This window comes from Actinophytocola sediminis, assembly GCF_054779715.1.
Genome location: NZ_BAAGXS010000087.1, coordinates 1 through 56,661, shown reverse-complemented (window position 1 = coordinate 56,661; position 56,661 = coordinate 1). Strand labels below are relative to the sequence as shown.

At 71.0% G+C, this 56,661-nt stretch carries 53 protein-coding genes and 1 pseudogene (1 of these 54 only partly in view); 42 read left to right on the top strand and 12 right to left on the bottom strand.

Annotation, left to right across the window (positions count from 1 at the left end):
• From ACYVIP_RS39665 to ACYVIP_RS39530, 28 genes are all read left to right on the top strand, one after another.
• Positions 1–376, top strand: partial view of a type III PLP-dependent enzyme gene (locus ACYVIP_RS39665; RefSeq protein WP_460406131.1) — the 3' end only. 911 nt of this gene lie to the left of the window's left edge; only the last 376 of its 1,287 coding nucleotides appear in the window; its start codon lies off the left edge, out of view; the stop codon is at positions 374–376.
• Positions 377–381: 5 nt separating this feature from the next.
• Entirely contained in the window at positions 382–645 is a 264-nt protein-coding gene (locus tag ACYVIP_RS39660; protein ID WP_460406129.1) for an acyl carrier protein, read from the top strand.
• 3 nt (positions 646–648) lie between these two features.
• Positions 649–1,512, top strand: coding sequence for a hypothetical protein (locus tag ACYVIP_RS39655; RefSeq protein WP_460406127.1), 864 nt, complete (start codon positions 649–651; stop codon positions 1,510–1,512).
• A complete protein-coding gene (locus ACYVIP_RS39650; RefSeq protein ID WP_460406125.1) occupies positions 1,509–2,462 on the top strand; it encodes a 3-oxoacyl-[acyl-carrier-protein] synthase III C-terminal domain-containing protein in 954 nt (317 codons plus the stop codon). Before ACYVIP_RS39655 ends, ACYVIP_RS39650 begins: the two co-directional genes overlap by 4 nt.
• Positions 2,459–3,085: an acyl-CoA dehydrogenase family protein gene (locus ACYVIP_RS39645; RefSeq protein WP_460406123.1), complete on the top strand. Its 627-nt coding sequence runs from the start codon at positions 2,459–2,461 to the stop codon at positions 3,083–3,085. The genes ACYVIP_RS39650 and ACYVIP_RS39645 overlap by 4 nt, the downstream gene beginning before the upstream one ends.
• Entirely contained in the window at positions 3,082–4,221 is a 1,140-nt protein-coding gene (locus ACYVIP_RS39640; protein ID WP_460406121.1) for an acyl-CoA dehydrogenase family protein, read from the top strand. Before ACYVIP_RS39645 ends, ACYVIP_RS39640 begins: the two co-directional genes overlap by 4 nt.
• Positions 4,214–5,068: a hypothetical protein gene (locus ACYVIP_RS39635; RefSeq protein ID WP_460406119.1), complete on the top strand. Its 855-nt coding sequence runs from the start codon at positions 4,214–4,216 to the stop codon at positions 5,066–5,068. Before ACYVIP_RS39640 ends, ACYVIP_RS39635 begins: the two co-directional genes overlap by 8 nt.
• A complete protein-coding gene (locus ACYVIP_RS39630; protein WP_460406117.1) occupies positions 5,055–6,362 on the top strand; it encodes an MATE family efflux transporter in 1,308 nt (435 codons plus the stop codon). The genes ACYVIP_RS39635 and ACYVIP_RS39630 overlap by 14 nt, the downstream gene beginning before the upstream one ends.
• Complete coding sequence (locus ACYVIP_RS39625; RefSeq protein ID WP_460406115.1) at positions 6,359–6,811, top strand: hypothetical protein; 453 nt, start codon at positions 6,359–6,361, stop codon at positions 6,809–6,811. The genes ACYVIP_RS39630 and ACYVIP_RS39625 overlap by 4 nt, the downstream gene beginning before the upstream one ends.
• On the top strand, positions 6,808–7,248 hold the full coding sequence (locus ACYVIP_RS39620; protein WP_460406113.1) for a hypothetical protein: 441 nt from the start codon (positions 6,808–6,810) through the stop codon (positions 7,246–7,248). Before ACYVIP_RS39625 ends, ACYVIP_RS39620 begins: the two co-directional genes overlap by 4 nt.
• A complete protein-coding gene (locus ACYVIP_RS39615) occupies positions 7,245–7,667 on the top strand; it encodes a hypothetical protein (protein ID WP_460406111.1) in 423 nt (140 codons plus the stop codon). Before ACYVIP_RS39620 ends, ACYVIP_RS39615 begins: the two co-directional genes overlap by 4 nt.
• Positions 7,658–8,245, top strand: coding sequence for a GNAT family N-acetyltransferase (locus ACYVIP_RS39610; protein WP_460406109.1), 588 nt, complete (start codon positions 7,658–7,660; stop codon positions 8,243–8,245). Before ACYVIP_RS39615 ends, ACYVIP_RS39610 begins: the two co-directional genes overlap by 10 nt.
• Positions 8,245–8,628 carry a holo-ACP synthase gene (gene acpS, locus ACYVIP_RS39605; protein WP_460406107.1) on the top strand — a complete coding sequence of 128 codons (384 nt, stop codon included), beginning with the start codon at positions 8,245–8,247 and terminating at the stop codon, positions 8,626–8,628. The genes ACYVIP_RS39610 and acpS overlap by 1 nt, the downstream gene beginning before the upstream one ends.
• Positions 8,625–9,353 (top strand): 3-oxoacyl-ACP reductase FabG, encoded by a 729-nt coding sequence (fabG, locus tag ACYVIP_RS39600; protein ID WP_460406105.1) that lies wholly within the window; start codon positions 8,625–8,627, stop codon positions 9,351–9,353. The genes acpS and fabG overlap by 4 nt, the downstream gene beginning before the upstream one ends.
• Positions 9,354–9,378: 25 nt before the next feature.
• Positions 9,379–9,642 carry an acyl carrier protein gene (locus ACYVIP_RS39595; protein ID WP_460406103.1) on the top strand — a complete coding sequence of 88 codons (264 nt, stop codon included), beginning with the start codon at positions 9,379–9,381 and terminating at the stop codon, positions 9,640–9,642.
• A 5-nt stretch (positions 9,643–9,647) separates the two neighbouring features.
• Positions 9,648–10,856, top strand: coding sequence for a beta-ketoacyl-[acyl-carrier-protein] synthase family protein (locus ACYVIP_RS39590; RefSeq protein ID WP_460406101.1), 1,209 nt, complete (start codon positions 9,648–9,650; stop codon positions 10,854–10,856).
• Positions 10,849–11,895 carry a beta-ketoacyl synthase N-terminal-like domain-containing protein gene (locus ACYVIP_RS39585; RefSeq protein ID WP_460406099.1) on the top strand — a complete coding sequence of 349 codons (1,047 nt, stop codon included), beginning with the start codon at positions 10,849–10,851 and terminating at the stop codon, positions 11,893–11,895. The genes ACYVIP_RS39590 and ACYVIP_RS39585 overlap by 8 nt, the downstream gene beginning before the upstream one ends.
• Positions 11,892–13,403 (top strand): amino acid adenylation domain-containing protein, encoded by a 1,512-nt coding sequence (locus ACYVIP_RS39580; RefSeq protein ID WP_460406097.1) that lies wholly within the window; start codon positions 11,892–11,894, stop codon positions 13,401–13,403. The genes ACYVIP_RS39585 and ACYVIP_RS39580 overlap by 4 nt, the downstream gene beginning before the upstream one ends.
• Entirely contained in the window at positions 13,400–14,275 is an 876-nt protein-coding gene (locus ACYVIP_RS39575) for a 3-hydroxyacyl-ACP dehydratase FabZ family protein (RefSeq protein WP_460406095.1), read from the top strand. The genes ACYVIP_RS39580 and ACYVIP_RS39575 overlap by 4 nt, the downstream gene beginning before the upstream one ends.
• 3 nt (positions 14,276–14,278) lie before the next feature.
• Complete coding sequence (locus ACYVIP_RS39570) at positions 14,279–17,404, top strand: S41 family peptidase (RefSeq protein ID WP_460406093.1); 3,126 nt, start codon at positions 14,279–14,281, stop codon at positions 17,402–17,404.
• A gap of 2 nt (positions 17,405–17,406) precedes the next feature.
• A complete protein-coding gene (locus ACYVIP_RS39565) occupies positions 17,407–18,645 on the top strand; it encodes an NAD(P)/FAD-dependent oxidoreductase (RefSeq protein WP_460406091.1) in 1,239 nt (412 codons plus the stop codon).
• Positions 18,646–18,709: 64 nt separating this feature from the next.
• Positions 18,710–18,985, top strand: coding sequence for a YggT family protein (locus ACYVIP_RS39560; RefSeq protein ID WP_460406089.1), 276 nt, complete (start codon positions 18,710–18,712; stop codon positions 18,983–18,985).
• Between the two features lie 23 nt (positions 18,986–19,008).
• Positions 19,009–19,986 (top strand): glycosyltransferase, encoded by a 978-nt coding sequence (locus ACYVIP_RS39555; protein ID WP_460406087.1) that lies wholly within the window; start codon positions 19,009–19,011, stop codon positions 19,984–19,986.
• A 41-nt stretch (positions 19,987–20,027) separates the two neighbouring features.
• Positions 20,028–20,888 carry an alpha/beta fold hydrolase gene (locus tag ACYVIP_RS39550; protein WP_460406085.1) on the top strand — a complete coding sequence of 287 codons (861 nt, stop codon included), beginning with the start codon at positions 20,028–20,030 and terminating at the stop codon, positions 20,886–20,888.
• Between the two features lie 272 nt (positions 20,889–21,160).
• Complete coding sequence (locus ACYVIP_RS39545) at positions 21,161–22,756, top strand: TROVE domain-containing protein (protein ID WP_460406083.1); 1,596 nt, start codon at positions 21,161–21,163, stop codon at positions 22,754–22,756.
• A gap of 3 nt (positions 22,757–22,759) precedes the next feature.
• Entirely contained in the window at positions 22,760–22,978 is a 219-nt protein-coding gene (locus tag ACYVIP_RS39540) for a hypothetical protein (RefSeq protein ID WP_460406081.1), read from the top strand.
• Between the two features lie 53 nt (positions 22,979–23,031).
• A complete protein-coding gene (locus tag ACYVIP_RS39535; RefSeq protein ID WP_460406079.1) occupies positions 23,032–24,006 on the top strand; it encodes an aldo/keto reductase in 975 nt (324 codons plus the stop codon).
• 53 nt (positions 24,007–24,059) lie between these two features.
• A complete protein-coding gene (locus tag ACYVIP_RS39530) occupies positions 24,060–25,172 on the top strand; it encodes a DegT/DnrJ/EryC1/StrS family aminotransferase (RefSeq protein ID WP_460406077.1) in 1,113 nt (370 codons plus the stop codon).
• A gap of 99 nt (positions 25,173–25,271) precedes the next feature.
• Here the strand turns inward: ACYVIP_RS39530 and ACYVIP_RS39525 are convergent, their stop codons facing one another.
• The gene (locus ACYVIP_RS39525) at positions 25,272–25,616 is read right to left on the bottom strand and encodes a winged helix-turn-helix transcriptional regulator (RefSeq protein WP_460406075.1); all 345 of its coding nucleotides are present in this window, start codon (positions 25,614–25,616) and stop codon (positions 25,272–25,274) included.
• Positions 25,617–25,692: 76 nt separating this feature from the next.
• Between ACYVIP_RS39525 and ACYVIP_RS39520 the strand changes: the two genes are divergently transcribed.
• Both ACYVIP_RS39520 and ACYVIP_RS39515 read left to right on the top strand, forming a co-directional pair.
• Complete coding sequence (locus ACYVIP_RS39520; protein WP_460406073.1) at positions 25,693–26,313, top strand: NADPH-dependent F420 reductase; 621 nt, start codon at positions 25,693–25,695, stop codon at positions 26,311–26,313.
• A complete protein-coding gene (locus tag ACYVIP_RS39515; RefSeq protein ID WP_460406071.1) occupies positions 26,310–26,471 on the top strand; it encodes a hypothetical protein in 162 nt (53 codons plus the stop codon). Before ACYVIP_RS39520 ends, ACYVIP_RS39515 begins: the two co-directional genes overlap by 4 nt.
• A 61-nt stretch (positions 26,472–26,532) precedes the next feature.
• On the opposite strand, the gene ACYVIP_RS39510 is transcribed toward ACYVIP_RS39515, so the two are convergent.
• The gene (locus tag ACYVIP_RS39510) at positions 26,533–27,429 is read right to left on the bottom strand and encodes a LysR family transcriptional regulator (RefSeq protein WP_460406069.1); all 897 of its coding nucleotides are present in this window, start codon (positions 27,427–27,429) and stop codon (positions 26,533–26,535) included.
• Between the two features lie 74 nt (positions 27,430–27,503).
• Between ACYVIP_RS39510 and ACYVIP_RS39505 the strand changes: the two genes are divergently transcribed.
• Together ACYVIP_RS39505 and ACYVIP_RS39500 are read left to right on the top strand one after the other, a co-directional pair.
• The gene (locus ACYVIP_RS39505; RefSeq protein WP_460406067.1) at positions 27,504–28,115 is read left to right on the top strand and encodes a dihydrofolate reductase family protein; all 612 of its coding nucleotides are present in this window, start codon (positions 27,504–27,506) and stop codon (positions 28,113–28,115) included.
• 2 nt (positions 28,116–28,117) lie between these two features.
• Positions 28,118–28,660: a cysteine dioxygenase family protein gene (locus ACYVIP_RS39500; protein WP_460406065.1), complete on the top strand. Its 543-nt coding sequence runs from the start codon at positions 28,118–28,120 to the stop codon at positions 28,658–28,660.
• Positions 28,661–28,665: 5 nt separating this feature from the next.
• Here ACYVIP_RS39500 and ACYVIP_RS39495 read toward each other — a convergent pair whose 3' ends face one another.
• Positions 28,666–28,956, bottom strand: coding sequence for a hypothetical protein (locus tag ACYVIP_RS39495; protein ID WP_460406063.1), 291 nt, complete (start codon positions 28,954–28,956; stop codon positions 28,666–28,668).
• Between the two features lie 61 nt (positions 28,957–29,017).
• Positions 29,018–29,461, bottom strand: coding sequence for a hypothetical protein (locus ACYVIP_RS39490; protein WP_460406061.1), 444 nt, complete (start codon positions 29,459–29,461; stop codon positions 29,018–29,020).
• 194 nt (positions 29,462–29,655) lie between these two features.
• Here ACYVIP_RS39490 and ACYVIP_RS39485 point away from each other — a divergent pair, with 194 nt between their 5' ends.
• The 4 genes from ACYVIP_RS39485 (at position 29,656) to ACYVIP_RS39470 (ending at position 32,360) form a co-directional block, all read left to right on the top strand.
• Entirely contained in the window at positions 29,656–30,561 is a 906-nt protein-coding gene (locus tag ACYVIP_RS39485) for a helix-turn-helix domain-containing protein (protein WP_460406059.1), read from the top strand.
• Positions 30,506–30,748 (top strand): DUF397 domain-containing protein, encoded by a 243-nt coding sequence (locus ACYVIP_RS39480; protein WP_460406057.1) that lies wholly within the window; start codon positions 30,506–30,508, stop codon positions 30,746–30,748. The genes ACYVIP_RS39485 and ACYVIP_RS39480 overlap by 56 nt, the downstream gene beginning before the upstream one ends.
• A 123-nt stretch (positions 30,749–30,871) precedes the next feature.
• Positions 30,872–31,300, top strand: coding sequence for a DUF5980 family protein (locus ACYVIP_RS39475; RefSeq protein ID WP_460406055.1), 429 nt, complete (start codon positions 30,872–30,874; stop codon positions 31,298–31,300).
• A gap of 256 nt (positions 31,301–31,556) precedes the next feature.
• Positions 31,557–32,360 carry a sulfotransferase domain-containing protein gene (locus tag ACYVIP_RS39470; protein WP_460406053.1) on the top strand — a complete coding sequence of 268 codons (804 nt, stop codon included), beginning with the start codon at positions 31,557–31,559 and terminating at the stop codon, positions 32,358–32,360.
• A gap of 4 nt (positions 32,361–32,364) precedes the next feature.
• Here the strand turns inward: ACYVIP_RS39470 and ACYVIP_RS39465 are convergent, their stop codons facing one another.
• Positions 32,365–34,503 carry a DUF6351 family protein gene (locus ACYVIP_RS39465; RefSeq protein WP_460406051.1) on the bottom strand — a complete coding sequence of 713 codons (2,139 nt, stop codon included), beginning with the start codon at positions 34,501–34,503 and terminating at the stop codon, positions 32,365–32,367.
• Positions 34,504–34,644: 141 nt separating this feature from the next.
• Between ACYVIP_RS39465 and ACYVIP_RS39460 the strand changes: the two genes are divergently transcribed.
• The gene (locus tag ACYVIP_RS39460) at positions 34,645–35,415 is read left to right on the top strand and encodes a metal-dependent hydrolase (protein ID WP_460406049.1); all 771 of its coding nucleotides are present in this window, start codon (positions 34,645–34,647) and stop codon (positions 35,413–35,415) included.
• Here ACYVIP_RS39460 and ACYVIP_RS39455 read toward each other — a convergent pair.
• Both ACYVIP_RS39455 and ACYVIP_RS39450 read right to left on the bottom strand, forming a co-directional pair.
• Positions 35,412–37,409 (bottom strand): FG-GAP-like repeat-containing protein, encoded by a 1,998-nt coding sequence (locus ACYVIP_RS39455; RefSeq protein WP_460406047.1) that lies wholly within the window; start codon positions 37,407–37,409, stop codon positions 35,412–35,414. The two genes, ACYVIP_RS39460 and ACYVIP_RS39455, sit on opposite strands and share 4 nt — an antisense overlap.
• Positions 37,410–37,574: 165 nt before the next feature.
• On the bottom strand, positions 37,575–39,992 hold the full coding sequence (locus ACYVIP_RS39450; protein WP_460406045.1) for an MFS transporter: 2,418 nt from the start codon (positions 39,990–39,992) through the stop codon (positions 37,575–37,577).
• Between the two features lie 862 nt (positions 39,993–40,854).
• Here ACYVIP_RS39450 and ACYVIP_RS39445 point away from each other — a divergent pair.
• A complete protein-coding gene (locus ACYVIP_RS39445) occupies positions 40,855–41,559 on the top strand; it encodes a hypothetical protein (protein WP_460406043.1) in 705 nt (234 codons plus the stop codon).
• Between the two features lie 82 nt (positions 41,560–41,641).
• On the opposite strand, the gene ACYVIP_RS39440 is transcribed toward ACYVIP_RS39445, so the two are convergent.
• Positions 41,642–45,640 (bottom strand): discoidin domain-containing protein, encoded by a 3,999-nt coding sequence (locus ACYVIP_RS39440; RefSeq protein WP_460406041.1) that lies wholly within the window; start codon positions 45,638–45,640, stop codon positions 41,642–41,644.
• A 337-nt stretch (positions 45,641–45,977) separates the two neighbouring features.
• Here ACYVIP_RS39440 and ACYVIP_RS39435 point away from each other — a divergent pair, with 337 nt between their 5' ends.
• Complete coding sequence (locus ACYVIP_RS39435) at positions 45,978–49,220, top strand: S8 family peptidase (protein ID WP_460406039.1); 3,243 nt, start codon at positions 45,978–45,980, stop codon at positions 49,218–49,220.
• Positions 49,221–49,257: 37 nt separating this feature from the next.
• Here the strand turns inward: ACYVIP_RS39435 and hemQ are convergent, their stop codons facing one another.
• The 3 genes from hemQ to hemE are packed head-to-tail and all read right to left on the bottom strand — an operon-like array spanning position 49,258 to position 52,619.
• Positions 49,258–49,947: a hydrogen peroxide-dependent heme synthase gene (gene hemQ, locus ACYVIP_RS39430; RefSeq protein ID WP_460406037.1), complete on the bottom strand. Its 690-nt coding sequence runs from the start codon at positions 49,945–49,947 to the stop codon at positions 49,258–49,260.
• A 15-nt stretch (positions 49,948–49,962) separates the two neighbouring features.
• The gene (gene hemG / locus ACYVIP_RS39425) at positions 49,963–51,564 is read right to left on the bottom strand and encodes a protoporphyrinogen oxidase (protein WP_460406035.1); all 1,602 of its coding nucleotides are present in this window, start codon (positions 51,562–51,564) and stop codon (positions 49,963–49,965) included.
• On the bottom strand, positions 51,561–52,619 hold the full coding sequence (gene hemE, locus ACYVIP_RS39420; RefSeq protein WP_460406033.1) for a uroporphyrinogen decarboxylase: 1,059 nt from the start codon (positions 52,617–52,619) through the stop codon (positions 51,561–51,563). Before hemE ends, hemG begins: the two co-directional genes overlap by 4 nt.
• A 165-nt stretch (positions 52,620–52,784) precedes the next feature.
• Here hemE and ACYVIP_RS39415 point away from each other — a divergent pair, with 165 nt between their 5' ends.
• On the top strand, positions 52,785–53,348 hold the full coding sequence (locus ACYVIP_RS39415; RefSeq protein ID WP_460406031.1) for a DUF3000 domain-containing protein: 564 nt from the start codon (positions 52,785–52,787) through the stop codon (positions 53,346–53,348).
• A gap of 86 nt (positions 53,349–53,434) precedes the next feature.
• Here ACYVIP_RS39415 and ACYVIP_RS39410 read toward each other — a convergent pair whose 3' ends face one another.
• Positions 53,435–54,577: a dipeptidase gene (locus tag ACYVIP_RS39410; protein WP_460406145.1), complete on the bottom strand. Its 1,143-nt coding sequence runs from the start codon at positions 54,575–54,577 to the stop codon at positions 53,435–53,437.
• Between the two features lie 254 nt (positions 54,578–54,831).
• Here ACYVIP_RS39410 and ACYVIP_RS39405 point away from each other — a divergent pair.
• Together ACYVIP_RS39405 and ACYVIP_RS39400 are read left to right on the top strand one after the other, a co-directional pair.
• Positions 54,832–55,549 (top strand): annotated as a pseudogene (locus ACYVIP_RS39405) (response regulator).
• A 144-nt stretch (positions 55,550–55,693) separates the two neighbouring features.
• A partial coding sequence (locus ACYVIP_RS39400; protein WP_460406029.1) for an HRDC domain-containing protein occupies positions 55,694–56,661 on the top strand: 968 nt, incomplete at its 3' end.

Sequence of the window (56,661 nt, the reverse complement as noted above, 5' to 3'; positions counted from 1 at the left end):
CACGCACCACCACATGGCCGCGGTCGGCATCGGCTCGTTCGTCAAACGCAACTTCCCGGTGTCGTTGTGCGGGCGCGCGGCCGACGGCCCGGCCAGGCCGTGGAACGTCACCGGTCCACTGTGTACGCCCAACGACACGGTGGTGAAGAACGCGGCCCTGCCGGACCTGCTGGTGGGTGACCTGCTCGGGGTCGAGCGGTCCGGCGCGTACGGCCCGACGGCCTCGCCAGGGCTGTTCCTCAGTCACGGCTTCCCGGCGGAAGTGTTGGTGCACAACGGAAAAGCGCACCTGGTCAGGACCAGGGACCAGCCGGAGGACCTGCTCGGCCCGCAGCGCCTCATCGACCTCACGGAAACAACAGTAGGAAAGGACTGATCATCATGGACCGCGCACAGATCATCGAACACGTGCGGATCTCGCTCAGCGACGTGCTCAACCGCGAGCTGCCCGCGCTCACCGGCGAGACCCGGCTGTTCGAGGACCTCGCGCTCGACTCGACCAGCGTCATCGAACTGCTGATGGGCCTTGAGGACACCATCGGCATGGAGATCGACCCTGACGACCTGGAGCCGGAGGTCTTCCAGACCGTCGACCGCCTCACCGACTACATCGAGCGCGGCTTCAACAAGGTCTCGGTGGGCTGACCGATGGCCGCGCCGACGACGCTGCCCGCGCTGCCCGGCGAGTGGGTGTCCGCACCGGCACTTGGCGGGGTACGGCTGTCCGGTCTCACCGCCGGGGTGTACCCCGGCCGCCGGGAGTACCGCTACAGCGCCCACCAACAGCGGATCGCCACGGATTTGCTCGTCGCGTTCGGCCGGGACGGTGCGGACCAGGCGGCGGAGTCCTGGCGTGGCCACAGTTTCGTGTCGATGACCGAGGACCTGCTCACCGCCAGGCCGGCGCCACTGTCCGAGTTGGACCACGTGCTGTTGGCCTACCAGACACCGGATCTGCACGTCGGTGAGGCGGTCGGCTGCTATCTCACCGAACGGTGTCCCGGCCACCCGCAGTCGCTCGGCGTGTCCGAGCAGGGTGCCGGCGCGTCGTTCACCGCGCTGCGGGTGGCCGGCGCGATGGCGCGGGCGGGTGCGTTGCGGCAGGGATTGTTGTTCGTGTTGGACCAGACCAGCCCGCTCACCGAACCCGGTGAGGTGCCCGACACCCGCCGGGACGCCGGGGTGGTGGTCGACCTCGGTGCCGGCGGCGACCTGGAGTTGGTCGAGTCCGGGCACGTGCGGACCGACCGGCCGGCACCGGAGCTGGCCACGGTGCGCGAGCGGCACCGCGGCCTGCCGGTGATCGTCGGCACCGCGCTCGCCGCGTGCCTGCCGCTGCCGGACCGGTTGGCCGACGGGGTGACCGTCGCGCCCGCCGACCACGCGATCACCAGCGTGTGGTTCGCGCTCGCCGCACTGTGGCCGCTGCGCGGGCCGGTGCTGCTCGCGGACTACGACCGGTACGCGGGCGGGCTGTACACCGCGCGCCTGGATCCGGTGGTGGACCGGTGAACGTCGCGCTGTCGCGGATGACGATCGGCATGCCGAGCCGCACCGAGCCGGTCGCCGACATCCTGGCCCGCAACGACCACTCGGTGGCCCAGCGGCGGATGTTCGAACGGGTGTACCAGCTGCGGCAGAGCCCGACCCTCGGCGAGGGTGAGCAGATGGCGGACCTGTTGGTGCGCACCGGGAAACGCGCGCTGCGGGACCGGAGGGCCGATTTAGTCCTGTATGGACACACGTTGCAGATCCAGCCGTTCGCGCGTGACGGCGGGTTCGCCGGTCGCGTGCGTGCCGGGCTCGGTCTTGGCGAGGTGCCGTTCTTCGGGGTGTCGCACGTGGCGTGCACGTCGGTGCTGCGGTCGGTTGAGCTGGCCGGTCGCTTCCTGTCCCGCGACGAGCGGGCGGGCGACGAGTGCGTGCTGGTGCTCGGCGGCGACCAGGGCAGTGTCTCGGACCGGACGCGCATCGTGCCCGGCATGACCGTCGGCGGCGACGCCGCGGTCGGTTTCCTGATCGAGCGGGCCGAGCGCGGCGGGCGGTACCGCGTGCGGTCGACGGCGAGCGGGCGGGACACCCGGTTCCGGCGCAGCCTGCGGATGAGTGCCGACGAGCTGCGGCTGTTCGGCGCGGTGTGCGCCGACCAGCTGCTGGCGACCGTCGACCGGGCGCTCGCCGGCGCCGGACTGTCCCGTGTGGACGTCGACTGGGTGATGCCCCACCTGTCCAACGCGATGTTCTGGAAGACGGTGTCCGCGAAGTCCGGGATCGCCATGTCGAAGTTCCGCACCGAGCTGCTTCCGGTGCAGGGACACAACTTCGGCACCGACGCGCTGATGGCGCTCGACCACGCCGACCGGGCGGGCGACCTGCGCGCCGGCCAGCGCTGCGTCCTGATCTCCCTCGGCCAGGGCGCCTACTACCAAGTTGTCGTGATCGAGATCGCGGAGGAGCGATGAGCACCGCCCTGTGTGGCCCCAACTTCACCGAGTTCGAACAGCTTGGGCAGACCGCGGGTCTGGCCGCCGGGCTCGCGCGGGCGCTGGCCGATCTGTCCGAGGCCGACCTCGCCCCGGCCGCGCCGGGACGGTTCGCCGCCGTCCCGGTCGAGCGGGTCGGCGAGGCCGCCACCGTCGCGCACAACCTGGCCGCGGCCGAACGCGTCGCGATCCTCGACCTGCGCGCGACCGACACGGCCAAGACCCCCGACCACGCGATCACCGTCGGCCTGCGGCTCGCCGCCGTCCGCATCGGACTGACCCGCTGGCTGCTCGACGAGGCGGTCGCCCACCTGAGCACGCGCACCGGCGGCGGCGAGCCGCTGATCCGCAAGCAGCTCAACCAGGGCACGGTCGCCGACGTCCTCGCCGGCCTGGAGCTGCTGCGCCGCTACCTGGAGACGACCGCGCTCAGCCCCACCATCGAGTCCGTTGTGGACATCCACCAGCAGCTCGCCGAGCTCGGCTGGGAGGTCACCCGGCTCTTCGGCGCCAGCGGCTACCTCGCCGACCACCCCGTGCGCGCGCTCTATGTCGCCGGCCTGGTCGCGAACACCTGGGTCAGCAAGGGAGAACTGCCATGATCGACGTCGACGACCGGCTGCGCGCCAGCCGCGCGGCCACCTCGGCCGCCGCCGAGGACCTGCGCGCCAGGGCGCTGGCGGTGGACACCGACCCGACCAACCTGGCGCCCCACCTCGACTCGCCAGCGCTGCGGATGATGCGGCTGTTCACCACCCCCGCCGAGTACCGCGACGAACAGCTCGCCGAACTGCCAGACCACCTCGGGATCGGCACCTGCCTGGAGAAGGTGGTCGGCACCGTCGAGCTGGCCCGAGGCGACGCCGGCGTGGTGCTCGCCATGCCCGGCCCGGCACTGGCCGGCGTGGTCGTGGACGTGCTCGGCGGCCCGGCACAGCAGGAACGCTTCTACCGCAGGCTCGCCGGCGGTCGCACGTGGACGTTCTTCGCGATGAGCGAGCCGGAGCGGGGCAACGACGCCACCGCGATCACCACCAGGCTCGACCGGGTCGCGCCCGGCGAGTACCGGCTGTACGGCCACAAGCGCTACATCGGCAACGGCGCCCGCGGCGGCATCGGCGTGGTGTTCGCCAGAACCGGCCCATCGCCACTGTCCATCCGCGCGGTGCTCGTCGAGGCACCAGCCGACCGGTTCACCGCCACCCCGCTGCCGATGGTCGGCCTGCGCGGCGCCTACCTGTCCGAGCTGTGGTTCGACGGCCTGCGGGTGACCGAGGACATGCTGCTCGGCCAGCACCTGCCGCCGACCAGGCGCGGGATCTGGGGCGCCATGCGGACGTTCAACAACATGCGCATCCAGGTCGCCGCGCTCGCCGTGGGCACCGCGTACGCGATCCACGACCTGGTCACCGAACTGCGGCCGCACGCACCGGGCATCGACCGGTACGCCGCGCGGATCGAGGCCGCCCGTCACCTGGTCTACGACATGGCCGCGCAGGTCGACCACGACTCCGAGCAGGCCTATTTCCCGTCCTCGGCAAAGCTCTCCGCCGTCCCGTTGGGACTGTCGGTCGCCGGCTGGGCGACCGAGGCACTCGGCCCGGCCGCGTTGTTCGAGCACCCGTTGCTGGAGAAGTGGTGCCGCGACGTCCGCGCCTTCGAGTTCATGGAGGGCACCACGAACATCCAACGCCTGCACGTGGCGCAGGGCTACCTCAAGGGGCGCAGCGATGGTTGACCGGCGCAGGCCAACCGACCTGTGGCATCCGCTGACCTACGCGGAGGGCCCGCTGCCCGCGCTGTCGCCCCGACGCGGCGAACCCCGCCCACCGGCACTGTCGGTGTCGGCGATCGCGGTGTCGGTGAACGACACGCCGCCCTATGTCCCGGTACCCGGGATCACCGGCCAGTGGCGGCAGGAGACCGAGCAGGTGCTGGCCGGACTCGGGATGCGCCAACGGGTCGGCGGCTACGCGGTGCTGACCGAGGCGCCCCCGGGCGCGGACGTGGCCGAACGGGCGCTGGCCGCACTCGGGCGACTCGACCACCCGGAGCCGTTCTACCTGGTGCGGTCCGGGCCAGGGCCGGACCCGTTCGTGGCGATGCTGCCCAGCCTGGTGCACCAGTTCCCCTGGCTCGGCGACGATCTGGGCATCACCCACCTCGACGAGCTGGGCGGTCTGGCGCTGTTCGGGTTGCTGAGCTGGTCGGTGCCGGCGGGTGGCGGCGCGATCGCGCTGGTGGTCGACCAGCCGGTGTACGTGCCCGACGACCACACCCCGGCGACGGTGTCCGCGGTCGCGCTGCGAGTGCACCGGGGCGCCGGCCCGGTCCGGGTGACCGCATGGGCCGAGGGCCCGCCGCCGGTCGCCGCGCTGGCCAGCGTGTCGGCGGTGTTCTCCGGGCCCGGCCCGTGCGACGCCTGGCTCGCGCTGCACGAGGCGCTGCGCTCGGGGACGGTCCGCGACGGCGACCGGGTGCTGCTGCGCGCGGGCCGTGGCGACGCGGAGGCATGGGGTCAGCTGGAGATCATCGACCGCGGCGGGTTGCGGCTGGGCACGGGGAGCTGCCATGACGACCGTTGACCGGGTGGCAACGCCCGGCCCCGAGATCGGCTACTGGCGCATCGCCGGCCTGGCCGCCCCGCTCGTACTGTCCAATGTGGTCCTACTGGGCTCCCAGCTCGCGGTGACCGGGCTGATCGGCCGGATGGGCGACGCCGCGCTGTACCTCCGCTCGGTCTACGCGCCGGTCGCGTTGCTGTTCCTCGCGGTCACCACCGGCCTGTCGGTCACCGTGCAGGTCGTGGTCGCGCGCAGCATCGGACGCGGCGACCACCGGGAGGTCGGCACCCACCTCGGCAGCGCGGCCAGGATCGGCGCGCTGCTCGCGGTGGCCGTCGGCGGCGCGCTGGTCGGGCTGTCCGGGGTGTTGGCCGCGCTGGTGGAGGTGCCGCCGGAGCACACCGCGACCTTCCGCGCCTTCCTCGCCGCGATGGCCGCCGCCAACCTGCTCGGCGTGCTCGGCGAACTGACCGCCGCGGTGTTGCGCGGCACCGGCCAGGGCCTGCCGTCGGCGGCACTCACCGGCTGCTATGTGACCCTGCAGCTGGCGCTCATCATCGTGTTCAGCGACGCCGGGTTGATGATCGTGCCGCTGGCCGCCGCCATCGCGGGGGCGATCGAGTTGGCGCTGGGCATCGCCGTACTGCGCCGGCAGGGAATCCGGCCGCGCGGGTGGCGACCGGAGGTGCTCGGCCTGCTCGGCCCGGTCGGCATCCCGGTCGGCGCGTCCTACTTCGTGCTGTTCGCGGTGAACCTGTTGCTGCTGCGGATCGTCGCGCCGGCGGGTGAGGCGGCGGTCGCCGGGTTCTCGGTCGCCTACACCGTGCAGACGTTCGTGATCGTGCCGGCGGTCGGCTTCGGGTCGGCGATCGCGGTACTGACCAACCAACGGCTCGCGGCCGGGCTGCCGGCGATCTCCGTGCTGCACCGGGGAGTGCTCGTGGTCGCCGGCAGCTACGCGGTGGTCACGCTGGCCGTGGTCACCGCTGGCCGGCCGCTGATGGGCCTGCTGGCGCCTAGCGAGCGGATCCTGGCGCACGCCGAGGCGTTCATCGCGGTCGTCGGCCCGACCTTCGGCGCGACCGCGCTGATGATCGCGCTGGTGACCGTGCTGGAGCAGATCGGCCACGGCGCGGCCGCGCTGGCACTGAATCTCAGCTACTTCGCCGCGGTGGTCGCGATCGGCGAGTGGGTGGTGACCGGCACCGACCTCGGTCCGCTCTACACCACGATGGCCGTCGCCGCGATCGCCAGCCTCGGCACCGGGTTGCCGTTCGCCTGGCGGCTGGCGAGCCGGAAAGCGAGACAGCCATGAACAGCGCGGTACTCGACCTGTTCACCGAACCGGGGTTCTTCTTCCGCACCGCCGAGCCGGACACGCTGGCCGAGCACGAGATCCGCGGCCTGCTCGACGAGGAGACCCGCGAGATCCGCGAGATCCGCGACGGCGATCGGGTGATCGGGCTCTGGGCGGTCGAGCAGATCGGCGGCGACCAGGGCGGGCACTACCAACTGCACCTGCGGCTGTCCTCCTCGGTGTCGGACGAGCGCTGGCTACGCGCCTACCACGACGTGCTGCGCGCACTGCGCCACGAGCGCGAGTTCGTCCGGCTCCAGCAGGTGGTCGGCGAGTTCGACGAGCGCGGGCTGCGGATCTGCCGGGCGCTCGGCATCCCGGAGGACGGCACGCTGCGCAACGTCGTGGTGCACGGCGGCCACCGCTACGGAAACGTCTACTTCGGACACATCGAGGAGCCGGCATGATGCTCACCGGTTACCGTGAGACCGACCAGCCGCTCCTGAGTGGACACTGGGTGCGCGGCGAGCTGCTCGGCCTGCCCGATCCCGCCCGGCCGCCGCTCACCGCGCCGAGCACGATCGAGCCGCGCGACGTGTACGTGCTGCGGGACCAGGCGATCGTGCGCTTCGCCGAGCTGGACTGGGTGCACCGCAGGGCACGGCTGGAGATCGGGGTGCGCGAGGGACGCACCGATCTGGCCGGCATCGTGCGGCTCGCCGTCCGGCACGGGTTCACCGTGCTGAACCTGCACCGCCTCCACGGCTGGGTCACCCCGGCCGCCGGCACCCCGACCGGACCTCTCGAAGCGGCCGGGTTCGTCCGGGAAACCGTGGTCCCGCAGGCGATCTGGTACGCCGGCGCGCCGGTCGACCGACAGCAGTGGGGAGTGATCCGGCCATGACCGAGCTGACCAGGCTGACGCTGGCCGACGGCGTGCGGCTGCTGGCCGCCACCGGCACCCGGGGCTTCCTCGGCCTCGACCCGGTGACCCAGAACTACGCCCTGTTGGCCCAGCTGCTCAGCGCGCGACAGGCGCGGCTGTTCGGTGCCGGCGACGCGGTCGTCGGCTACGCGCCCAACCTGGACCAACCCCGGCAGGCGCAGGTCGCGACCACGTCCACCGATCCCGAGGTACTCACCGGCTTCACCGACTACCTGCGCCGCTACGGCCGGTACACCTCGTTCCTGTGCCTGGACGGGCCGTCCACCGCGCTGCGCGGGTTCCGGCTGGTCGGCACGCTGCGCGCGCACGTGTACCGCGGCGGCGGCTACCACGACGTGGACGTGCACCTGAGCACCGGGAGCCAGCCATGCGCGTGACCATCCGGCACTTCACCGAGGCCGACCTGGAACTGCGGACCGAACTGTTGCGGGACACCCTGTTCCAGGCCAACCTGACCGACTTCGCCACGCTGACCGACACCGACCGGCTCATCGCCGGCCAGCGCGCCACCATCGAACGCGAGCACGACGTCAAGCGGATCTTCACCGTCGTCGGCCAGCGCGACCAACCCGTCGGGTTCGTCTGGATCACCTCGATCGACTGGCGCAGCCAGACCTGCGAGCTGTCGATCGCGGTGCTGCCGCGCTACCGGGGCGGGTACGGGCTCACCGCGATGGCCGCCGCGCTGCGCTATGTCCACGACGAACTGAACATGGCGGCGATCGTCAGCCAGGTGTTGGCGCACAACACCATGCTCCAGTCCGCCGAGCTGCTGGCCAGCCGGCACAGCGTCACCTGCCCCTACGACTCGTTCACCGTCGGCGAGTGGCGAACGGCGCTGTACTGGGCCCAGACCCGCGCGGAGTTCTACGCCGACGGCGAGGAGTGGGAGCGACGCCGGGCACGGCGCCGGGACCGGATCCGAGCGGCCACCGCGAACGTCGGGGCGTCCTGATGCGCATCGGCGTCGATCTGCTGAGCGTGTCCCGGTTCGCGCGGGTGGCCGCGCACCGGCGCTACCGCACCGTGGTGTTCACCGAGGCGGAGCTGGCCGAGGCGGCCACCCTGGCCGAGCCGAGGTTCACCGAGCGGCTCGCCGGCCGGTTCTGTGCCAAGGAGGCGGTGGCCAAGGCGCTGGGCCGCGGCTTCGGCCAGGGACTGTCCTGGCGGGACATCGAGGTGACCGCGAACACCTGGGGTGCGCCGGTCGTCGCGCTGCACCGGGGCGCGCGCAGGCTCGCCGACGAGTCCGGCGTCCGGACCGTCGAGCTTTCCCTTACCCACCAAAGCGATCTGGTCGTGTGCGTGGCGACCGCGATGACCGAGGAGACGGCATGAACCGGGTAGCGATCGTGACCGGTGGGTCGCGCGGAATCGGCCGGGCGGTCGCCGCGCGGCTCGCCGAGGACGGCTACGACATCGGGTTCTGCTTCCGGGGCGACGACGTCGCCGCCAAGCAGACCGAGGAGCTGGTCGCCGACCACGGCCGCGCGGTCCACAGTGAACGGATCGACGTGGCGGACTTCGCCGAGGTCGGTGAGTTCACCAGACGGGTCGAGGACAAGCTTGGCCCGGTCGAGGTGGTGGTGGCCAACGCGGGCATCGTGCGCGACCGGCCGCTGGCCCTGATGTCCGAACAGGACTGGTCGGCGGTGGTGCGCACCAACCTCGACGGGGTGTTCAACATCTGCCGGGCAGGCGTGTTCGGCATGATCCGGCGCCGGCGCGGGGTGGTGGTCACGATGTCGTCGGTGTTCGGCGTGACCGGCAACGCCGGGCAGGCCAACTACGCCGCGTCCAAGGCCGGGATCATCGGCTTCACCCAGTCGCTGGCCAAGGAGACCGGCCGCTACGGCGTGCGGGCCAACGTGGTCGCCCCCGGGTTCGTCGACTCCGACATGGTCGCCGACCTCAGGCACCGGGCCGAGCTGGAAGCCGGCATCGCGCTCGGCCGGTTCGGCCGCCCGGCCGAGGTCGCGGACGCGGTGTCGTTCCTGGTGTCCGACCGGGCCGCCTACATCACCGGCACCGTCCTGCGCGTCGACGGCGGACACAACCGCTGAGCAACACCCAACCGAAGGAGAAACCATGCAGCACACCGTGCTCGACCCGGTCCGCGGCCGGCTGGACGAGATCGCCGCGATCGCCGCCGACCTGTTCTGCGCGACCACCGAGGAGATCGTGGCCGCGGAGTCCTTCGTGGACGACGTGGACGCCGACTCGCTGTTGGCCATCGAACTGCTGTCCAGGCTGGAGAAGCGGTTCGGCATCACCATCCCCGAATCGTCCCTGATCCGTATCGTCAACCTCCGCGAGACCTACGCGGTGGTCGCCGAGTCCGCAGGCTGGTGATGGACATGCGTCCGCGCGTGGTCATCACGGGCATCGGGCCGGTGTCCAACATCGGCGTCGGCGTCGGCGAGTTCGGTGCCGCGCTGCGTGCCGGACGCAGTGGCATCAGTGCCATCACCAGCTTCGACACCACCGGGTTCGAGCGCGTCCGGGCGGGCGAGGTGGCCGACTTCCGCCCGGCCGAGCTGCTCCACCGACTGTCCGAACAGGACTGGGGGCGGTCGTCGCTGTTCGCCGCGGCGGCCGCGCGGCTGGCGGTCGCCGACGCCGGCGTCGAGCTGCCAGACGGCCGGACCGCGGTGGTCGTCGGCACCACCGGCGGCGAGCTGGTGCCGCTGGTCGAGCTGACCGAGTCCTGGTACCGCAACGGTTTCCACACCCCGGACCGGTCGACCGCGGTCAAGCTGCCGGCCAGCAGGCTGGCCATCGCGGTCGGCGCCGAGCTCGGCGTGCGGTGCGAGGCGGTCACCCTGGGCACGGCGTGCGCAGCCGGCAACTACGCGCTCGGCTACGCCTGTGACCTGATCGCCGCCGGCGCGGCGGACGTCGCGGTCGCGGGTGGCGCGGACTCGGTCGGCCGGTTCTTCCACGCCGGCTTCCACCGCCTCGGCGCGCTGGCCGGCGAGCGGTGCAGCCCGTTCGACCGGGACCGCACCGGCATGGTGACCGCGGAGGGCGGCATCGCCATGGTGCTGGAGAAGCTGGACGTGGCCGTGGCGCGCGGGGCGCGGATCTACGCCGAGGTGCTCGGCTACGGCATGACCTGCGACGCCGCGCACCCGGTCGCGCCGGACGCGGACAGTATCGCGCGCTGTATGCGGGTGGCGCACAAACGGTCGGGCATCACGCCCGACCAGGTGGACTACATCTGCGCACACGGCACCGGCACGCGCACCAACGACCTGGTGGAGACCACGGCCGCGCGGGCGGTGTTCGGCCAGGCGCTGCCGCCGATGAGCTCGATCAAGTCGATGCTCGGCCACACGATGGGCGCGGCGAGCGGGTTCGGCGCGGCCGCCTGTGCGCTCGCCATCACTAACGGTTTCCTGCCACCCACGATCAATCACGTGACCACCGATCCGGAACTGCACGGCGTCGACCCGGTGCCGAACACGTCCCGGCCGGCGGAGGTCAGGATCGCGCAGAACAACGGCTTCGCCTTCGGCGGCAACAACGCCATCGTGCTCCTCGGAAAGGTGGACTCCCATGCCTAGTCACACCGGGCTGGTCTTCACCGGGGTGGGGACCGTGCGGCCGGAGTCGGTGGAGGCTGACAAGCGGGCGTTTGTGGTGGTGGGGTTGGACTTCGTCCGGGTGTTGGGGCGCAGGACCGCGCGGTTCAACAACCGCACCACCAACCTCGCGTTGGTCGCCGGGGGCGCGGCGCTGGCCGACGCCGGGTTCGCCGTCACCGACGACAACCGGGACGCCGTCGGGGTGTCCTTCGGCACCACCTGCGGCAGCGTGACCGGCGGCGTCGAGTTCGGCTGGGACTCCTTCGACCGGGAACGGCCGCACATGGTCAACCCGGTCGCCATGCCCAACCTGGTGATCAACACGACCGCGGGCGCGATGGCCATCAAGTACGGCCTGCGCGGCGCCAACTCGACCATCGCCGCCGGCCCGCTCGCCGGCCTCGGCGCCCTGCGGCACGCCGCGACGACCCTGCTCGCGATGCACGCGGACACGGTCCTGGTCGGCGCGGCCGAAGAGGTCACCGAACCCACCACGCTGCTGGCCGCCGCCACCCGCCCGGACGCCGTGCCCGGCGAGGGCGCCGCGATGCTCGTGCTGGAACGCGCCGACGTCGCGCTGGCCGCCGGCCGCCGCCCCCACGCCACGCTCGGCGCCGTACGCACCCGCACCGGCGACCCCACGCACCCGGACACCATCCGCGCCATGGTCGCCGACACGCTCACCGCGGCCGGCACCGACCCGGGACACGTCCGGTGGCTGGCGATGCGGCCGACCGGCGACGCCGAGGTCGACGACAGCCAACGCGTCGGCCTGCGTGCCGTGCTGCCCCTCACCCCGGACACCAGCACCGAGGAGATCGGCGACTGCTACAGCGGCCATGCCGCACTGCAACTGGCCACCCTCGTCGACCGGGCGCGCACCCAGCGCTGGGGACCGGACGACGCGGGCGTGGTCGTCGCGGTCGACCAGGACGGCGCACTCGCCTGCGCGGTGGTCACCGGCTGGTCCGACCAGGACAACCCGTTGCGCCCCACCGATTCCCAGGAGTACCGATGACCAGCGGACTCGACACCCGCACCGGCACGCTCACCGGCTGGTTCCGCCGAGGGCTCACCGCCAACCCCGACGGCACCGCGCTGAGCGTCGGCGGCGCCTCGCTGACCTACACCGAACTGCACCAACGGGCTCTGGGCGTCGCCGGGGCGATCGTCGCCGCCACCGGCGGCAACCCCGGCCGGGTCGGCGTGCTGGCCCACCGGACACTCGACGCGTACGTCGCGATCCTCGGCGCCTGGTACGCGGGCGGCACCGCCGTACCGCTGAACCCGGAGTACCCGGCGGAGCGCACGCACAACATGATCACCGGCGCCGGACTGTCCACACTGGTCGCCGACCACGGTGGGGTCGCGGTGCTGCCGGAACTGGCGGCCGCGCTGCGCGGGGTGCCGGTGGTGACCGAGCCCGGCGAGCCGCTCACCGCGCCGGTCGAGGTGGCCGCCGAGGACATCGCCTACGTGCTGTTCACCTCCGGGTCGACCGGACGGCCCAAGGGTGTGCCGGTGCGACACCGCAACGTCGACCACTACCTGCGGACCATGCACGCCCGCTACGGGTTCACCCAGCACGACGTGTTCTCCCAGACCTTCGACCTCACCTTCGACCTGGCCATGTTCGACCTGTTCACCGCGTGGGGCTGCGGCGGCCGGCTGGTGTGCGTGCCGCCGACCGCCTTCCTGTCCATTGAGGACTTCCTGGCCAGGAACGGGATCACCGTGTGGTTCTCCTCGCCCAGCGTGGTGTCGCTGGTGCGCAGGCTGCGCGGGCTCACCCCGGGGTCGATGCCGACGCTGCGGTGGAGCCTGTTCTGCGGCGAGCCGCTGCTCGCCCAGGACGCGGCCGGCTGGCTGGCGGCCGCGCCGGAGTCCACTGTGGAGAACCTGTACGGCCCGACCGAGCTGACCATCTCCTGCAGCGTGCACCGCTGGCACCCGGACACCTCGCCCGCGTTGTGCGTCAACGACATCGTCTCGATCGGCCGCCTCCACGATGGCATGTCCTCGGTGCTCGTCGACGGGGACAGAAACCCCGACCAGGAGGCGGGTGAGCTGTGCGTGCGCGGCGCGCAGCTGTTCCCCGGCTACCTCGACCCGGCCGACGACACCGGCCGGTTCCTCGAACTCGACGGCCATCGCTGGTATCGCACCGGCGACCTGGTCCGACGGCTGCCCGGTGGTGAGCTCGCCTATCTCGGCCGGCGGGACAGCCAGGTGAAGATCCGTGGCGTGCGGATCGAGCTGGCCGAACTGGACTGGGGCCTGCGGCGCTGCACCGGCGTACAGGACGCGGTCACGGTCGCGGTCGACGGTGAGCTGGTCTCCTTCTACGTCGGCACCGACACCCCGGCCGCGGACCTGGTGACCGAGCTGGGCACGATGCTCCCGCGCAACATGCTGCCGCGCCACCTCCGTCACCTGGACCGCTTCCCGCTCAACGCCAACCGCAAGATCGACCGGCCGGCGTTGGCCGCGAGCGCGCGCCGGGTCCTTGGCGGTGACCGGCCATGATCACCAGCACAACCACCGGCACGGCCCGCCCACTGTCGGCTGTGGACGATGTGCTGATCGGTGCCGGCGGTGCGCTGAGCGCGGTGCAGACCATCCGCGCCGACAACCCGTACCTGGCCGGGCACTACCCCGGCCGGCCGATCTACCCCGGGGTGTTCGTGCTCGAGTCGGCGCTGCAGGCCACCCGCCGGCTGCTGGGCCACCACGACCTGGTGCTCGCCGAGGTCGAGTCCGTGCGGTTCCGGACACCGCTGCTGCCCGGCGACACCCTGCGTCTCGCGTTGTCGATCACCCCAGCCGAGGACGGCTATCTCGTGCGTGCCAAGGGTCCGGCCGCGACCGCGGTCCTACGCTGTGTCCGGCCGACCGCCCGCCCGGCGGCGCCCGTCGGCACCGCCGTACCGCGACCGCACCCACCGGCCGCGACGGTGAACGTGCGGGACCTGTTGCCACACCGGCCGCCGATCCTGCTCACCGACCGGGTCGTCGAGCACGTCCCGGGCGAGCGGGCGGTCACCGAGTTCACCGTGCGCACCACCGAACCCTGCTACCGTGACCTGCCGTCCGAACTGGACCGCCGGGCGTGCGCCTACCCGGACTCACTGGCACTGGAGTCGTTCACCCAGGCCTGCGCGGTGCTGTTCCTGCTGAGCAGGCCACGGGTCGCCGGCACGCTGGCGTTCGGCGCCGCCCGCGCGGTTCGCCTGCACGAACCGGTGTTCCCCGGCCAGACGATGCGCCACGAGGTGCACCTGACCCGGGTCGTCGGCGACACCGCGCTGGTCCACGGTCAGACCACTGTGGACGGCCGGGTGACCATGACCGCCGGCACGCTGACCGTGCTGGCCCGCGACGGCCTGGCCAGGCGGTAACCGATGCGCGGCTACCTGCGGTTCCCGACGATCCACGCCGAGCGCGTGGTGTTCGTGGCCGAGGACGACCTGTGGTCGGTGCCCGCCGGCGGCGGCACCGCGACCCGGCTCACCGCCGGCCTGTCCGAGCCGGCCTCCCCCCGGCTCTCACCGGACGGCACCCTGGTGGCGTTCGTCGCCGCCGAGGACGGCCCGCCGGAGGTGTACGTCCTGCCGGTGGCCGGCGGCGCCGCGCGCAGGCTGACCTACGACGGCACCCGCTGTGCGGTCACCGGGTGGCACCCGGACACCGGCGAGATCGTGTTCGCCAGCGCCGCCGGCCTGCCAACCGGGTTCGGTACCCGGCTGTTCGCGGTCGAGCCGGACGGCGGGCTGCCCCGCCTGCTGCCCTACGGTCACGCGAGCGCGCTCGCCTTCGGCCACAGTGGACTGCTCGCCATCGGCCGCAACACCGCCGATCCGGCACGCTGGAAGCGTTATCGCGGCGGCACCGCGGGCGAGCTGTGGATCGCCGGGCCGGCCGGCGAGTTCACCCGGCTGCCCGTCGACGGCAACCTCGCCGCCCCGTGCTGGCTTGGCGACCGGCTCTACTTCCTGTCCGACCGGACCGGAGTGTCCACAGTGCACTCCTGGACAACCGACGGTGAACTGACCGAACACGACGCACCGCTGGACTTCTACGCGCGCAACCTGAGCGGCGACGGTGCCCGGCTCGTCCACCACGCCGGCGGCGAACTGTACCTGGTCGAGCCGGGCGCCCCGACCAGACGGATCGACGTGGCGCTACCCAGCTCACGGACCCAGCGGGGCAGGCGGTTCTCCCCCGCGGCCGACCACCTGCACAGTGCGGTGCCCGCGCCGGACGGGTCCGCGCTCGCGGTCGTCGCCCGCGGCAAGGCGTTCACCATGCCCACCTGGTCCGGCCCGGCACGCCAGCACGGCCTGGCCGACGGCGTGCGCTACCGGCAGCTCTGCTGGCTCGCCGGCGGCACCCACCTGGTCGCGGTCGCCGGCGACGACCGGCCGGCCGAACGCCTGGTGCTGCTGCCGATGGCCGGCGGCGAGCCGACCGAAGTGTCCGATGTGGACTTCGGGCTGATCACCGAGGTCGCGGCGGCACCCGCCGGCCAACTCGTCGCGGTGGCCACCCAGCGCCAGGAACTGCACCTGGTCGACCCCGCCGCCCCGACCCGGCTGCTCGACCACGCCCAGCACGGCCGGATCGAGGACCTGGCCTGGTCGCCGGACGGCCGCTGGCTGGCCTACGCCTACCCGAACTCCGCGCGAACCACCGGCATCCGGCTGGTCGAGGTGGCCACCGGGCGGATCGTGCCGGTCACCCGGCCGGTGCTGCACGACGTCCGCCCGAGCTTCGACCCCGACGGCCGGTACCTGTACTTCGTCGGACAGCGGGACTTCACCCCCGACCACGACCAGGTCTGCCTCGGCCTCGGCTTCCCACTCGGCCGACGGCCCTACCTGGTGACCCTGTCCGCCGCCACGCCATCCCCGTTCGCACCGGCGCCCAAACCGTTGGCCGCCGAGTTCGAGGACCCGCCCGAACGCGCGGCGGTCGAGGTCGTGGTCGACCCGGACGGGATCGACCGCCGAGTCATCGCCCTCCCGGTGCCGGAAGCCCGCTACCAACGCGTCCTCGGCCTCCGCGGCAAGGTACTGCTGCTGTCCGAGCCGGTGACCGCCCACAGTGGACCGACCGGGCGGGTGGAGCTGCTGGACCTGACCACCGGCGAGGCCGAGGAGCACCTCACCGGTGTCGACGACCTGGTGCTCAGCGCGGACGGCGGCACCCTGGTGTGCCAGGCGGACAAGCGGTTGCGGGTGCTGCGCGCCCAGCACGCCCCCGAGGACACCACCTCCGATGATCCCGGCCGGGACACCGGCTGGGTGGACCTCGACCGGCTCAAGGTCGCGGTCGACCCCGGCGCGGAATGGCGCCAGATGTTCCGGGAGGCCTGGCGGCTGCAGCGGGAGAACTTCTGGGACCGCGACATGTCCGGAGTGGACTGGGACGCGCTGTACCAGCGCTACCTGCCGCTGGTGGACCTGATCGCCAGCCGGGGCGAGCTGTCGGACCTGATCTGGGAGCTGCACGGCGAACTGGGCACCTCACACGCCTACGAGTCCGGCGGCGAGTACCGCCAACGACCCGAGTACGCGCAGGGCTTCCTCGGCGTCGACTGGCAGGTGTCGGCCGGCCGGTGGCGGATCGCGCGGATCCTGCGCGGCGACCCGTGGGACGAACAGGCCACCTCCCCGTGCAACCGACCGGGCACCGACATCGCCCCCGGCGACGAGGTGATCGCGGTCAACGGCCAACCCGTCGGCACCATCGGCCCGGCCCGGCTGCTGGTCGGCCAGGCCGGCCAGGAGGTCGAGCTGACCGTCGCCCGCGACGGCACCCCACCGCGACGGGTCTGCGTGCGCGCGCTCGCCGACGAGTCCCCCGCCCGCTACCGCGACTGGGTCGAGGCCAACCGCGCCACCGCCGACGCGCTGTCCGGCGGCCGGGTCGGGTACCTGCACGTGCCGGACATGACGCTGCGCGGCTACGGCGAGTTCACCAGAGCGTTCCTCACCGAACACGACCGCGAGGCGCTGGTGGTCGACGTGCGGTTCAACTCCGGCGGCTTCGCCTCCTGGCTGATGCTGGAGAAACTGGCCAGGCGCCGGCAGGGCCACGAGACCGGCCGGTGGAGCGGACGCGCGCCCTACCCGCCGGAGTCGCCACGCGGCCCGATGGTCGCGCTCACCAACGAACACGCCGGCTCCGACGGCGACATCTTCAGCCACGTGTTCACCACCCTCGGCCTCGGCCCGCTGGTTGGCAAACGCACCTGGGGCGGCGTGGTGGCCACCTGGCCGCGCCACGACCTGGTGGACGGCACCACCACCACCCAGCCAGAGTTCGCCTACGAGTTCGCCGGCCGGTGGCTGGAGAACCACGGCGTGGAGCCGGATGTGGTGGTCGACCCCGCGCCCCACGACCACGTCGACGGCGTCGACCACCAGCTGTCCGCCGCGATCCGCCTGGCCATGGCCCAACTGCCGGCGTCGTCGCCGGCCACGGCCGAGTCGACCCTGCTGGCCGCCAACACCTTTGGGAGGTAGGTATGTACGACGTCATCGTGGTCGGCGCCCGATGTGCCGGCTCGACCACCGCGATGCTGCTCGCCCGCGCGGGCCACCGGGTGCTGCTGGTCGACCGGGCGAAGTTCCCGCGCGACACGCTGTCCACTTTGTACATCAACACCCGGGGCGTCGCCCGGTTGCGACGCTGGGGTCTGCTCGACGAGGTGACCGCTGCCGGCGCCCCCGCGCTGGACCGCGTCAGCTACCGCATCGGCGCTCCCGGCACCGGCATGGTCACGCTCACCGGCCCACCAGGGCCGGAACTGGCCGCGTACGCGCCCCGCCGGATCGTGCTCGACCAGATCCTGGCGCGCGCGGCGGCGGCGGCCGGCGCGGAGCTGCGCGACGGCTGCGCGGTCACCGGCCTGGAGTTCGACGGCGACCGGGTCACCGGCGTGCGGCTGCGGACCCACGGCGTCGAGATCGTCGAACGGGCCAGGCTGGTGGTCGGCGCGGACGGCATGCGCTCCACGGTCGCCCAGGCCGTGCGCGCGGCCACGGTCGTCGCGGACTCGGCGAAGACCTGTGTCTACTACGGCTTCTTCACCGGCGCGACCGACCACTTCGAACTCCACGAGTCCCCCGGCCGGTGGATCGGCGCGGTGCCGACCAACGACGGCGCCACCCTGGTGCAGGCCTACTTCCCGCAGGCGGAGTACCCGAAAGTTCGGCGCGACGCGGCGGCGGCGTTCGCCGGCGCGGTGCGCGCGGGCGCACCGGAGCTGTACGAGCGGATGCTGGCCGGCGGCCAGGTCGACCGCCTCTACGGCACCGGCGACCAACGCAACTTCTTCCGCACCCCGGCCGGCCGGGGCTGGGTGCTGGTCGGCGACGCCGGCCACCACCGCGACTCGATCACCGCCCGCGGCATCACCCACGCGTTCCTGCAGGCGGAACTGCTCGCCGAGGTGCTACCGGCCGATCTCGGCGACCGGCTGGCCACCGAGGTCGCGCTCGACCGGTTCGCCACCCTGCGCCACGAGGCGCTGATCGGCGACTATCACGACACGCTCGCGGTGGCCAAGCTGTCCTGCCCGCCGCACCGGGTGGACATGCTGCGCGAGGTGGCCGCCGACCAGGGGCGCACCGCGCGGTTCCTCGCCGCGATGGCCGGCAGCGGCGCCGACGACGAGCCAGCGGCACCGAACACGGAGTCACTGTCGGCGCTGATCACCTGGATGCGGCGGTCCCGGCGGGAACTCGTGCTGAAAATCCCCTGAGAACCCGCCAGGATGTGAACTTCAGCGCCGCCGAGACGTTGTATCGGTGTGGAGGGAGTTCGACATGGACCTCGTGGGAACCCTGCTCGGGTACGCGCTGACGGTGTTCATCCTGGTGATGGTCGCCAGGATGGTGCTCGACTGGGTGGCGGTGGCCAGCATCGGGCCGCCCTGGGTGCGTCGCGCCCGCAGGCTGGCGCACGCCGCGACCGAGCCGGTGGTCGCGCCGCTGCGGCGGGTGCTGCCGCCGATCCGGGCCGGTGGCATCGGCCTCGACCTGGCGTTCACGTTGGTGTTCATCGTGGCGCTGATCCTGCGTTCGGTGGCGTTCAGCCTGTGATCGCCACGCGCTAGGTTCCGCGTATGCGCATCCTGTTCGCCAGCCTCGCCTCGGTCGGGCACACCTATCCGATGATCCCGCTCGCGGTCGCCACGCGGGCCGCCGGCCATGAGGTGTGGTTCGCCGCCGGCGAGCACGTGCACGGGCCGCTGGCCGCGCTGGACCTGCGGCCGTTCCGCCCGGCGGACGCGTTCTACGAGATCTACGCCGAGGACCTGGCGCCGGAACTGGCCCGGCTGCGGCCCGACCTCGTAGTCCACGGGTGGGGCGTGCCCGGGGCGGCGACCGCCGCGCGCGAAGCCGGCGTCCCCGGTCTCTGGCACGGCTTCGGCCGCATGATCCCCGACGGGATCGGCCTTGAGCTGCCGACCAGGGTCGCCGACCGCGCGCACCTCGATATCTGCCCGCCGTCCCTGCAGGACAAGGACTTCATCGCCAACGAGCAGCGGATCGAGCTGCGGCCGGTGCCCTTCGCCGAGTCGGGCGACCTACCGGCGGTCGACCATCCGTTGGTCTACCTGACGCTGGGCACCGCGTTCGGCACGGCCGAACAGCTCACCACGGCGATCGCCGGACTGGCGAAAACCGGGGCGCACGTGCTGGTCGCCACCGGCCGGGTGGACCCCGCGCTGCTCGGTGAGCTGCCGGCGAACGTGACCGCGCTGGCCTGGGTGCCGCAGGCGGACCTGCTGCCGCTGGCGGACGTGGTCGTGCACCACGGGGGCAGCGGCACCACCCTGGGCGCGCTCGCCGCCGGCGTCCCGCAACTGGTGCTGCCCCAGGGAGCCGACCAGTTCGCCAACGCCGAGGCACTGCGGGACGCGGGCGCCGCCCTGTGCCTGCTCCCCGACGAGTTCACCGCCGACGCGGTCACCGAGTGCGCACGGAACCTGTTACCCCACAACGGGAACGATCACCGGGACGCGGCCATGGCGATCGCCGGGGAGATCGCCGGCATGCCGTCCCCGGCCGAGGTCGCCGGCGAGTTGTCGGCCCGGTAATCCGATTGCCCATGCCTGGGCGGGCTGGGACCATCCGGCGCATGTCTGCCTTCAGCTCGTACGACGGAACCGAACTCGCCTACCACGTTCGCGGCGCGGGCGAACCGCTGGTGTGCGTGCCGGGCGGCCCCGGCCTGGACGCCGGTTACCTCGCCGACCTCGGTGGCCTGTCTGACCGGTTCCAGTTGGTACTGCTGGACAATCGCGGCACCGGCCAGTCCTCGGTGCCGGCGGACCCGGCGACCTACCGCTGCGACCGGCTGGTCGACGACCTCGAGGCGCTGCGCGAACACCTCGGTCTCGACCAGCTGAACCTGCTCGGGCACTCCGCCGGCGCGAACATCGTGGTGTCCTATGTGGCCCGCCACCCCGACCGCGTCGGCCGGCTGGTGCTGGTGAACCCGGGCGTCCGCGCGATCGGCGTCGACATCACCACCGCCGACCGGCGCGAGATCATCGCCAGGCGGGCGGAAGAACCGTGGTACACCACCGCGTCCGCCGCCTTCGAGCGGATCAACGCCGGGGAGCCGACGGCGGCCGACCTGGCGGCGCTCGCGCCGGTGAACTACGGCCGGTGGGACGACGAGACCCGCGCCCACCACGCGAGCGGCGAACGGCTGCGCAACAACGAGGCCGCCGCCGCCTTCGGCACCGACGGCGCGTTCCGGCCGGCGGAGACCCGCGCGGCGCTGGCGACGTTCCCGGCACCCGTGCTGGTGCTGGCCGGCGAGGTCGACGCGAACTCCCCACTGAGCGCGGTCGCCGAACTGGCCGGCCTGTTCCCGAACGCCACCCTGGCCGCCCTGCCCGGCGGCGCGCACTTCGCGTGGCTCGATGATCCGGTGTGGATCACCACGACGGTCGCGTCGTTCTGGGCAACTCCGTTGCGCGGTAGGGTGTAACGCACTACAGTCCACACGACAACAGAAAAGTGCACCGCGGGCCGGAGATGGTCGGTTACCGGCTCCACGGGTGACGGGTTCGACTCCCGTCCGCGCGGCCTGGCCGCGCGGTAGCTCATCGGCAGAGCAGTGGACTTCCGGCCATCGCTTTCTTGCCCGCGGCCCACTTTCGCCGGCAGGCAGCTGCGGGCCGGAGATGATCGGTTACCTCCTATAGCGTCCGGTCGTCACTCACTCGCCCGCAGCCCTGCCGGTTCCGCTAAGGAGCCACTGTGGACGATCCACTCGCCACCATCAACACCCGCCGGACCCCACAGACCGAGCGGGCCGACCCCCGGCAGGAGCCCAACAACGCCGGTGGCCACACGTTCACCATCGACAACCTGGCGCGGCTGCGCCGGTTTCTCGTCCTTGGCACCGACGGCGGCACTTACTACGCCGACGCGCCCGAGCTGACCAGCGACAACGCCGAGGTCGTGCTGGAACTGGCCCGCACCAACACCACCGAGCTGGTGGCCGAGCTGATCGCCGTGTCGCAGGCCGGCCGGGCACCCAAGCAGCAGCCGACACTGTTCGCGCTCGCCGCCGCCTGCGCACTCGGCGACGACGACGGTCGCCGCACCGCGCTCGCCGCGCTGCCGTTGGTCGCGCGGACCGGCACCCACCTGTTTCTGTTCGCCCGCTACGTCGAACAGTTCCGTGGCTGGGGCCGGGGCCTGCGACGCGCGGTGGCGAACTGGTACCTGGACAAGCCGGTGCCGGACGTGGCGTTCCAGGCGGTCAAGTACCAGCAACGCGAAGGCTGGTCACACCGCGACCTGTTGCGCCTGGCGCACCCGAGGACCGACGACGACCAGCGCACCCGGCTGTTCCGCTGGATCCTGGGCCAGGACACCGACCTCGACGGGCTGAGCATCCTCGAGGCCTACCAACGGGCCCAGGCGGCGACCACCGCGCAACAGGTCGCGACCTTGGTCACCGACCATGGCCTGTCCTGGGAGATGCTGCCCGACGAACACCTCAACACCCAGGTGGTGTGGGAGGCGCTACTGGACCGAGGCATGCCCCAGACCGCGCTGATGCGCCAGTTACCCCGCCTCACCAGGCTGGGCCTGTTGTCCCCGCTCGGTGCCCGCACCGCCGCCGTCGCCGAGCGACTGGCCGACCAGGAGCGACTGCGCGCCGCCAGGGTGCACCCGGTGGCCATGCTGGTCGCCCAGCGCACCTACGCGTCCGGCCACAGCGCCCGCGGCAGTTCCGAATGGACGCCGTCACGGCCGATCGTCGATGCGCTGGATGCCGGGTTCTACGCGGCGTTCGGCACGGTCGAGCCGTCGGGCAAACGGCTGATGCTGGCACTGGACGTGTCCGGCTCGATGAGCTCCCATCCGATCAGTGGCCTGTCGATCACTCCGCGCGAGGCATCGGCCGCCCTCGCGCTGGTGACCGCGGCGACCGAGGCGAACTACGAGATCGTCGCCTTCACCGCCGGGTCCGGCGCGGCGGCGTTGAGTCCACTGTCGATCGGGCCCCGACAACGGCTCGACGACGCGATCGGGGCGGTATCCAATCTGCCGTTCGGTGGCACCGACTGCGCGCTGCCGATGCTGCACGCACTGGACAACGGGCTGGCGGTAGACACGTTCGTCGTCTACACCGACAACGACACCTGGGCCGGTCAGGTGCACCCACACCAGGCGCTGCGGCAGTACCGGGAACAGACCGGAATCGACGCGAAGCTGGTCGTGGTCGGCATGACCGCGACCCACTTCTCGATCGCGGACCCGACCGATCCGGGGATGCTGGACATCGCCGGGTTCGACGCAGCGGTGCCGACGCTGATCACGGACTTCACCCAGGGTCTGTGAGCCATGGGCGGCGTCTCGGACATCCGGGCGCAGCAGGCACGCGAGCACCACCGCGCTGCCGAGGCGGCGCTCGAACTCGCCGAACAGCACCGCCAGCAGCGTAACGCCATGGTCCGCCGACTGCGCGAGTCCGACCCGCGCCGGTGGTCCTACCAGGCGTTGGCCAAGGCCGTCGGCTGCAGTCCGGAGTTGATCGCCGCGATCGTCAAGAACCGGGTGTAGGGGCCAGGGATAAGGGTTGACGGCGGTGGTCACCGCCCGTACACACAGTCGACATGGACTACGTACGGCTCGGCCGGACCGCGTTGCGGGTGAGTCCACTGTGTCTCGGCACGCTGAACCTCGGCGTACGCACCACACTGGACGAGGCACACGCCCTCATGGACACCGCGCTCGGGCACGGCGTCAACTTCTTCGACACCGCCAACCACTACGGCTGGCAGGTCCACAAAGGTCTCACTGAGGAGATCATCGGCGACTGGTTCGCCACGGGTGGCGGCCGGCGGGAGCAGGTCGTGCTCGGCACCAAGGTCTGCCACTCGATGAGCGACCGGCCCAACGACCGCGGCCTGTCAGCCAGGCACATCGTCGCCGCCTGCGAGGACTCGTTGCGGCGGTTGAAGACCGACTGGATCGACCTGTACCAGTTGCACAGCGCCGACCCGACCGCCTCCTGGGAGGAGATCTGGCAGGCGATGGAACTGTTGGTCAGACAGGGCAAGGTCCGCTATGTCGGCTCGTCGAACTTCACCGGCTGGCGCCTCGCGGCCGGCCAGGAGAGCGCCGACCGGCGCCACTTCCTGGGCCTGGTCGCCGAGCAGTGTCTCTACAACCTGCTCAGCCGGCAGCCGGAGTTGGAGCTCATCCCCGCCGCGAACGCCTACGGCATCGGCATCTTCGCCTGTTCTCCGCTGCACGGCGGCCTGCTCGGTGGCGGGTTGGGCAAGCTCGCCGCCGGCACCGCGGTCAAGACCGCGCAGGGCAGGGCGATGGTGGCCCTCGAGTCCAAGCGCGCGGAGGTCGCCGCCTACGAACGGCTGTGCGCCGAGCGCGGCCTCGATCCCGCCGAGTTGGCCCAGGCGTGGCTGCTCGGCCGGCCGGGCGTCAACGGTGTGGTGATCGGCCCGCGCACCATCGAGCACCTCGACAGCGCGACCCACGCGCTCAAGCTGGCGCTCGACGACGCGCTGCTCTCCGAACTGGACGACCTGTTCCCGCCCATGGTCAGCCAGATCCCGCAGGCGTGGTGAGTGCTCGCCGGAGCACTACGTCAGTCAACAGCGAAAGGCAGATGGAGCGCCCCATGACCACGTATGTGTGGGATTACCTGACCGAGTACGAGAACGAGCGCACGGACATCCTCGACGCGGTCGACCAGGTCTTCCGCTCGGGCAAACTCGTACTCGGCGACAGTGTTGCCGGCTTCCAGTCGGAGTTCGCCGAATACCACGGTGTGCGGCACTGCGTCGGCGTGGACAACGGCACCAACGCGCTGAAACTCGGCCTCCAGGCACTTGGCATCGGCGAGGGTGACGAGGTGATCACCGTGTCCAACACGGCCGCGCCGACGGTGGTCGCGATCGACGGCACCGGAGCCAGACCGGTCTTCGTCGACATCCGGCGAACGGACTACCTGATGGACGTCGAGCAGGTCGAGGCGGCCATCACCCCGAGGACGAAGTGCCTGGTGCCCGTGCACCTGTACGGTCAGTGCGTCGACATGGCGCCGCTGAAGTCGTTGGCCGACAGGCACAACCTGACGATCCTGGAGGACTGCGCGCAGGCCCACGGTGCCCGCCACCACGGCCGGGTCGCCGGCAGCATGGGCGACGCGGCCGCGTTCTCCTTCTATCCCACCAAAGTGCTCGGCGCCTACGGCGACGGCGGCGCGGTGATCACCGACGACGAGACCATCGACCAGAACCTGCGCCGGCTGCGGTACTACGGCATGGAGAAGGTCTACTACGTGGTGGCCACACCGGGCCACAACTCGCGGTTGGACGAGGTGCAGGCGGAGATCCTGCGCCGCAAGCTCCGCCGGCTCGACGACTACATCGACGCCAGGCGCGCGGTGGCGCGGCGCTACGCCGATGGTCTCGCGGGCACGGACCTGGTGCTGCCGGAACCGGTCGATGGCAACGACCATGTCTACTACGTCTACGTGGTACGGCATCCCGCGCGGGATCGGATCATCGAGGCGCTCAGGTCCCATGACATCAACCTGAACATCAGCTACCCGTGGCCGGTGCACACGATGAGTGGGTTCGCACATCTGGGTTACCAGCGGGGTTCGCTACCGGTGACCGAGGAGTTGGCCAACGAGATCTTCTCGCTGCCGATGTACCCGTCACTGTCGCTTGACTTGCAGGACAAGGTAATCAGCGCACTGACCGAAGTGCTGCGGACCGTCGTCTGAACCCCGAACTAGGCCCGGCTTTCCTCCTCCCCCTGGGAAAGCCGGGCCTTCCCATGTGTGGCAAGGAAAAATCTCGCTCTGCGGTGATGTCGACTCGTACTACCGGCGAGTCTCCTGTGCCGCCAACAGTTCGTCGCCGTGGTCGATGGTCCACCTGGCCAGTGCGCGTAGCGGGCCCTCGACCAGGGTCGTCCCCAGTGGGCTCAGGTGGTATTCGACGCGGGGCGGTGCGGCCGGGTAGCGGCGACGGTCGATCAGGCCGTTGGCCAGCAGGCGACGCAGGGTCTCGGTCAGCACCTTGTCGCTGAGCCCGCCGATCGCGGCGAGCAGGTCGGCACGTCGTCGCGGCCCGTCCTGGAGCCCGGCGAGCACGACCGGGTCCCAGGTGTGGGTGAACAGGTCGGTGGCCGCGCGTAGCCGGCAGTCCGCGAGAAACTCCGCCATCGGTTTCCTACCAATCGGTGGGTAACGACTTTCCTACGGTAGTCCGTAACAGTCCACTGTCGACAAGGAGCCAGTCATGCGGATCGGGATCCTGGGCACGGGCACCCTGGCGGTCAGCCTCGGCACGGCGTGGACCCGGGTCGGCCACGAGGTGCTGGTCGGCGGCCGCTCGCCGGACAACGCGCGAGCCGCCGCCACCGCGATGGGCGAACCAGCACGGGCGGTGACCCCGGCGGCGGCGGTCAGTGGACGAGACGCCGTGCTGGTCGCGGTCACCTGGCAGGGACTGCCCGACATCCTGCGCGCCGCCGGCGCGGCGGCCGGTTCGCTGGCCGGCACGCCCCTGATCGACCCCACCAACGCCGTCGAGCACGGCATCGGCGAGTTGCGCACCACGGACGGCCGGGCGATCGCCGAGCACATCGCCGACTGGGCGCCCGGCGCCCAGGTGGTCAAGGCGTTCCACCTGTTCCCCGCCGACCAGTGGCACGCGGGACGCTCGCCGGTGACCGTGGTCCTGGCCGGCGACCAGGAGACCGCGTTGCGCACCACCGCGGACCTGGTCCGCGACGTGGGTGCCCAGCCCGCTGTGCTCGGGCCGCTGCGCCGGGCCCGTCAACTCGAGGAGGTCGCCGGCTTCGTCATCGGACTCGCGTTCTCCGGTGTGGACCCGACATCCGCGATCCCCGGCGGTTGATACCGAGCCAGCTCACCAAGGCCATCCGGCAGGCGATCGAGTCCGACCGGCCGGAAACCCGGTACGCGGTCGGCTGGATGGCCGACCAGCTCCTGGAGCTCAACCGGACCCTGCCCGACCGCGAGTTCGACGAGCTGGTCACACGCAAGCTCAGGTGACAGCTGGGCGGCGCCGACGGCAACCGCACCCTCGGCGTGTTCGTCGTGGCGGTGGCCGCGCTCACCGTGGCCAGGCTCGACCCGGCACGGGAATCGTGACCGTCGACTCGGTGAGTGCGGCCAGCACGGCGGCGACGGCCGGCGGGTCGGGTGGCTCGCCGTAGGTGGCGGCGTGGATGTGGCGCTGGGCGCCGGCCAGTTCGGTGGCGTGGATGTCCGGGCGGCGATGGGCCTGGAGCGCGAGCCCTGGCAGGGTGGTCACGCCCGCCCCGGCGGCGACAAGTGCCTGCACGACAACCATGTCGTCACTGTGCGAGGCGATGCGGGGAGTGAAGCCCGCGCGCCGGCACACCGCGGTCAGCTCGTCCTGACACCGGGCGCACCCGCCGATCCAGGCGGAGTGGCGGTGGTTCGCGAGGCTGTCGTCGGGGCGCTGGCTGATCAGGTAGATCGGGTCGTCGGTGAGGTGGCGCAGGTGGAAGCCGTCGTCCTCGACCGGGGCGTCGGCGTGCCGGAAGACGAGTGCGACGTCGATCTCCCCGTGGCGCAACAGTTGTAACGCCTCGACCGGGTGCTGTTCGACCAGGCTCAGCTCGATTCCCGGGTACGTCCGCGCCAGCGTGGCGGCCGCGCTGGGCACGATGGTGCTCAGCGCGGACGCGTTGGCGGCCAACCGAACCCGCCCCGCCCGCAGGCCGACCTGGGCCGCCAGCTCGGTGGTCGCCGCGTCGACCCGGCCGACGATCTCGGCGGCCCGGTTGGCCAGCAGCCGCCCCTCCGGCGTCAGCCGGATCCCGCGGCCGACCCGCTGCACGAGCTTGACGCCGGTGGCCGCCTCCAGGCGGGCGAGGTGGTGGCTCACCGAGGGTTGGGAGTAGTGCAGTTGGTTGGCCGCTTCGGTCACCGAGCCGTGCCGGGCCACCGCGGCCAGCACCGTGAGCTGGACCAGGTTCAGCATTCATCAAGGATATCAATGAGTGCTCGCTGGTTTTGGCATTGGACGTCATGTCACGGCTGGCCCATGCTGATCGCATGAACACCGTGACCTGCGACCTCACCATCTCCGCCGACGGCTACGCGGCCGGGCTCAACCAGACCGAGCAGCGCCCGTTCGGCGACGACGGCGGCGACGGCTGGGGCGACAAGCTGCACGCCTGGTACGCCGAAGGCCCCGACGAGCACCCCGACGAGTTCGCCAGAATGCTGACGGCCAAGGCGTTCATCATGGGGCGCAACATGTTCGGCCCCGTGCGTGGCGCGTGGGACCGGCCGTGGACCGGCTGGTGGGGCGACAATCCGCCCTACCACGCGCCGGTCTTCGTGCTCACCCACCACGCCCGCGAGCCGCAGCCCATGGACGGCGGGACCACGTTCCACTTCGTCACCGACGGCATCGAGGCCGCGTTCGCCAGGGCGCGGGAAGCGGCCGGCGATGGCGGCATCTCCATCCACGGCGGCGCGACCACCGTGAACCAGTACCTCGCCGCCGGCCTGATCGACGAGCTTCGGCTGCACATCGTGCCGCTCACGCTCGGCGCGGGAACCCGGCTGTTCGACGGTGTGCCGCCGCTGACGCTCGAGCAGGTGACGGCGCGCGCCGCGGCCACGGTCACGCACGTGACCTATCGCGTGCTGGGGCGCTGACCATGAGCACCCTTCGGAGCTTCATCGACGACGTGGACCGCGTGCTCGACACCACCGACGACGAGTTCGAGATCACCGAGCGGGTCGCGAAGCGGTTGTCCGCGCTGCTGGCCGGCGACTACCGGCTGCCGGCCGAGTGCACCCGGCCGGCAACCGAGCGTCATGTCAACTACCCGTTGCACATCGCCGCCGGCGACCGGTGGTCGCTGGCCGCCGTCGTCTGGAACGTCGGGCAGCGCACCCCCGTGCACGGACACGACACCTGGGGTGTCGTCGGGATCTACGCCGGCGCCGAACGCGAGTACCGCTACCTCAAGCCCACCGAGGCGGGCACGCCCCTCACGCCGGCCGGCGAACACGTGTGGCGGCGCGGACAGGTCACCGTGTGCTGCACGACCGACGACGACGTGCATGCCGTCGCGGCCGTCGGTGACGTGCCCACGGTCGGAATACATGTCTATGGCGCGAACATCGGCACCATTGAGCGGCGGAGGTACGACCCGGTGACCGGCGCGGTCCAGGCGTTCGTCTCCGGCTGGGACTGAGCCGCTCAGATCCTGGGGAAGGTGTTGTTCGCGCAGGTGCCGTCCCGGCCGCAGGATTCCTCCTCCGCGACACACAGGCAGCAGCGGCAGCCGGGTTCCCACACGAGTTCCAGTGGCGTGATCATGCTGAATCGCCGGCGTGCCGCCTCGGCGGACCCGTACACGCCGAACGTGGATTTCCCGGAGGCCTCGCGGCGAAAAGTGATGACCTCGCGCCCCGATGGCAGATCGATATCCATCCCGAAGGCGAATATCAGCCGCCGATCCTGAGCTGAGACCAACGCGAACGGCGTCACCGTCACACTCCACTCCAAACTAGTCGACAATCGTCCTGGGCAAACGCAGCGAAGGGACCCTTCACTGCGGCGTTGGGGGGCGGCGGCGGATTCGGACCGGGACTCGGGTGCCGGTGATACCGGTGCCGGGGAGGGCGGGGACCAGGCGGGTCGGCGCGGCGGGGGCGGTGGGGGCCGGCAGGGTGAGCAGGGCTCGGAGTGTCCATACGAGAGTGTCGCTGCCGTGGCTGATGACTGGTGGGCGATCGGGACGGGAGCGCCACAGCAGCGTGTTGTCCCCGTACCACCAACACACGTGGGACGGGGCGAACACGTCGGTGTTCGGGCCGGTCGGGGTGCGGTAGGCGTGCGCGTTCGCCGGGCCGGGGATCACCACGACGTCGGCGCAGCCCGCCCACTGGTAGACCCCGGCCAGTATTTCCGGGCCGTGTCTGTCCACTCGAAACTGATGCCACATGAACCCGCGCCTGCCGGCCTTCTCCAGCAACGCGTCCACCTCGTCCATGTCTCACCTCTGATCTATGCACGTACGTTCTGGCGCGGAGCCGCGGGATCCACGGATTCGGGGACGGCCTATGCTCCGGCGGTGTTCTCGGGATGCTTCACCGCGACGCCAGAACAATAAAACGTGCACGTGCACGGGTCTATCCCTCGATCGTGTAAATGCGCGGTACCGATTGCGGACGTAGGCTGCCGGCCATGGCATCCCCAACAAGGTTGAAGAAGCGGCTCGGCGCGTTCCTGCGTGACGTCCGCAAAGGCGCGGGCAAGACCATGGACGAGGCGGCCGATCTGCTGAAGGCCAAGCGCCCCACCGTAAGCCGCTACGAGACCGGTGAGGTGCTCCCGATCTGGAGCACCGTGCACATGCTGCTCACCTTCTACAACGCCCCCGACGGCGACGTCATCGAAGCCGCCCGCCTCTTCGACGACGCCAAAGACGAACCCCGCTCCGTGCGCCTGCCTGCAGGCGCCCCCAAGGCCTACCGCAAGTTGGTCAACGCCGAACGCGAGGCCGTACGGGAGCGCGAACTCGCGCCCTACGTAGTCCCCGGCCTACTGCAAACCAAGCGCTACGCCAGCGCGCTGGAGCAAGCCGCGCACCTGTTCTACGAGCCCAACATGCGATCGGACAGCGTGGTCGCCGCGCGGATGAATCGTCAGAAACCACTCGACGGTCCCAACCCCATGCAACTCCACGCGCTCATCGACGAAGCCGTCCTCCATCGCCAGATCGGCGGCCCGGACGTGCTGCGCGAACAAGTCGAACACCTACTCTTCCTCGCCGAGCGCGACAACATCGCCCTCCAAGTGCTCCCTTACACCACTGGCGGCTACAGCACCATGAACGGCTCCTTCATCATCGTCGACTACCCCGAACCCGACACCATCCCCGGCGTATACCTCGAATACCCCGCGGGCGGCGCGTGGGTGGACAATGAGAAGGACGTACAACGCTTCACCACCACCTTCGACCAGGCAACAGACCTCGCACTGTCCCCCACCAAGACCACCCACCTCCTCCAACAGCTAAGGGCACGCGATCCCCATGACGATCCCCACGATCCACTGGCGCAAAAGCAGCGTTTCCGGCGGCGGGAATAATGCCTGCGTCGAACTGGGCATGCAGTGGCGCAAAAGCAGCGTTTCCGGCGGCGAGAACAGTGACTGCGTCGAACTCGCCGGCACCCTCGATGCCGTGCGGGACAGCAAGAACCCGAACGGCCCGGTGCTGCGCGCCGACCTACAGGGCCTCCTCAACGCGATCCGGGCGAGCACCCTCGGCCACTGACCTCGCCGACATCACGGCACGGCCGTCCCCGATCCAGCGGGAGACGGTGCTCGGCTAGGCCGAAACACGGCATTCGCTTGGCGGGAAACGGAAACACACGCACCCAACGCCAGGAGGTACCGGATGAGATCGATCCGACGCGGTGTCCGACGCTCGCTGACCATGGTCGCCGCACTGCTGCTGACGCTGGTCAGCGTCACCCCGGCCGCGGCCGCCCCACCGACCTGGAAGCTGGCCGACTATCTCCAGCAGGTCTGCCTCCGGCCGGACCAGCCGCGCGAGACCTACTTCTTCTCCCAGGTTAACGGCACCTGGGAGAACACCATCACGACCGGCATCCGGGACTTCCCCCCTGGCTCGGTCGCCGAGCAGACCACCACGTTCCCGCCCGGTTCACACCACGAGGACTACGTCAACGGCTTCATGTGGGTGGCCATCGCGGCCGCACCGGAAGGCGACCACTACGGCGAGATCTGGGCGACCGACGGCGTCGTGACCCAGACAGCCCCCGTCCTGCTCCGCTACTCAACCAAAACCAACTGCTGGGCCTGACTCCCCAAACGCGCCGCGTACCAGCACCGCGTACCAGCGCGGCGTCGATGCCCGCTCGACCGTCCATACCCGACCGAATGTCGACGCCACCCGTTGCCCAGCAACGGAAGCACGTCGACATGCCCGAACGCCGCGGCGGTGGCAGACTGGTCGCCGACGACGGAAGGGCTGGGGAATGGTTGAGCCGCGGCGGTACCGAACACAGGTCTCCGACAGTGCCCTGTGGGCCGATTTCCGTTTCCGCGAAGGGGACGTGGTGATCAGCACGCCGCCCAAGTGCGGCACCACCTGGATGCAGATGCTGTGCGCGTTGCTGATCTTCGACAGCCCTCGCCTCCCCCGCCCGCTCACCGAGATCTCGCCGTGGCTGGACACCGTGACCCACGATGTCGTCGAAGCCCGCGCCCGGCTGGAAGCCCAGCGGCACCGGCGGTTCATCAAGACCCACACCCCGCTGGACGGCCTGCCCGCCGACGACCGGGTCACCTACGTCGGCGTCGGCCGCGACCCGCGCGACGTCATGCTGTCCTTCGAGCACGCGACGGCCAACCTCGACCCCGCGGCCATCGCGCGGCTCGACGGCCCGCCGCCCCCACCGCCGCCGCAGGACGTGCGGCAGCGTTTCCGCCAGTGGACCGACGCCGAGTTCGCCGCCGAGACGGAAACCCGCGGGGTCACGCTGGCCAACGTGGTGCACCATCTGCAGACGTTCTGGGACCGCAGGGACGACCGCCAGGTGGCCCTGTTCCACTACCGGGAGCTGAAGGCCGACCTACCGGGTGAGCTGCGCAGGCTGGCCGAGGTGTTGTCGATCAACCCCGGCGCCGCGCGGATCGAGGAGCTCGCGGCCGCGGCCACGTTCGAGAGCATGCGGCAGCGGGCCGACGAGCTCGCTCCCGGGGTGAACTACGGGCTGTGGCGCGACAACCGGAACTTCTTCCGGTCCGGGTCCAACGGCCAGTGGCGCGAGGTCCTCGACCAACCGACGCTCGACCACTACGAGCGCCGGCTGACCACACTGGCCTCCCCCGGCCTCGGCGAGTGGCTCCGCGCGGGCTGACCCGTCAGTCGAAGCGCTGCCACGACTCCTTCGCCGGCCGCTCGGCCACCCCTGGCCGGGAGTGGTCGCACACCCCGTCCGGGAACGCCGTGCGCAACGCGTCCCGCTGCGCGTCGGTGAACGTCACCGGGTAGTCGTCGAAGTCGATCCGGCGCAGGTCGCACTTCAGCGCGGTCAGCGCCAGGTTCTCCCCCGCCACCAGCCGTGGGTTCGCCGACAGCGGGTACAGCTCGGCGCACCGGCCGGTGCCCGGGTAGCTCAGCTCCTCGGTGATCCGCTCGCCGGATGGCAGGAAGCAGCCGTCGCCGAGCCCGTCCGGCTTGTTCGCGGCGACCTTCGCCGCCCGGCCGCGGTCGGACGGGTCCGCGGCGATCGCGGTCAGCCAGCGTTCCATCGCGTCCACCGCGTAGTTCTGGGCGGCGAGCTGCTCGTCCGGCGCCTCGCCACTCATGATGATCACCTGGTTGTCGGCGTTGCCGTTGGCCTCGACGAGCCGCTCACGCATGACGAACGACATCTCCGAGGTGTGGATGTCGCCGGTGTCGGCCTGGTCGAGGTAGGTGCGGTGGTCGATGACCGGGGTGGTCGCCAGGCCAAGGCCCGCGGTGTTGAGCAGGTCACTCTCGTAGGCCCCGGCCAGCGCGAGCCGGTCGGCGGCCATCCGCCGGTCGACCCGGTCACCGAGGACGTTGTAGCCGCCGATGTTCGCGTTGAGCGACACGAACTGGTCGGCGCTGATCGTGCCGGACTCCAGTGCCGCCAGGCCGTACTGGACGCCGGTGTTGTCCAGGGTGGAGCGCACGAACCCCGTTCGCGGGTCGCGGCCGAGCTGGTTCACCCACTGTTCGGCGGCCGCGCAGCGCACGCCCTTGGGGTTGGTGCGCATGTCCCAGCGCTCGTCCTCCGGGATGGCCGCCGGGCAGCTGCTGGTCGGCCTGATCCGGCTCAGGAACTGCTGGGCCCACTTCACGCAGGTGCCGTAGGTGTTGTAGCCGGCGACGGCGCGGCGCTGCTCCGGGGTGAACGACGCGCCCTGACCGGCGAAGAACGTGTTCAGCAGGGAACAGTCGGTGACCGGTTTCATCACGGTCAGCGGGTCCGGGTAGGAGACGCCGGGGACGATGCCGTCGAGGATGCCCGGGTAGGCGTCGGCGAGCTGGTACTGCTGGATCGCGCCGCCGGACCCGCCCCAGCCGATGGTGTGCGTGATCGGGCCGTACAGCTCGACGAACCGCTCCTTGACCATCAGCGCGGTCTCCGCCGAGACGATCGGGCCGCAGTTGGTTTCCAGCACGTTCAGTGTCGAGGACGCCACGCCGTAGCCGCGGGAGAGCAGCACGTCGTTGAGCACGCCACCGGTCACCGCGCCCTGGTGGTAGCCGCCGTTGCAGCCACCGCCGAAGGTGTAGGCGAGCCGGCCGTTCCACCCCGGCTCGCCCGTGGGGTCGGTCGGTGACGGGTCGACGCCGCCGTGCAGCACGGCGATCTCGTAGACCGCGCGGTTGATGGTGCCGGTCTCCACCCGCACGACGTAGGGCAGTTCCGTGCCGTTGACGGTGACCGTGGCCACATCGCCCGGCGGGTCGGCCGGGTCGTCGATCGGCAGGAAGTCGCCGTCGGTGTTGCGGTAGTGGTAGCCGACCTCGGTCGGCGCCGCGCATCGCGGCTGCTCGGCCGGCTCGAGGTCGAAGGCGGTGGTCTCGCAGAAGAACGGCCGCTGCTGCTCGCCGGCGAGGACCGGGCCGGCGCGGTCGTGGTTGGTCAGCGTCAGCGACGCCTGGCGCAGCGCGGAGTCCGCGGTGATCGTGTTGGTGCCGGCGCGCAGGTCGGACACCAGACCGAGCAGCGACCCGTCCGGCTGCTCGACGAACTGGGAGGTGACGTCCTCGCCGTTGCGGTGTACCCGGGGCCGGGGCGCGTCCTCCGCGCGGTCGCTGACCCGCACCAGCACGTCGTCGCCGCTGACCAGGTCCGGGTCGGGGTTGGACGCCACCGCGATGAGCAGCCGGTCCGCGCGGTCCTCCGAGGACGCGCTGATCGCGCCGGTGAGGGCGACGGTGATGACGGTTACCGCGGCCAGCGCCCAGGCGACGCGGCGGCCTGGTTTGGCCGGGGTTCTGGCCGGGGAACGGGAGTCGAGCACGCCCGGATACTGCCATCCGGGTGCACCGTCGTCGAGCAGCGGCGTGGCGTTTCGGCGTGATCGGGGTGGCTCCGTAAGATCAACTCTTCTCCCGCCTCGGTCAGCCGAGGACGCGTCCCCCCTGCCCCCTGGAGCCGACGAATGATGGGTCACAGTCATGCCCTGACCGGGTGGTGCGCCGGCCTGGCCGCGGCGCCGCTGGTCGGGCTGCACACGCTGCCCGAGGTGCTGCCGTTCGCGACCGCGTCGGCGGGGTACGCGTTGTTACCCGACCTGGATCACCCGCACGCCACGGCGTCCAAGTTCCTCGGACCGGTCACCGGGCTGTTGTCGAAGTTCTTACGGATGTGCTCGCGGGGGATGTACAAGCTGACCAAGGGGCCGAGGGACGAGAAGGTCACCGGCAACCATCGGCACCTGACCCACACGGTGTTGTTCGCGGTGTTCCTCGGGTGGGCGGCGACCGGGATCTCCGAGCTCGGTGGGGCGTGGGCGGTCGGCGGGGTCATCGCGTTCGGGCTGTGCCTGGCGGCGGACGTGTTGGGTGACTGGTTGTTGATCCTGTCGTTGTCCGCGGCCGCGTTCACCGCGTACCAGGGCGGTTTGGACGACGCGTTGACGACGTCCACCGGCTGGGTCGGGGTGGCGGTGGCGCTTGGCTGTGTGGTGCATTGTCTTGGCGACGCGGCGACGAAGTCCGGGTGTCCGTTCCTGTGGCCGATCCCGATCGCCGGTGAGACCTGGTACGAGTTACGGCCGCCGAAGTGGCTGCGGTTCCGTACCGGTGGGGCGGTGGAGAAGCGGTTGCTGGTGCCGGTGTTCATGGTGGTCGGGGTGCTGCTGTTGCCCGGGGTGTGGGGCCACATCGTCGACCTGGTCAGCCGGATCAACCCGCCCGCGGCGAGTCCCTAGAGGCTGGTTTCGCCTGGTAGTCCGAAGTAGTCGTGCCAGCGCAGGCCCTGGCCGAAGGTCGTGCCGGTGGACAGTGCGGTGTAGACGTCGGCGCCCGCGGTGTGGGTGAAGGTGACGATGTCGGCGGTGCCATCGCCGTTGTAGTCGCCGACGTAGGGGAACTCGGCGCTCGGGGCGAAGAAGTCGTGCCATTTCCGGGAAACGCCGAACCCGTGGCCGGTGGACAGCGCGACATGGACGTCGGCGGTGGCGTCGTTGGTGAACTCGACGAGGTCGGCTGTGCCGTCGCCGTTGACGTCGGCGAGGCGGGCGGTGGCCAGGCCGGTGGCGAAGGAGTCGTGCCATTTCCTGGCGGCGCCGAACCCGTCGCCGGTGGACAGCGCGACGTGCACGTCGGCGGCGGCGCCGTGGGTGAAGGTGACCAGGTCGGCCGAGCCGTCACCGTCCACATCGGCCACACCGGGCGATTCGCCAGCGATACCGAAGAAGTCGTGCCACTTGGCCGAGGCGGCGAACCCGCTACCGGTCGACAGGGCGACGTGGACGTCGGCGAGCTCGTTGCGGGTGAAGGTGATGATGTCATCGCGCCCGTCACCGTTGACATCGCCGACAGCGGGCACCTCGCCGTCGAGCGCGAAGAAGTCGTGCCACTTGGTGGCGGTGGCGAACGCGGAGCCGGTGGACAGGGCGACGTGCACGTCGGCGAGTTGCCCGTGGGTGAAGGTGACGATGTCGTCGCGGCCGTCGCCGTCGAAGTCCCCGGTGAGCGGGGTCTCCCCGGCCAACGCGAAGTAGTCGTGCCACTTCTGTGTGGTGCCGACGAACCCGGCCCCGTTCGACAACGCGACATAGACGTCGGCCAACACGCCGTGGGTGAAGGTGACCACATCGTCGTCGCCGTCCCCGTCAAAGTCCGCGGCAGACCCGGTGAAAACGTTTGCCTGCCGCGAGCTGACCCACAACGGCGCGAGCCACAGGCCACCCTGCCCCCACCCGGCACCGGTGATCCAGGTGGCGCCGCTCGGCTCGGTGACCACCTCGGCGGCATGCGCGTCGACCCGGCCGGCGAGGTTGGCGATGTCGAAGTGGAACGGGTCGCGGCTGCGGTAGACGCGGGTGTCCCGGTAGCCGGAGTCACAACAGACGAACAGGTACCACCAGCCGCCCCGCGCGATGACGAACGGCGATTCGGTCGGGCCGCCGAACGTGCCGGCGACGGGGTGTTGGAAGGCGACCCGCTTGGCGCTCCAGGTGATGAGGTCGGTGCTGGTGCGGTAGGCGACCTGGTGGTTGCCGCCGGTTGGGGTGCTGTTGGCGGTGTAGTACATGACCCACTGGGTGCCGACGCGGGTGACCATCGGGTCGCGGGCGTCGAAGCCGTCGGTGAACAGGGGGTTGGCCGGGCCGCGGGTCCAGGTGGTGAGGTCGGTCGAGGTGGCGAGGTGCATGCGGTAGGCGGCGTGGTCGGGGGTGCCGGCGGCGTAGAACAGGTAGTAGGTGCCGGCGTCGTGGATGACGTGCGGGGCCCAGATGTGGCTTTCGCCAAGGGCCGGGTCGGCGGTGAGCGCGAAAGGGCGTTTGGTCCACGGGCCGTTGGGGGTCGGGGCGGTGGCGTGGCCGAAGTTCTTCTCGTCCAACGGGTTGGCCGGTTCGGCGTGGGTGATGGCGTAGACGTGCCAGGTGCCGGTGACGACGTCGCGGATGAGGGTGTGGTCGTTGTAGTACCAGGCCTGCGACTCGCCGACCGACGGGTCGTAGACCCGGACGAACGCACCGGCCGAGACGGTGGGCAGGTCAACCGCCGAGGCTGAGGGGCGGTCGTCGGCCGAACCGGTGGGCGGTCCGCCGGCCAGAACGGCTGGATCGGCCAACGCGACAGCGCCGCTCGCGGGCTCGGCAGACGACGCGTCAGCCGAAGCGGTGGGCGCGGCGATCATGGCGACGACGACCAGCGAAGCGATCAGGATCATCTTCATCGCCGACACCCACTTCATCGTGGCCGAGTAATCGATTTCCCAACCTCCACCCTGGGCGAGGCGGCCAACATTGTCAACAGCCCTTGCCGGACCGCCCCGAGCCGGGACGCGCAACGACGGCCGTGGCGAACGGAGCTTGGGGGACTCCGCCGTCACACGGCCGCCGTGCGCGACCCCGTGTCCCTAGACGAAAGGCTGCCTGGGGAGCGGGATCTCAAACAGTGCTTCTTGCCCGGGCACCTGGAAAAGTGCCTCCTGTTGCGGATAAAGAAGCCAAGGGGCGTCATCTTCGGTGTGGTCGGTGACATGTGCCGCCGCCGCGCCATCGCCCACGGTGTTGGCAACCGCGTCGACCATGGGCACCGAGTGTGGCTGCACACCCTGCTCCGGCACCCCAACCCCGTCAGTCTCAACCCCGTTGAACTCAACACGGTCCAGCTCGACAAAGTCCGACTCGACACGGTCCGACTCGACGCGGTTGGACTGTTCGCCAACCGAGCCAGCCCCAGCCACCTCAGTCCCCGCAGGCACCTCAGCAACCGAGGCCAGTTCCGCCGCTTCGACTACCTCGGGGATCTCAGCCCCCGAGGTCAGCTCGGTCTCTTCGGTAGCCGGCGTCCGCTCGGTAGCTTCGGCCGTCTCGACCACGTCGGTGGTCTGCGCCACCTCCGCGACCGGCTCGACGTCCGGCGTCGCCGTGCCCGCGACGGATTCCGACACAGTCGGAGCCGTCACATCCGTGGACTCGACGATCGCCGACCGATCGATGGAACCGGCCACCGGCAATGCCTCGACCCAGGCGTCCGCCGCCGAGACGACCAGCTCTCGCCCAGCCACCTCGTCGACCGCGCCGACCTCCGTCGGCCGCACACCTGAGATCGCCACCGCGTTGGCCACAGTCGTCTCAGCCGCGGGCCCATCCGGGTCGGCCGTGTCCGTGGACTCGACTGGGGCTTCCGCCTCCGACATGAGTTCCGCCGACCCAGCTGACCCGATGATCGATCCGGATACCGGCACGTCCGGCGCCGGTGAGATCGCGTCTGCCGGTGGTTCGACCGACTGCGTGGCCGGTTCGGCGGGCATCGGTACTACCTGGGTAACCGATTCACTCGGTTCGGCCGAGTCAGTAACCGGTTCAACCGGTTGGGGGGTTGGGCGAGGCGCGGACCTCGTGACCGGTCGGGTTATCGGGTCCGGTTCGGGGGGTGCTGGCCTGGGGGACGGGAACGGGCGTGGACCGGACCCGGTGCCGGGAGGTCGGACGACGGGGAGCGGTGTCGGCCCGGCCTTGGGCGGGCCCCAGCCGACTCCGGCGCCGGACATCGGCAACGGACCACTGCCGGGCACCTGCCACGAAGCCTGGGGGAACGGCGCCGAACCCGACCCTGGCCGGGCTGCCGGCCTCGGCTCCGGGCGCGCGACCGACGGGGCGAACCGGCGGCCCGAGTACACCGTCGTCGGCAGGCCGGCGTGCATCCCGGTGATCAACTGGCCGCACAGGATCGCCAACAAGCCGATCAGCGGCCACTCCCACGATTGCGTCGAACTGTGCAACAGGCCGGCCCCGAGCGCCGTCACGCCGGCGATCGCGTACCCGAAGCCCTGCACCATCGACGACAGCGCCGCCGCGGTATCCCCATCGGGCGCCGCCCGCAACGAGATCAGCGTCAGGCCGAGTCCGACCGCCGGCATCCCCAGCCCGAGCGCGACCGCCCACACCCACGGCGTGATCTCCGGATACAGCAGCAACCCACCCATCGCCAACATGTTCGGCACACACAGCACCACCGCCAACGCGGACTGGCTCTGCGACGCCCGCGCCCACTTCGGCACCAGCAACGCGATCGGCACGCCAAGCGCCATCGCCACGCCGAACATCCAGCCGACCATCGCCGGGTCCACGTGCGAGTGATCGAGCAGAATGCTCGGCAACCACCCCATGATGGTGAACGTGAAACCCGACGTCAGTCCAAAGTGGATAGTCGTGGACCACGCCGTGCTCGGCGGCCGCAGGTTGAACGGGCTGGGCCGTGGCCCAGCCGCGACCGCGGGCTCGGTGAACCGCTTGGTCGCCACCCGCCACGCCACCAGCGCCGCCGCGGCGAGCAGCGCCCACGCGCTGACCCCCCACTGCCAGGTCGACCCGCTGGCAACCTGAGGGGTGATCAGCGCCCCCAGACCGCTCCCGCCCCCCATCGCCGCGACGTAGCAACCGGTCAGCAGCGCCCAGGCCTTCGTCGGCGCGGCATGGGTGATCACCGGCAACAACGTGCCGAGCACCGCGATCGACAGGCACGCGACCACGGTCCCCGCCAACAGCAGGTACGGCCCGGCGATCACCCGGGTGGCGAGCGTGGCGGCCAACATCACCAGCGCGAGGGTGAGCGTGCGGGAAGTCCCCCACGCCGCGCGCATCTTGTAGGCCAGCCCACCGCCGAGGGCGAAACACCAGACCGGCGCCGCCACCACGATCGACGCGAGCACCCCGGACATCCCGGAGTCGGCGCGAATGTCGGCGAGTACCGCCCCGACGCTGGTCACCGCGGGGCGCAGGTTCAACGCCAGCAACGGAATGGCTAACAGCACAGACAGCGAGAGCACCAGGCGGGCACCGCCGATCGGCACCCCGCCCCCGGGCGGCCGATGAGCCGCTCGATGCAGGCCCGCGCCCAACGGCCGGGCCGGAACAAGAACTCGGTAGGGCGGCGAGTTCCGCCCGACGACATGGTTCGGCCTCATGCCGGCCTCCAGCGGGACAGCCTCACGCGGCGCGGCAGATTGCGAACCATGGCCTGGTGCGCAAGACGGCGACCTGTTCCGCGTTGCTGGAGGGGGCGCGGGGTGGTTCGCCGCCGGGGTCCTGCGACGCTCGGCGAGGGGATGGCAATTGCGTTTGCGTATGCGGGTGAAGTTGCGCGGGCAGGGTAGACCAGACCAACGGTCTCAGGGGACTCGGGAAGGGCCTTTCTGTTTGGTCTCCAACACGTTACCTGGGCATGAGATTACTTCGTAACTTGATGTAGCGGAATGGCCGCACATCACAATTGGGTGATGGCTGCCGAACACTTCGCCCAACCCCCGGGAACGTGTCCGGCGGACACCGGGAAACGCCCTGGTCAAGCCAAGTCAGCCGGCCGCCGGACACGCTGCGCCAACCGAACGGCGGAGAAACATCACCCATTTGGCCGTCGCGGAAAACATTCGAAACTTTCGGACTACGCTCCGGAGCCAGTATTAAGGCGCGGAGCAGCACATTCCCACATGCCGGACACTTGCCGCGGATGTCGTTCCAGGTACCCGCCTTTCCTTGGTCTCGAAACGATCTCGACGGACTGTCCTTCCAGAACTCGACACACGCGAGTTCGGGATACGGCGCACCGGTGGCCGGGCACGCACGGGCGCTCGGGTAGCGTTCTCGCGCGGTGCGGTCCCGCCGGGGGACCGCTGGGTGAGGATGGCGCGGATGACGGAGCTGGACGGGAACGACACGCGATGGACCGACGAGGCCCGCGAGTCGTTGCGGACCGCGGCGGCGAACCTGGTCGAGGCGATCCACCGGCACAGCACGACGTTGCTGGAGCTGACGGCCACGACCGACCCCGAAGCGGTCGAGGAGGCGATCGCCGAGGCGGACGAGCTGCTCGAAGCCTCCGCGTCGGCCTACGCGGACGCGCAGTTCGAGCTCAGCGGGACGGTGCCGCCGCTCGGCCTCGACGAGGAGGACGAGTACGCCTACGAGGACGAGGACGAGGACGCCGAGCTGGAGCTGGTGGACGCGGAGCTGGCCGAGCCGGCGTCGGCCGACGACCCGGAGTCGGGTGAGCCCGACCTCAAGCTGACCGTCCTGCACCGCGCCGACTTCGTGGTCACCGACGAGCAGGCCGTGATCCAGGCCGGCAAGGACGCCTACCACGAGACCTGGGACCCGGCCGACGAGCCGGTGGACGTCGCCGACCTCGGCGAGGCGCTCCAGCAGCTGCGCCAGGCGGGCGGCATCGAGGTGCTCGCCGAGACCCCCGGGCTGTCCACCGCGGGCGCCACGACCTGGATCCTCGAGGCGACCGAGCTCCTCGACGAGCACGACCCCGACGAGTGGCACACCCCGTTCGCGACCGGACCGGACACCTCGCGGCTACTGCTGCTGCGCGTCGACGAACTGGCCGGCTGACGCGACGGTGGCGCACGCGGGCAGGTCCGCGTGCGCCACCCATCGGTTCGGCGGCGGCGATGCGATGCCGCCCAACGACCCGTCAGCCGCGGTTGATGGTGAACGTAGTGGTCGTGTTCCTGATGTCGACCGCGTTGTTGGCCAACGTCAGGTTGTTGAACGTGACCGAGCCGCGCGCCGGACCCTGGCCCTGCTCCGGCAGCTCGTTCACCCAGATACCGAACCCGGACTTGGCGTCGAACTCGTCACCGCTACGCCGCGCCCCGCTGATCGACACGTTGGTGAACACCGTGTCCGCCACCGGGAACTGCGGTTGCCCGCCGGCGTAGTTGGTCTGGAACATGATCCCGCTGTAGGTCGGGTCCACGATGTCCACATCGGACACCCGGATCCCCTGGAAGATCTTCGACGCGGAGAACACCCAGATCCCGGGGAAGGTCTGCCCCTTCCAGAAGTGCCCGCCGGCCCGCACGATCGAGATGTTCTCGAAGCGCGTCGGCGGTGAGGCACCGAACCCGTTCATCGGGATGCCGAAGTCCAGCGAGCTGATCGTGATGCCGGAGTACACCAGCGTGTCCGCGACGTAGATGTTGCGGAACACGTTGTCATAGCCGCCATACACCGCGATACCGGCCGCCCGCCAGGTCAGGATCGACGTCAGGTTCTCGTAGACGTTGCCGGTGACCTCCCCGCCGCCGCCGTCCTGGGCGTTGAACAGCGCGAAGCTGTCATCGCCGGACGCGCGGGACTCGTTGTTGGCCACCAGGTTCCCGGAACTGCCGTTGGTCATGTTCACCGCGTCGGCGAAGATGTTGCGGATCCGGTTGTCCCTGATGGTCATGTTGTCGGTGTTCATGCCCCAGAACAGGCACACGAAGTGCTCAACCCACACGTTCTCGATCGTCGACCCGGAGTGCGTGCCGAAGTCGAACACCTTGCCCGGCCCGTCCTGGCGGATCGTGTAGTTGCCGAAGAACGCGAAGCCGGCGAACCGCGACCCGTTCGCCGAGCCCTCCGCCCGGAACCCGACATCCGAGTTGTCCTGTGTGGACGGTGCGTGGAACCTGGTGAACCACGGCCCGGCGCCGACCACCCGCACCGGCTTGCCGTACACCTGGAACTTGCTGGTCGTCTGGTAGTCACCGGCCGGCAGGTACACGCCGATCAGGTTGCCGGTGGTGTCCATCCGCACCCGGTCAAGCGCGTCCTGCACGTTCTGGTGCGAGGTGCCGGCGGGCGTGGTGTACCGCGCCGGGTCCGGGTTCCCGGTCTGGGAAACCTGTTCCAGGTTCACGAAGTCGATCGCGTAGGTGGTGTCGTTCGCGGGATCCTTCTGCAGCCGGATCGTGCTGCCCGCCGGGATCGACGAGTTCAGCATGACGTTGGCCTCGTCGTAGATGTGCCGTGGCCCACCGGCACCTGGCGAGTTGCCCGGCCCGGCCTCGTCGCCGTAGAGCCAGGCGTACTTCGAGGTCAGGCTGATCGCCTTGTGGAACGTGCCGTCGACGTAGATGTTCAGCGTCGAGTCGATGCCGCCACCGCCCGCCGAGTCCGGAATGGAGAACCGGGTGACCAGCGTGTTGGTCGGTGCCCTGGTGGTCCACTCGACATAGGCGCCGTTGCCGGTCAACGTGACCGCGCGCCTGCCAGACGCCTCACCGGCGAGGTCGCCGATCGTCCTGTTGGGACCGACCACGCTCGCGCCGCCGCCGACCCGGCCGTCCTCCGCCTCGTACATGTCGTAGGGCATGTTCGCGCCCCGGCCGACGAACAGGTTGTGCGTGCTGGTGTTGTTGGCCTGCTTGGCGGGCAGTTCGTTGGTGTCGTTGGCCAGCACCACGCGCACGGTGTAGCGGCCGTTGGCCGCCGGCCAGGTGCCGAGCGCCACCGCGGCGGTCACCGCACCCGGGGCGATCGCGCCGTTGTGCGCGCCGGTCAGCGTGCGCACCACCGCACCGGTGGTCGCGTTGAGCAGGGTGAGCGTGATGCCGTGCGCGCCGCTCGCGGCCGCGACCGTGCCCTGGTTGCGGATCGCCACCGAGAACGACACCGTGGCCCCGTTCTGCGGGTTGGTCGGCGACCACCCCACCGGCGAGGCGACCAGATCGGAGGTCGGCACCGCGGTGACCACCAACGGCGAGCCCGAGGTGAACGCGTTGTTGGTCTCGTCCTGTTCCACCACCGCGTCGTCCTCGTCCACCACGGCGTTGGCCGAGTAGCTGCCGGCGTCGCGCGCGCCGATGGACGCGGTCACGGTGGCGGTCGCGCCGGCGGCGAGCGCGCCGACCTGCGCGCTGCCCGTCTCGGTCTCGCCGAGCCGGAAGCCGACCGAGGTGGCCGCCGACGGCAGGGCGCCGGCGTTGCGCACGGTCGCGGACAACGTGATCGGGTCGCTCTCCGACGGCGCGGCCGGCGACCAGGTGAGCCCGGTGATCGTGAGGTCCGGGTTGGGCGCCGGCGTGCCGATCACCTGCAACTCGGCGACCTGACCGGCGGGCGCACCGGTGTTGGCGGTGAACTGCAGGCGCAGGTCGGCCGCGGTCGCGGTGACCGGGATGGTCACCGTGTTGCCGTTGGCCGGCGTGAAGTCGTACTGCGCGGCGGAGACGACGTTGGTGAACGAGCCGCCGTCCTGGTCGCGGCCGAGCACCTGGAAGGTCTGCGTGCGCTGGCCCCAACTCGGGTCGGGGTTCAACTTCACCACGACCGAACTGACGCTCGCGTTGGACCCGAGGCTTACGGTCAGCGTGTTCGGGTACGCGCCGCCGTTGCCCTCCCAGTAGGTGCTGAGCGAGTCGTCGTTGGCGTTGGTCGCCACGAACGTGTGCACGTGCCCGGACGCGGTGATCGGCTTGCCGACCGCGAGGTTCGTGCCCTGCGTGGTGCCGGTGCGGGTCACCGTGTTGCTGTTGGGCGACTCGTTGCCGGCGGCGTCGGTGGCGCGCACGAAGTACGCGACGGTCGCGCTGGCCGGCTGACCATCGGTGAACGTGCGCGTGTCCTGGCCGACGCTGGTGCGCAGGGTGCCGTTGGCGTAGACGCGGTAGCCGGTGACGCCGACGTTGTCGGTGCTCGCGTTCCAGGTCAGCCGGATCTGGCCGGTCTGGGGCTGGGTGAAGGCGAGGTTGGTCGGCGCGGTCGGCGCCTGGGTGTCGCCGGTGGCCGGGCCGTAGACCGCGAACTCACTGAGCTGTCCGGCCGGCCAGCCGGTGTTCGCGGTGATGTGCAGCCGCAGGTACCGGGTGCTGGTCTGGCCGAAGTCGATGGTGACCGTGTTGCCAGAGCTCGGGGTGAACTGGTAGCCGGCCGAGGCGACGAGGTCGGTGAAGGTGGTGCCGTTGTCGCTGCGCCGCACGACCAGGGTCTGGGTCCTGGCCTCCCAGTTGGCCGGCAGCGCGAGCACGATTTTGTTGGTGGCGACCACGGCGCCGAGGTCGACCTGGACCCACTGGGGGAAGGCGTTGCCGGCGCTCTCCCAGTAGGTGGCCTGGTTGCCGTCGGACACGTTGCCCGCCGGGTACTCGCCGTGCGCGCTGCCGGCCGAGGCCGCCCGAGCGAGGTTGGTGGCGCTGACCTCGGCCGGGAAGACCTGCAGTTCGGACAGTTGCGCGGTGTCCCGGCCGCCGTTGTTGAGGAACGTCAGCCGGACGAAGCGGGCCTGCACACCGCCGAGCTCCAGGCGCACGACGTTGCCCTCGGCCGGGTCGAACGTCCTGGCGGCCGTGCCGGTCGCCGTGGTGTGCGTCGAACCGTCCACACTGGACTGAACGGTGATGACCTGACTTCTGGTGTCCCAGTCCGCCGGCACCTTCAGCACGAGCTCGCCGAGGCGGGCGGGGCGTTGCAGGTCGACCTGCAACCACTGGTGGGTGACGGTCGAGCTTTCCCAGTAGGTGTCCTGGTTGCCGTCGGTGACGTTGACCGGACGCCCGCCGGGCGCGGCGCTGCTGGCCGTGACCGGCCGGCCATGGGCCAGGTCTGCGGGGTCGGGCGCGGCGGCCACCGGGGGGCCGGTCGCGACGAGTAGGCCGGTCAGGAGCGTCGAGGCGGTCAGCCACGACACGAATCGCTTCGCTCTCATTGCGTAGCCCTCACTGTGCGGACCGGGTGGATGCCCCCAGGGAGCCGTCGCCGAAACAACGGCCGTGTGATTCAGATTTGCAGGGTGTTGCTCGCTTTTTTCAATGATTGGGTCAAGAGTTGCCCAGCGGCTATCCGAAGTCAACGGTTCGGCAAGCGGTTGCGTCCGTTTGGCCGAGCACTCGACTGTTGTCACCCACTCGGGTGACCGATACGTTCAAACGCATGCACGGCTGGGGCGTCGGGGCCAGCTCGCGGGAGGACAGGCACGACCAGGTGCAGCTATACACTCCGTGTATAGTTGACCCGCTGCCGCCAGCCCGGACCGGAGGAGTCAGGTGCGCATCGGCGGAAAGACAGGGATCTGCGGCGTGGTCGTCGGGATGGTGCTCAGCGCATCCCCGGTAGCCAGCGCCGTGCCATCGGCGACGGACCGAACACCAAGCCAGACAACGGATCCAGCGACCACGGTCACGCTCATCACCGGTGATCAGATTGTCGTGCACGGCAACGAGGCGAGATCGGTACGACCGGGAACCGGCCGGGAGGGCATGACGTTCTCCGCGGTCACCCACGCCGGCCACACGTACGTCATTCCCGCTGACGCGCGTCAACTTGTCCGAACAGGACAGTTGGACCGGCGGCTGTTCGACGCCAGCGCGTTGATCGAGTTCGGCTACGACGACGCGCACCGCGACGACGTGCCGCTGATCGTCAGCCACCCCGCCGGCCAGGCGGCCCCCCGCCTCGCCGGCGCCCGCGAGCTGACCAGCATCGACGCGGTCGCGGCCACCGCCGGAAAGGACGGCGCCACCTGGGAGGCGTTGACCGACGGCACCGCCACCCGCCGATCGGCGGCCGGGGTGTCGCGGATCTGGCTCGACGGCAAACGTCAGTCCACTTTGGACCAAAGTGTGCGCCAGATCGGCGCGCCGACCGCGTGGGACGCCGGGTACACCGGCGACGGCGCGACGGTCGCAGTGCTCGACACCGGCGTCGACCAGACCCACCCCGACCTCGCCGATCGCGAGGTCGCCGAACAGAACTTCAGTGACGCGCCGGACAACGTCGACAACTTCGGCCACGGCACCCATGTCGCCTCGATCGTCGCCGGCACCGGTGCGAAGTCCGACGGCAAGTACCGTGGCGTGGCCTGGGGTGCGCAGATCCTCGACGGCAAAGTGTTGGACGACAACGGTTCCGGCCAGGAGTCGTGGATCATCGCCGGCATGGAGTGGGCCGCCGAACAGGGTGCCGACGTGGTGAACCTGAGCCTTGGCGGCGGGGACTCCGCGGAAGAGGACCCGATGGAGGCGGCGGTGAACACCCTGTCGGCCGAACACGGCACGCTGTTCGTGATCGCCGCCGGCAACTCCGGTCCCGGTGGGGGCACGGTCGGCTCGCCGGGCAGCGCCGAAGCCGCGCTCACCGTCGGCGCGGTGGACCGCGAGGACGAGCTCGCGATCTTCTCCAGCAGGGGCCCGCGCGTTGGCGACGGTGGCATCAAGCCCGACCTCACCGCGCCCGGCGTGGAGATCGTGGCCGCGCTGCACTCCGCCGGCACCATCGGCGATCCGGTGGTCGACGGCTACACCGCGCTGTCCGGCACGTCGATGGCCACCCCGCACGTGGCGGGCGCGGCCGCGCTGCTCGCCCAGCAACACCCGGACTGGACCGGCGCACAGCTCAAGGCCGCACTGTCCGGCTCGGCGACCCCGCACCCCGACCTGACCGCGTTCGAGCAGGGCTCCGGCCGGGTCGACGTGCCGAAGGCGATCGCGGCGACCGTGGTCAGCGAGCCGTCCAACATCAGTCTCGGCACGGTGGCCTGGCCGCACGACGACGACGAGCCGGTGACCAAGGAGATCACCTACCGCAACCTCGGCGACGCCGAGGTGACCCTCGCGCTCACCGTCGACGCGACCGGACCCGACGGCGCGCCGGCGGAGCTGTTCACGTTGAGCGCCAACGAGGTCACCGTGCCGGCCGGCGGCGAGGCGAGTGTCTCGGTCACCGGCGACACCGCGCTTGGCGAGGCCGACGGCGTCTACTCCGGCGCGGTCGTGGCCACCGCGGGCGAGTCGGCGTCCAGGACGCCGGTGGCGATCACCCGTGAGGTGGAGAGCTACGACGTCACGCTGACCTACCTCGGCGAGGACGGCCAGCCGACGGCCGACTACGACGCGCTGCTGATCGGTCTGGACAACCCGACGTTCGCGTTCCCCTACGACGAGGACGGCTCGCTCGAGCTGCGGCTGCCCAAGGGCCAGTACCTGGCGCACAACCTGGTGGTCACCGGTGACGGCGACAGTTTCAGCATGGTGCCCCAGCCGGGTCTGGTGGTCGACCGGGATCTCGCCGTCGAGGTGGACGCGCGCCTGGCCGAACCGGTCAACGTGACCCCGCCGGTGGACGCGGAGCTGGTGCTCGGCGACATCGGCTACTCGGTGCAGGCCGAGAACAGCGGGTTCGGCAGCGCGGTCCTCACCGCCGACCTGAGCACGGTGTCGACCACGCAGCTCGGCTCACCGGCCGACGGCACGACGGTCACCGGGAAGATCAACAGTCAGTGGGTCGACGCGGACGGCTCGTTCTACGGCCTGTCCTGGTTCACCGAGGACGAGGTGTCGACCGGGTTCGACCGGCAGGTGCGCCTGGAGGACCTGGCGACCCTGCGGGGCGAGTTCGGGCCGGCGAACGCGGAGCTGACCGGGCTGCGGTCGGCGTTCCCGATGCCGCCCAACGAGAACGCGTTCGTGTTCGCGGTGCTGACCGAGGTCGCGCTGCCGGGCACCAGGACCGAGTACGTGACCACCGAGGACCAGGTGGCCTGGGCGACCGGGCTGTCGCTGTTCAAGGGCAACGACCAGCAGGCGCAGCTCGACTCGCCGAACATCGCCTACGAGGCCGGGGGCACGTATCCGTCCCGGTTCAACCACGCGGTGTTCGGCCCTGCGCTGCCGAACACCGGGATCCCGTGGGTGTACCGGATCGGCGACGACCTGAACGCGATGGTCCCGCTGTTCGGTGACTCGTCCGGGAACGCGGGCTTCTCGGTCACCGACTCGGCGAGCACCGAGTTGTACCGGGGCACGGAGCTGGTCGGCGAGTCGCCGGAGGCCGGCGGCGGCCTGTTCACCGGACTGCCGCCGGAGTCGGCGGACTACCGGCTGGTCACCACGGCCACCCGGCCGGCGGACTTCGACCTGACCACGTCGATCACTGCCGAGTGGACGTTCGATTCGTCCCATGTGGACGGTGAGGACCCGGTGGCCGTCGACCTGAACGTGGTCCGGTTCACACCGGAGCTGGACGCGGAGAACTCGGCGCCCGCCGGGGAGCCGTACCCGGTGCCGGTGGCGCTCCAGGACGAGTCCGGGGCCGAGGTCGAGCCGAAGTCCATCACCGTCGAGGCGTCCTTCGACGGCGGCAAGACCTGGGTGTCCGCACCCGTGCGGGATCTGGTGGCGACCGTGCCGCATCCCGCCGAGGCGGGGACGGTGTCGCTGCGCGCGGCGGCAACCGACCAGGACGGGAACACGGTGACCCTGACCCTGATCGACGCCTACAAGGTGGGTTAGGTCCCTCGGGTGGGGCGCCCACGGGCGCCCCACCCGATCAGGGCAGGTTGGCGATCAGCTCGGCGGGCGCCACGCGGGGGCCGGTGAAGAACGGGATCTCCTCGCGGACGTGCCGGCGGGCGCGGCTGGCCCGCAGGATGCGCATCAGGTCGACGATGCGGTCCAGCTCGTCGGCCTCGAACGCGAGGATCCACTCGTAGTCACCGAGGGAGAAGGCCGGGACGGTGTTCGCCCGCACGTCCGGGTGCTCGCGGGCCATGGCGCCGTGCTCGGCGAGCATCTCGCGGCGCTCGGCCTCGGGCAGCAGGTACCACTCGTAGGAGCGCACGAACGGGTAGACGCTGACGTACTTGCGCGGTTCCTCGCCGGCGACGAAGGCGGGGATGTGGCTCTTGTTGAACTCGGCCGGGCGGTGCAGCGCCGCCTGGCTCCAGACCGGGGTGGACGCCCGGCCGAGCGCGGTGCGGCGCAGGCCGCTGTAGGCCGCCTGGAGTTGTTCGATCTCCTCGGCGTGCCACCACACGAGGTAGTCGGCGTCGGCGCGCAGGCCGGCGATGTCGTACACGCCGCGCACGATGACTCCCTTGCCCGACAAGGCGTCCAGGTAGTCGGTCAACTCGGTGGCCGCGGCCTCGCGGTCGTCGAGGCGGCCGGGTTCGGCGCGGAACACCGACCACATGGTGTAGATGATCTTGTCGTTGAGCTCGGCGTAGTTCAGGCGGGCCATGGGGTCATGTTCCCACTAGCGGGTGTCGGGGTGTGCGAGAAGGTGCGCGGCGACACGCCGCGCGGCCGAGGTGGCGGTCGCGACGCAGGCCGGAATGCCGACGCCACGGAAGGACGCGCCGGCGACCGCGAGCCCCGGCAGCGACTCGACGGCCCGTTCGACGGTCTCGACCGCCGCGACGTGGCCCACGCCGTACTGTGGCAAACCTCCACCCCATCGGGTGACCCGCCAGTCGATCGGGGGAGTTTCCATGCCGGTGAGGTCGGCGAGATCGGCGAGCACGCCGGCGACCAGGTCCTGATCGTCGCGGCGGAGCAGTTCGGTCTCCCCCACCCGGCCGACCGACGCCCGCAGCCGAGGCGGGTCGCTCGGCCACTTGACGCTGGTGTGCGTGCAGGCCTTGGCCGTGAACGGCGTGCCGTCGCCGCGCCGCTCGCCGACGGCGAGCAGTACGCCGCTGGTGTCGGGCAGCCGGGTGCCGTCGGGGAAGGCCAGGGAGACCACCGCCATGGACCCGACCTCGATCCCGGCATACGCGGCGGCGGCGGCCGGCGAGACATCGGCCAGCAACCGGCGGGCCGCCGGCGGCGGCACCGCGAGCACGACGGCGTCGGCGTGCACGGCCTCGGCACGCCCCGGGCTGCCGATCTCCACCCGCCAGCCGCCAGGTGTCCTGGTCAGCTCCCGGACCGGAACGCCAAGCCGCACGTCGACCCGAGCCCGCTCCACCAGCCGGTCGACCAGCACCCCCATGCCACCCCGCAACGCCCCGAACACCGGCCGCCTGCCCACCCCTGAGCCGCCGACACCAGGCGCGCCAGCGCCAGCCGCGCTGCCAACGCCTGGTCGGTCGACGCCGCGCCCCACGTCATTCGCGTCACCCGCACCAGCCACATCACCCGAGCCACCCGCACCAGGACCCGACCTCGCCGCCGGCCGACTCACCGAAGCCGAGTCACCAGCGCCCGGCTGACCGCCAGTGCCCACCCCGCCCGCGGCCCCCAGCACACGGGCCGCCGCTCTCGTCAGCGAACCACCGGCCTCGTCCAGCGCGTCCACCAACGCCGGCATCGTCGCCCGTAGCCCCAGCAGATCCGCCCGCCCCGCGTACACCCCACCGAGCAGCGGCTCCACCAGATGATCGACCAGCTCCCGCCCGAACCGCTCCGCGAGCACCGCGCCCACCGACAGGTCCCCGCCCCCCGGCACCCGCAACGGCGGCAACGACTCCTCGGCCGCCACCCGCGCGGCCCCGGCGTCGGACAACACCGCGCCCACCGCACCCGCCTCCGCCGGCACGCCGAGGAAGGTCCGCTTCGGCAACGCGACCGTCCGTCCCCCGGCCCGCACCGTCGCCGACGCGCCACCAGGATGGATCAACCGCTCCGCCAGCCCCAGCTCCGCGACCAACTCCACCGCCGCCGGGTTGCGCAGCACGAACGCCTCCGCCCCGACATCGCTCGGCACGCCACCGACCTCGACGGTCCGCAGCTTCCCGCCGAGCCGGTCGCCCTGCTCGACCAGCGTGATCCGCGCCGCCTCGCCGAGCAGCTCGCGCAGCCGGTACGCGGCGACCAGGCCCGAGACGCCACCACCGACCACGACCACCCGGCTCACGGCGTCAGGCTGTGCACGAGTTCCACCACTCGGGTGAGCACGGTCGGGTCAGTGTCGGGCAGGACCCCGTGACCGAGGTTGACGATGTGCCCACCGGCTGCGCGCCCCTGCGCGACCACCCGCCGCACCTCCCGCTCCACCGCGTCGAAGTCGGCCATCAGCACCGCCGGGTCGAGGTTGCCCTGCACCACCGGCGCCGGCCGCCCCGGCACGGTCAGCCTGCGCACCGCCTCGTCCAGCGGCACCCGCCAGTCGACGCCGACCACGTCCGCGCCCGCCTCGCGCATCGCCGGCAACAGCTCCCCGGTGCCGACCCCGAAGTGGATCTTCGGCACGCCCGCGACCGCGCCGAGGACGCGGGTCGAGTGCGGCAGCACGTACTCGCGGTAGTCGCTCTCGGACAGCGCGCCCGCCCACGAGTCGAACAGCTGCACCGCCGCCACGCCGGCCGCGACCTGCGCCTCCAGGAACGTCGTGGTGATGTCGGCCAGCGCGCCGAGCAACGCGTGCCAGATGTCGGGCCGGGAGTACATGAGCGCCTTGGTCCGCTCGTGGTTGCGGCTCGGACCGCCCTCGATCAGGTAGGACGCCAGCGTGAACGGCGCACCGGCGAACCCGATCAGCGGCGTCTGGCCCAACTCGGCGCGCAACAGCCCGATCGCCTCGACCACCGGCGCGAGTTGCTCGGCGGCCAGCGTCGGCAACCCGGCGACCGCCTCGGCGTCGCGCACCGGCGTGGCCACGACCGGGCCGGTGCCGGGCACGATGTCGACGTCGATGCCGGCGGCGACCAGTGGCACCACGATGTCGCTGAACAGGATCGCGGCGTCCACGCCGTGCCGGCGGACCGGCTGCATGGTGATCTCGCAGACCAGTTCTGGCGTGAAACAGGCCTGCAACATCGGGATGTCCTTGCGGACCTCGCGGTATTCGGGCAGGGACCTGCCGGCCTGACGCATGAACCAGACCGGCGGGTGAGCTGGGGTGCCGCCGGCGGCGGCCACCAGCAGCGGGGCTGTGGTGGCGCGGGCGGCGGTGTCGGAGGCGGGAGTCATAACGCCATGAATCGTGCCACGGCCCACCGTCACTCCCGCCGACACTCCGGGCACCGACAGCCCGCCCAGGTTTGATCTTGCGCACTGTGGGTACCCAGGAACTCGTCGATATGTCCGGCGCGGCGTCCACGCTCACTGACTCGGGTGGTCTTACAGTTACGAGTCGTGACCAGTACGTCGGCAGCGCCCGAACTGTTCACTCAGGCCGTCGCCGCGCTGAAGTCGCTGCGACCCCGGTCGGAGTTGCAGCTCGGCGTCGTTCGCGCCCCGCAGCGCCTTGCTCCATTTGCGTACGCGATCACCGCCGAGGTCAACGGCCCGGCCGACGTGCTCGCCACCGGGCGGCTGATCCTGTTGCACGACCCGGAGGGCCCGGAGGCCTGGGACGGGGTCCTGCGCGTGGTCGCCTACGTACGCGCCGAGTTGGACGCCGAACTGGCCGACGACCCCCTGCTGCCGACCGTCGGCTGGTCATGGCTGACCGACGCGCTGGCCGCGACGGGCGCGACGTACACCGCGCTCGGCGGGACGGTCACCGACACCTCGTCGGCCCGCTTCGGCGACATCTCGGGCCCGGCGCGCACCGACGACCTCGAACTGCGGGCCTCGTGGACCCCCCAGGGCGAGGACATGGCCCCGCACGGGGAGGCCTTCTGCGAGCTGATGGCCAGCGTCGTCGGCCTGCCGCCGGTCGGGGTCACCATGTTTTCCCAGCGTCAGGGCACCTGAATGCCCTGAATGAGGCATTCAGGGCATTCAGCGTCCCGAATGCCTCATTCAGGGCATTGGCAACGGCCGGGACTCGAGCCGGCTGGTCAGCGCGCCGCGGTCTCCTCAGCCGCGGTCAGGGCCCGCAGCAGGTTCTCCCCGGCCAGTTTCGCGCAGTCCCGCTCGCTCCAGCCACGGTCGAGCAGGGCCGCGAACAGCGCCGGATACCGACTCACGTCCTCCAGGCCGACCGGCAGCCTGCTGACCCCGTCGTAGTCACCGCCGAGCCCGATGTGGTCGATGCCGGCCACCTCACGGGCGTGCTCGACGTGCGCGACCACCTCGTCGATGCCCACCGCCGGCATCGGCGGGCCCGACCAGGTCTCGAGGAACCGGGGGCGCTGGTCGGTGTCCTTGGGGTCCAGCCCCGCCGAGGTCATCGCGGCCCGCACGTCCCTTTCCCACGAGTTCAAGGAGTCCGACACGAACCATGGCACGAACGCCACCATGCACACCCCGCCGTTGCCGGCAAGACGGGCGAGCACGTCGTCCGGCACGTTGCGCGGGTGGTCGGTGACCGCACGGCACGAGGAGTGACTGAAGATCACCGGCGCCGTGCTCGCGTCCAACGCGTCCCGCATCGTCGTCGCCGCGACGTGGGACAGGTCGACGAGCATGCCGATCCGGTTCATCTCGGCGACCACCTCGCGCCCGAAGTCGTTCAGGCCACCCACCGCGGGTTCGTCGGTCGCCGAGTCGGCCCACGGCACGTTCTCGTTGTGCGTCAGCGTCAGGTACCGCACCCCGAGCCGGTACAGGGCACGCAGCACGCCCAGTGACGAGTTGATGCAGTGGCCACCCTCGGCACCGAGCATCGACGCGATCCGTCCGTCGGCGAACGCGGCCCGCGCCTGCGCGGCGGTGGACACGATCCGCAGGTGCTCCGGGTACCGCGCGGCCAGCGTGTGCACCAGCTCGGCCTGCTGCACGACCGCGGTCACCGCGGCGTCGCCGGCCAGCCGGCAGGGCACGTACACCGACCAGAACTGCACGCCGACCCCGCCGGCGCGCAGTCGCGGCAGGTCGGTGTGCAGTCCTGGCTGGTGCGCGGTCAGGTCCACCCCGAGCCCGTCCGCGCGGGCGCCGTCGACGCCGGGCAGTGACCGCAGCGCCCACGGGAGGTCGTTGTGCCCGTCGACCAGCGGGGTGGCATCGAGCAGGGCTCGTGCGCGTGACGTGCTGTTCTCCACAACCACGACTCCGTTTCATCGCGTGTCGACCCTGATGCGTTACGTCACAAACGAAGAGTCACCCGATCGTGTTACATCTGCACGCTTGAGTGATGTCTCGATTGGATAGATAACGAATTGATCATCCCGCTAACCCGCTTGGGGGGCTAGGCTGCGGACGTCGACACCACTTTCGGTCCAATGGCGGCGCGGCTGTTTGGCCGAAGGTCCCGGTGTAGGTCGGGGGGCACGACCGACTCCAGGGAGGTAGTGACGTGGCTGCCGTCGGCTTAGGTCAGGCCGTTCGAACCACGCCAGCCGGCGTCTTGCCGGCGAACATGGTCCCGCACCCGCGGGAAGAGCTGTTCTCGGTGCTGGTGGTCGATGACCATCCGTTGTTGAGGGAGGCGATAGCTGCCCGGTTGACCCAAATGGGTGCGGGCACCGTCCACGAGGCTGCCACGGTAGCCGAAGCGAGGGCGCGAGCGCTGGCCACTGGGCCGTGCGATCTCGCGATCCTCGATCTCGGCCTGCCGGACGGCAGTGGCATTGAACTGGTCACCGAGCTTCGCGGTCATGGTTGGCCGCGGATCGTGGTGCTGGCGTCGTCAGACGACCCGTACGCCGTGCGTTCGGCCTTCCAGGCAGGGGCCCAGGCCTATCTGCTGAAGTCGGCGTCGCCGGTGGTCGTGACCGACGGGGTCCGGCGTGTGCTCGAAGGCGGCGTCTACGCCGACCCGAGCGTCGCGCCGATCCTCGCCACGGGCACGCGGGTCCCTGGCACCGACAACACCCCTCGCGAGCTGTCGGCTCGTGAGGTCGAGGTGCTCCAGCTGGTCGCGGACGGTCAGTCCAACAAAGAGAGTCGGGGAGGGGCTCAACCTGTCAGCACTGACAGTCAAGTCCCACCTCTCCCGCATCGGCCGGAAGTTGGGCACCGGCGACCGGGCACAAATGGTCGCGCTGGCAATGCGAGCCGGCGTGATCCGCTGAATCGAGCATTCGGCGGATCGGGGCGCGGGGCAAAGTTGCGCTCCCCGATCCGCCGGTGTTCGGGCATCACTCAGGGCACACCTCGGTCTCATAACTCCACGTTAGGTGAACGTCTCCCTCCGACGTCCCGTATGGTCATCCGCCGTGGGCGAATCGGGGACGGAAACTGACGGGGAGGCCCGACCAGAGCCGGTACTGCTGGCACAGCCGGCGGAAGGTACACCGGACGTGGTCGAAACTTCCGACGCGTTACGAGAAGCTTCGAACGCATTGGCCGCCGGCCGAGGGCCGATCGCGGTGGACACCGAGCGGGCCTCCGGCTACCGGTACTCCCAGCGCGCCTACCTGGTCCAGATTCGCCGCGAGAACGCCGGCACCGTCCTGGTCGACCCAGTTGCGTTGAACGACCAGATCGACCCGCTCATCGACGCGCTGCGCGACACCGAATGGGTGCTGCACGCCGCCTCCCAGGACCTGCCGTGCCTGGCCGAGCTCGGCCTGGCCCCCGCGCGCCTGTTCGACACCGAGCTGGCCGGCAGGCTCGCCGGCTTCGACCGGGTCGCCCTCGGCACCCTGGTCGAGCTGCTGCTCGGCTACCGGCTGGAGAAGGGCCACGGCGCGGCCGACTGGTCGCGCCGCCCGCTGCCCCAGGACTGGCTGGACTACGCCGCCCTGGACGTCGAGCTGCTCGTCCCGCTGCGCGACGTGCTGGAGGCCGAACTGGCCGAACAGGGCAAGCTCGACTGGGCCCTGGAGGAGTTCGAGGCACTGCGCGTCGCCCCACCACCACCGCCCCGGGCCGAGCCGTGGCGGCGCACCTCCGGCATCCACCGGGTGCGGTCCCCGCGCGCGCTGGCCGGCGTGCGCGCGCTGTGGGAGGCCCGCGACACCCTCGCCCGGCAACGGGACATCGCACCCGGCCGGGTGCTGCCGGACAGCTCGATCGTGGAGGCCGCGGTCGCGGCGCCGGACAACGAGCCGGACCTGCTCAAACTGCCGGTCTTCAAGGGCCGTTCCCAGCGGCGGATCGCCGACACCTGGCTGCGCGCGCTGCCCGCCGAGGCCGCGCTGCCGCGCGCGGAGCTGCCCGACCCGTCCCCGCCCCACGACGG

Excerpts from the sequence above, each read along its gene's own strand:
- ACYVIP_RS39540 (WP_460406081.1), top strand. The coding sequence starts at position 22,760 with ATGGGCGGCGTCTCGGACATCCGGGCGCAGCAGGCACGCGAGCACCAC.
- ACYVIP_RS39575 (WP_460406095.1), top strand. The coding sequence starts at position 13,400 with ATGATCACCAGCACAACCACCGGCACGGCCCGCCCACTGTCGGCTGTG.
- ACYVIP_RS39655 (WP_460406127.1), top strand. The coding sequence starts at position 649 with ATGGCCGCGCCGACGACGCTGCCCGCGCTGCCCGGCGAGTGGGTGTCC.
- ACYVIP_RS39625 (WP_460406115.1), top strand. The coding sequence starts at position 6,359 with ATGAACAGCGCGGTACTCGACCTGTTCACCGAACCGGGGTTCTTCTTC.
- ACYVIP_RS39510 (WP_460406069.1), bottom strand. The coding sequence starts at position 27,429 with ATGCTGAACCTGGTCCAGCTCACGGTGCTGGCCGCGGTGGCCCGGCAC.
- ACYVIP_RS39535 (WP_460406079.1), top strand. The coding sequence starts at position 23,032 with ATGGACTACGTACGGCTCGGCCGGACCGCGTTGCGGGTGAGTCCACTG.
- ACYVIP_RS39505 (WP_460406067.1), top strand. The coding sequence starts at position 27,504 with ATGAACACCGTGACCTGCGACCTCACCATCTCCGCCGACGGCTACGCG.
- ACYVIP_RS39550 (WP_460406085.1), top strand. The coding sequence starts at position 20,028 with ATGTCTGCCTTCAGCTCGTACGACGGAACCGAACTCGCCTACCACGTT.
- ACYVIP_RS39520 (WP_460406073.1), top strand. The coding sequence starts at position 25,693 with ATGCGGATCGGGATCCTGGGCACGGGCACCCTGGCGGTCAGCCTCGGC.
- ACYVIP_RS39620 (WP_460406113.1), top strand. The coding sequence starts at position 6,808 with ATGATGCTCACCGGTTACCGTGAGACCGACCAGCCGCTCCTGAGTGGA.
- hemQ (WP_460406037.1), bottom strand. The coding sequence starts at position 49,947 with ATGGCCCGCCTGAACTACGCCGAGCTCAACGACAAGATCATCTACACC.
- ACYVIP_RS39610 (WP_460406109.1), top strand. The coding sequence starts at position 7,658 with ATGCGCGTGACCATCCGGCACTTCACCGAGGCCGACCTGGAACTGCGG.
- ACYVIP_RS39630 (WP_460406117.1), top strand. The coding sequence starts at position 5,055 with ATGACGACCGTTGACCGGGTGGCAACGCCCGGCCCCGAGATCGGCTAC.
- ACYVIP_RS39570 (WP_460406093.1), top strand. The coding sequence starts at position 14,279 with ATGCGCGGCTACCTGCGGTTCCCGACGATCCACGCCGAGCGCGTGGTG.
- fabG (WP_460406105.1), top strand. The coding sequence starts at position 8,625 with ATGAACCGGGTAGCGATCGTGACCGGTGGGTCGCGCGGAATCGGCCGG.
- hemE (WP_460406033.1), bottom strand. The coding sequence starts at position 52,619 with ATGACTCCCGCCTCCGACACCGCCGCCCGCGCCACCACAGCCCCGCTG.
- ACYVIP_RS39455 (WP_460406047.1), bottom strand. The coding sequence starts at position 37,409 with ATGAAGTGGGTGTCGGCGATGAAGATGATCCTGATCGCTTCGCTGGTC.
- ACYVIP_RS39645 (WP_460406123.1), top strand. The coding sequence starts at position 2,459 with ATGAGCACCGCCCTGTGTGGCCCCAACTTCACCGAGTTCGAACAGCTT.
- ACYVIP_RS39595 (WP_460406103.1), top strand. The coding sequence starts at position 9,379 with ATGCAGCACACCGTGCTCGACCCGGTCCGCGGCCGGCTGGACGAGATC.
- ACYVIP_RS39490 (WP_460406061.1), bottom strand. The coding sequence starts at position 29,461 with ATGGACGAGGTGGACGCGTTGCTGGAGAAGGCCGGCAGGCGCGGGTTC.
- ACYVIP_RS39555 (WP_460406087.1), top strand. The coding sequence starts at position 19,009 with ATGCGCATCCTGTTCGCCAGCCTCGCCTCGGTCGGGCACACCTATCCG.
- ACYVIP_RS39640 (WP_460406121.1), top strand. The coding sequence starts at position 3,082 with ATGATCGACGTCGACGACCGGCTGCGCGCCAGCCGCGCGGCCACCTCG.
- ACYVIP_RS39460 (WP_460406049.1), top strand. The coding sequence starts at position 34,645 with ATGATGGGTCACAGTCATGCCCTGACCGGGTGGTGCGCCGGCCTGGCC.
- ACYVIP_RS39660 (WP_460406129.1), top strand. The coding sequence starts at position 382 with ATGGACCGCGCACAGATCATCGAACACGTGCGGATCTCGCTCAGCGAC.
- ACYVIP_RS39580 (WP_460406097.1), top strand. The coding sequence starts at position 11,892 with ATGACCAGCGGACTCGACACCCGCACCGGCACGCTCACCGGCTGGTTC.
- ACYVIP_RS39530 (WP_460406077.1), top strand. The coding sequence starts at position 24,060 with ATGACCACGTATGTGTGGGATTACCTGACCGAGTACGAGAACGAGCGC.
- ACYVIP_RS39590 (WP_460406101.1), top strand. The coding sequence starts at position 9,648 with ATGCGTCCGCGCGTGGTCATCACGGGCATCGGGCCGGTGTCCAACATC.
- ACYVIP_RS39565 (WP_460406091.1), top strand. The coding sequence starts at position 17,407 with ATGTACGACGTCATCGTGGTCGGCGCCCGATGTGCCGGCTCGACCACC.
- ACYVIP_RS39525 (WP_460406075.1), bottom strand. The coding sequence starts at position 25,616 with ATGGCGGAGTTTCTCGCGGACTGCCGGCTACGCGCGGCCACCGACCTG.
- acpS (WP_460406107.1), top strand. The coding sequence starts at position 8,245 with ATGCGCATCGGCGTCGATCTGCTGAGCGTGTCCCGGTTCGCGCGGGTG.
- ACYVIP_RS39475 (WP_460406055.1), top strand. The coding sequence starts at position 30,872 with ATGAGATCGATCCGACGCGGTGTCCGACGCTCGCTGACCATGGTCGCC.
- ACYVIP_RS39500 (WP_460406065.1), top strand. The coding sequence starts at position 28,118 with ATGAGCACCCTTCGGAGCTTCATCGACGACGTGGACCGCGTGCTCGAC.
- ACYVIP_RS39560 (WP_460406089.1), top strand. The coding sequence starts at position 18,710 with ATGGACCTCGTGGGAACCCTGCTCGGGTACGCGCTGACGGTGTTCATC.
- ACYVIP_RS39445 (WP_460406043.1), top strand. The coding sequence starts at position 40,855 with ATGACGGAGCTGGACGGGAACGACACGCGATGGACCGACGAGGCCCGC.
- ACYVIP_RS39485 (WP_460406059.1), top strand. The coding sequence starts at position 29,656 with ATGGCATCCCCAACAAGGTTGAAGAAGCGGCTCGGCGCGTTCCTGCGT.
- ACYVIP_RS39440 (WP_460406041.1), bottom strand. The coding sequence starts at position 45,640 with ATGAGAGCGAAGCGATTCGTGTCGTGGCTGACCGCCTCGACGCTCCTG.
- ACYVIP_RS39585 (WP_460406099.1), top strand. The coding sequence starts at position 10,849 with ATGCCTAGTCACACCGGGCTGGTCTTCACCGGGGTGGGGACCGTGCGG.
- ACYVIP_RS39635 (WP_460406119.1), top strand. The coding sequence starts at position 4,214 with ATGGTTGACCGGCGCAGGCCAACCGACCTGTGGCATCCGCTGACCTAC.
- ACYVIP_RS39480 (WP_460406057.1), top strand. The coding sequence starts at position 30,506 with ATGACGATCCCCACGATCCACTGGCGCAAAAGCAGCGTTTCCGGCGGC.
- ACYVIP_RS39615 (WP_460406111.1), top strand. The coding sequence starts at position 7,245 with ATGACCGAGCTGACCAGGCTGACGCTGGCCGACGGCGTGCGGCTGCTG.